We start from the raw sequence: 56786 nt of genomic DNA, 5'->3' as shown, positions 1-56786 counted from the left end.
TCGGGCGGTGCCTGAGTCTTCAACCACTGTCCAGGATTCGCTCTTGCAGAGCGTGTCATGGATGTGTGACCACTATGGTTTGGGCAAATCGCCCCAGGCTCTCACCGCCGGCCTGCCCAAGGGCAGCTTGCTCTCGCCGTCGCTGGCCTTGGCAGCGCTGGCCAATGCCGGGCTCACGGCCGGTCTGGTGGACCGGCGTCTGCATGCCCTGCCCAAGCAGTTGATGCCAATGATCCTGCTACGCAAAGAGCAGGGTGGCTGCATTTTGCTGGATCGACGCATTGAAACCGATAGCGAAAAAAAAACCTGTTACCGCTACCAGCTGGTTGTGCCGGAGCTCGGTTACGAGCCTGTCGAACTCGGCCAGGCAGAGATGGACGCGATGTATGCTGGCCATGCCGTTCTGGTCAAGCCAACAGCCAGGATCGATACCCGCGCCGGCGATCAAACGCCGCGCGCTGCCGGCCACTGGTTGTTCAGCACTCTGTGGCGCTATCGTCGCTACTACCGCAGTGCGGCCATCGGCGCGTTACTGGTCAACGTGCTGGCGCTGGCCAGCATCTTTTTCACCATGAACGTCTATGACCGGGTGGTACCCAACCAGGCCTTTGTCACCTTGTGGTCCCTGGGCATCGGTGTGGCCATCGCGATGATCTTTGAGGCAGTTGCACGCTATGTGCGGGCTTACCTGCTGGACGTCGCCGGGAAAAAGGCGGACCTGGTGCTGGGCAGCCTGTTGTTTAGCCAGGCGCTGTCGGTGCAGATGGAGTACAAACCGGCGTCATCCGGCTCGTTTGCCAACCAGCTGCGTGAATTCGAGTCGGTGCGTGATTTCGCGACCTCGGCAACCCTCGCGACTATTTCTGATTTGCCGTTCGTGTTGATGTTCGTGGCGGTGATTTTCGCCATCGGCGGCCCATTGGGCTGGATTCCTCTGATGCTGATTCCATTGATTCTGATCATCAGCATTGCCATTCAATGGCCGCTCGCGCGCACCATGAAAGAAAACCTGCGTGAGTCGTCGCTCAAGCAAGGTGTGCTGATCGAGTCGGTAGAAGGCCTGGAAACCCTGAAAGCCGTAGGCGGTGAAGCCTACATGCAGCGGCGCTGGGAACATTTCAGCGCACTGGCGGCCAATACCTCGCTTAAATCGCGCCAGATGAACAACTCAGCCACTGGCATGGTCGCGTTTTTCCAGCAGTTTCAAACCGTGCTGCTGATCATCACCGGGGTTTACCTGATTGATGCCGGTGACCTGAGTATGGGGGCGTTGATTGCTACCGTGATGTTGGCTGGTCGCGCGACTGCACCGCTGGGTCAGGTAGTAGGGCTGGCCATACGTTTTCAGCAGGCCAAGGCAGCCATGCAGTCGCTGAACAGATTGATGGACATGCCCGTGGATCGTGACCCAAAGACCGAGTACCTGGCCAAGCCGCACCTGACTGGTCAGTTGACCCTCAAAGGTGTCGGTTTTTCTTATCCGGCGCCGCCGATGCAACCCAACCCGCCGATACTCGAAGGCATCAACCTGAAGATCCGGGCCGGTGAGCGGGTGGCGATTCTGGGACGCATCGGCAGCGGTAAATCGACCCTGTTGCGGGTCATGGCGCGCCTTTACCAACCGGTCAGCGGGCAGATGTTCAGCGATGGTTTAGACGTCAGCCAGATCGACCCGGCCGACTGGCGCCAAGCGGTAGGCTATGTGGGGCAAGACGCCCGATTGTTCTATGGCACCTTGCGTGAAAACGTGATGATTGGCCGTCCCCAGGCCACCGCCGAAGAGTTTCTGCGAGTGCTGCGCCTGACCGGCCTGGACCATGTTGCAGCCAGGCATCCCAACGGTATCAACCTGCCGATCGGCGAGATGGGCGAAGGCCTGTCCGGTGGGCAGCGCCAGCTGGTTTCGCTGGCACGCAGCCTGATTGCCCGTCCGCAATTGCTGTTGCTGGATGAGCCGACCAGCGCGATGGATTCCCAGACTGAAGTGCTGTTCCTCGAGCACCTCAAGCGGGCCACCGAAGGCCAGTCGATGGTGGTCGTTACTCACCGGCCGTCACTTTTGGCCCTGGTCACACGCATCATCGTGGTCGACGACGGCAAGGTGGTCGCCGACGGTCCCAAAGACAAAGTCCTCGCGACCTTGTCGGGCAACGCCCACGGGCAGTGCGCAGCCAGCGGCGAGGCACAGGGGGTGCCTGCCAAAACCAAGGTCGGCCCGCCACGGCCAGTCACTGCGCCAGCCCCTGAAGCGGCCAGTCATCCAGGCCGCGTAACCGCGGCTGGGGAGCCCGCGCGTACAGCGCCCGCTCAAAAGGATACGGCGCAATGATCAGCAAAATTTTCCGCCGTAACGAGGCCGAGGCAGCGCTGGCACCCGGCGATGCCGCGTTCATGAATGACATCCAGGAATCGTTGCTGGCCCAGACGACGCCTGGTTCCAAGCTGGTGCTGTACCTGATCCTGGGGGTAGTGGTCAGCGGGCTTGTCTGGGCCAGTTATGCGCGGGTTGAAGAAATCACCCAGGCAGAAGCGAGAATTATTTCCATGAGTCGTGAACAGGTGATTCAGAGCCTGGAAGGCGGGATCCTGGCACACATGTATGTTCGCGAAGGCGCGGTGGTCGAGAAGGGTGAAGTGCTGCTCAAAATTGACCCGACCCGTGCCCGGTCGAGCTATCGCGAGGCCTTGTCCAAAGTCATCGGCTTGCGGGCCAGCATCACTCGTTTACGCGCTGAGGCGTATCAGACTCCTCTGGATTTCGATGACAGGGTCAAGCAGGACCCAAGCCTCGTGGCCCAGGAAACCCAAGCGTTCAATGCGCGCCAGCGAGCGCTGAACGAAAGCGTGTCCGCGCTGGAGCGCAGCCATACCTTGACCCTGCGCGAGATCCGCATGGCAGAACCGCTGGCAGCCAAAGGCCTGATGTCGGAGGTCGAGTTGTTGCGTATGCGGCGTCAGGCCAATGACATCCAGTCGCAAATCGTCGAGCGCACCAACAAGTTTCGTGCAGACGCCAACTCCGAGCTGAGCAGAATGGAAATGGAGCTGGGCCAGACCAATGAAAATCTGGTCGGCAGAGCCGACATCGTTGATCGCACCACAGTCACTGCGCCGGTGCGTGGCACGGTCAAAAACGTGCGGGTCAACACCATCGGCGGGGTTATCCAGCCAGGGGAAAATATCCTCGAGATCGTGCCGCTGGAGGAGCAGTTGCTGGTCGAGGGCAAGATTCGTCCCGGCGACGTGGCGTTCTTGCACCCAGGTTTGCCGGCAACCGTAAAGATCACCGCTTACGACTACGCCATTTATGGTGGCTTGAAGGGTGTAGTCCAGTACATCAGCCCGGACACCCTCAAAGACGATCAAAAAGCCGCCGCAGGACGTGCCGACGACACCTATTACCGGGTGCTGGTACTGACCGACAGCAGCACACTTGAAACCGGTGGCAAGAGTCTGCCGATCATTCCCGGGATGCTGGCGTCGATGGAAATCCGTACGGGCGAAAAAACCATCCTCGACTACCTGCTCAAACCCGTGTTCAAGGCTCGCGAAGCCTTCCGGGAGCGCTGATCATGATGTTCAATTTCGCCCGTGCCGGGCAGTCTCGACACACGGCTCCAGGCCGCTTGGCGAGCAAGTGTCACGCTCCCCTGAGATGGTCCTTCTCGATCTGCCTGTCAGTCAGTTTGTACTCGAGCACCTTGCACGCTGATGAACAATCCCGGGGGGTTGACACGGTGGTGCCAGTGGCCGCTATCGGGGCGCTCGAAGGGGCGGCTGCTACGGGCTCGAAGGCACTGCCGGTTGAGGATCAAACGCTGGCGGGCGTATCCGCCGTCGCGCTGGCAGCGTTACCGCAACGTCTGGCTGCGCGTTCGGGCAGTCCTGTAGCGGGCCCGTCGGAACATGAATTACGGGCAATATTTTGGCGCGCCGTACAGGCCGCGGCCGAGCGCAGCCCGCTGGTCCGTCGCATGCAGGCCGAACAGCAGGCCGCAGTGGACGATATTGATGAAGCCAAAGGGCAGCGCTGGCCGCAGCTGGGTATTGCCATGCAGTCTCAGACGGCCAGGCTCGGCCCGGGCAAGGACAACGTCAGCACCAGCACGCAGGGGATCAATTTCAATGTAACCACGCCAGTGTATGACTGGGGCCGCATTGGCAAGACCATCGAGAGCCGCGAGCATCTGGCGCAAGCCGCTAATGCGAGTATTGAGGCGGAGCTGGAAAACTCGGCATTCGAAGTGCTGACTACGATGGTCGAATTGGGCAAGCAGCGCATCATCATCGATCTTGGCCAGCAGTACGAAAATCGCATGAGTGATCTGGTAACGATGCTCGCCGGGATCGTTGCGGTCGACAAAGGTCGTTCCAGCGAACTGACTCAGGCCAAGGCGCGTCTGCTCCAGGCGCAGTCGGCGCGCGATAACGCGCAAACCCAGGCCACGGGCGCCGAGATACAGTTGCGCAAACTGGTCGGTGAACGGCCGGTTATGATCCCTCGCACCCGCGAATGGAACATCCGCCTGGCCAGCCTGGACGGGTTGTTGCAACACGTGGATGACCATCCCAATATCCAGCGGGCTCAATCCAGCGCCGAGGCTGCGCAATTGCAGGCGCAAGTCGTACGTTCAACCTCGTTGCCACAACTGAACTGGGTGATCAGCAAGACCACTGCCGAAGATGGCATGGGCCGCAGTCAGCCATTACAAACCTCGCTGGCGGTGAGTTGGGCAGCGTTCCGTGGCGGGTCGACACGGGCCGCCGAGCGCGCAGCATTGCAGCGTGCCGAGGCCGGTCGCCAGGAAGCCGGGCAGCAGCGTATGGATCTTGAGTACTACATCCGCAATGCCAGTCACGATGCCCGAACTTTGCTTGAACGCGCCGAGCTATACCGGGACTTGACGGCTGAAACCGATCAGATACGCAAGGCGTTCTACGAACAGTGGTACCACTTGGGTAAACGTACGCTTCTGGATGTACTGAGTGCCGAGAGCGATCACTTCAGCAACCAGGTCAGTGAGATCAGCAGCCGTTTCGACGGCTACCAGGCAATTGTGCGGCAATACGCAAGTGCCGGCATCCTGGTGCAATGGTTGAGCGCGCAGCACTGAACCGCGTTCTGAGCTGGCTGATTGAACCTGTTGCGCGCCAGGCATTGGCAAAAACAATGCCGTTGACCTAAACGACTGCTACCTCAACTGTAGGAGCGAGCTTGTCTCGCGAGCTTTTCAAGACGCACAGAGCTCGCGAGACAAGCTCGCTCCTACAAAGGCAGGGTAAAGCACTCGTGCTTCGTTCTACCTGCCGGTTGAAGCTGCGACCTCAGGCTGAACATGTACCGGGACTGGCGTTGCAGCATGGGCGATTTCCCAGGCATCACGGGGCTCGTCCAGATCGCGGTTCAGGGTTTCCGGGGTCTTGTACGTGGTGTAAAGGGTGATCAGCGTGAGCAGGGTCAGGTAGCACGCGATCGGCAGCCAGGCGCCGACACCGGCGTTGGCGTCGCCGTCGTGGCTGGCCACCACCAGGGCGATAAGGCCGGCACCGATCAGCGGCGCAATGCCGCCCGCGATCACTGCCGAGGCTTCCCGGGCAATCGATACCCCCATGTAGCGGTGGCGCGAGCCGAACAGCTCGGGCATCAGCGCCGCCTGGGTGCCGAACATGCCCCAGGTACCGATGCCCAGTGCGATGGAGATGGCAATGATGCTCGCCATTACGTTGCCCAGGCTGAGCACCCACCAGACCGGGAAGGCCAGGGCCAGTTGCAGAAATGCGAAGGAGCGGTACACCACGACGCGGCCAAAGCGGTCGCTGAGCTTGCCGGCAATCGGTACGGTTATTGCGCCCAGGCAGGCTGCGCAGATCAGGGTCAGCACGCCCACAGGCCCTTGCAAGCCCACCACCCCAACGATGTAGCTCACCGCCAGCGCCTGGTAAATCGACGAGCCACCGTTTTCCCCCAAACGCAGGCCGATGCCGATCAGCAAGGTGGCCCTGGAGTGTTTCATCGCACTTTTCAGCGGGTTGACGCTGACGCGCTTGAGCGCCTTGAGGCGCAGGAAGGTCGGCGATTCCTTGAGCGACAGACGCATGTACAGGCCCAGCCCGACGATCACCACGCTGCTGAAAAACGGCACGCGCCACAGCCCGCTCTCGATCACGTTGTCATTGCCGCTGACCACCAGGAAATACACCACCGCTGCCAGGATAGTGCCCAGCTGGATGCCGAGAAACGGCAGGGCGGCGTAGAACCCGCGTCGGCCCTGGGGGGCATACTCGGTCATCATCACCGCTGCACCCGCCTGTTCGGCACCGGCACCCAGACCCTGCAGCAGGCGCAGAACCACCAGCAGTACCGGGGCCAGATAGCCGACCTGATGGAAGGTGGGCAGGGCACCGATCAGGGTGCTGGAAACCCCCATCAGCAGCACTGTCGACGCCAGCACGAATTTGCGCCCGACGCGGTCACCGATCATGCCGAACAGCACGCCGCCCAGCGGCCGTATCGCAAAGCCCAGGAAGTAGGTGCCGAAACTGGCGATCAGGCTCATGGCGCGGGTCTGTTCGGGGAAAAACAGCGGCCCGAAAATCAGCGCCGCGGCCAGGGTATACAGCGCAAAGTCGTAATATTCCAGAGCGCTGCCCAGGGAGCAGGCCCAGGCGGCACGGTGCAAATCTTTCTTGCGCTCTTGCCCGTCAGGGATCTGGGCGGTGTCGGATGCAGCATGATCGTGAGTCATCTTGGTAACTCCAGGTGCCTTTACGGCATCTTGTTATTGACAGGTAGTCGGGGGCTTACAATTTCAACCGCTGTATTTCCTCAAGCATGGCCTGCTCCATGATGTCGATGGGTGCAGTTTTGCCGGTATAGAGCTCGATTTGTCGACACGCCTGATGCACCAGCATGCGAGTGCCGGCCACGGTGCAGCAACCCAGGGCTTTGGCTTGCTGCAACAGCGCGGTCTGCACCGGCATGAACGCCACATCCATGACAACCAGATGGCTGGCCAGGCGGCCATCGAGCGGGTTGTTGTCCGGCTGCTTGAAGCCCACCGAGGTGGCGTTGATGACAATATCGAAGTGGCTGGCCGTGAAGGCCTCGACGCTACCACCCCAGCCGGCACCCAGATCCTTGGCCAGGGCCGCACCGCGTTCGGCACTGCGGTTGAACACCGTGACCCGAGCCGCTGCTTGCACGCAACCGAAGACCACCGCGCGGGCTGCGCCGCCGGCACCGATCACGGCAATCCGCTTGCCATCCAGAGCAGTGACTTCCTGCAGGGCGCGAATGGCGCCCAGGTAGTCGGTGTTGTAGCCGGTCAGTACGCCGTCCACGTTATTGATGGTGTTGACCGCGCCAATCACCAGGGCTGATTCGTCGATTGCATCCAGGTGAGGCATTACTGCCGTTTTGTAGGGCATGGAAACGTTCATGCCGCGCACGCCCAGCGTGCGGATGGCCGCCACCGCGGCTACCGGATCTTCGACGCCAAAACAGACAAAGGTGTAGTCCAGGCCCAGGGCCGCGTAAGCCGCGTTGTGGATCCTGGCCGAAAGCGAAAATGCTGAGCCCATGATTGAGCCGCAGAGGGTTGGCAGGGAGTGAGGCATGTTGGAGTCCTTGGCGTGAGAGTCGGACGGCGCGGGTAAGGCCGCCACCGGGGAACAGGGGCGGGGCGCTGACGAAACCGGACGCTGGGCAGGCGCGGCAAGCTGCTGCGCCGTACAGTTACTCAACGTTGCCCCGGCGCACGTTCGGGTGAATGTGGTTGATCATGTCTGTCTCCTTCCCTGGATTCATGAATGGTTCAATGGCGCCACTTTCAACTGCTATCTCCCTGGCGTGCCAATCGTTTATGGTGATGCCGTGATCACCGCTGGTGATCACCAAAGACGCATTAGCGAATCGGAGGATCAGTGGAACTCAAACATTTGCGGGCTTTTGCGGCCTTGGCCGAAGAACTGCACTTTGGTCGTGCGGCGGTGCGTCTGCACATTGTCCAGCCGGCCTTGAGTGCGCAAATACGAGCCCTGGAAGAGGATGTAGGGGCGCAATTGTTCGAGCGTGACCGGCACGGGGTCGAGCTGACCGAGGAGGGCGCACTATTTCTGCCCGAGGCCCTGGCGACCCTGCGCCAGGCCGGGCGCGCCCGTGAGGTGTTGCAGCAGGCCGCGGCCGGAGAGGTGGGGGTGCTGCGTCTGGCATTTGTGTCTTCAACCCTGTCGCACCTGTTGCCGGTGCTGATACGCACTCTGGAGGCGCGTTACCCGCGCATCGAACTTGACCTCAAGGACATGCCTTCGCAGCTGCAGATCCGCGGCCTGCTGGACAATGCTCTGGATTTTGGCCTGGTACGCCTGCCCTTGAATGTGTCCGGCATGCACACCCGCATGCTGTTCGAGGAGTCGCTGGTGGTGGCGCTGGCACAGGACCACCCGTTGTGTGCCAAGCGTCGTATACAGCCGCAGGATCTGCTCGGGTGTCCGCTACTGGTGCTGGGGCGAAAGTTTGCCCCCGGTTTGTATGACCAGATGCTGGTGGGGTTTCACCGGCGCAAGATAACGCTGACGATTGCCCGGGAGATGGGCGAGTTTCCCACCCTGTTAGCGTTGGTGGCCGCCGGTCTGGGAATCGGCATCCTGCCAGATGGTGCTGCCTCGGCGCTGCCGGCCGGGGTGGTGATCCGCCCGCTGACACTGGCCATGAGCGGCGCGGGCATAGGGGTTGCCTGGACGGGCCTTGAGAACCCGCGCAAGCGGGCCCTGATGCAGGTGCTCGACGAGCTCTATCCCGCGTCGGGCCCGGAGTCCGTTTAGGGCGCCAGGCACGCCAGGGTCAAGCCCGCAGTTATCTGCGCTGCTGTTCTTCTTCGCGTAACTGGGCGCTCATGTCATCGCAACTTTTCGCCCAGGCTTGCAGCCATTCGGGCATCGCTGGCGATACCTCGGCCAATCCCAGTTCACGGACAAAATCTGCGGACGGGATTGTGCCCTTGGCCGAACGAAACAACCCGCGCATCACCACAACCCCGACCACTCGGCCCCGGCTGATGAAACGGTGCTCCATCACGCTCCATTTTTGATCCCAGCCCAGTATGCGGGTGTGGATTTCAAACGCTTCGAACAGCTTCAGTTCGCGGCGGAACTTGCCCCAGGTATCACCCACAATCGGCAGTGCCTTATTGCGCATGGCCACGCGAAATGCGCCGCTGCGCAGCACGAAATCCATGCGCCCGACATCGGCCAGGGTGAAATAGCGGCCATTGGTGACGTGGCGGTTGAAGTCCAGGTCCAGCGGCCAGACACGCATCCGTACCACGGTGCTGTCCAGACCATCGACAGGCTTGCGCCAGGGGCGCCGAAACAGCATGAGCAGTAACCGAAACCAGAGATTCATAAGTACGCCGGGCAGTGATTGAAGGCTGCACTCTAGCGGGGAGGAATCAGGTAAGGTAGGTGCGCAAATGACTTATTACATGCGAAAAGCGCAACCTGGATCTTTTATGCACATTACCTTGCTCCTGGCCGACCAATGCTCGGCTGCAAGCGCCACGCTCGCCCTTGAAATGCTCGGTGCGGCCAATCTGTTTGCCGGCAGTGCGCAGGCGCCTTTTACCGTGGTGGTCGCTTCGCTTGATGGCCAGGTCGTCACTGCCTGGGGCGGGCAACAGTTGCAAGTTGACCGGTCGACGGCCCAGGTCGGGCAGACCGATCTGGTGCTGATACCGGGGTTTCTTTTCACCTTGAAAGAGGCTTTGCCGGGGTTTTCGGCCTATGGCCCGTGGCTGCGCAGCCAGCACACGCAGGGGGCGGTGATCGCATCGATGTGCACCGGTGCATTCATGCTGGCCGAGAGCGGTTTGCTGAAGGGTTTGCGCGCCACCACGCACTGGGCTTTTGCCGAGCTTTTTGCCCGGCGCTACCCTGCAGTGATACTGGAGGAGGCGCAGATCCTATGCGAAGAAAACCGGCTAATCACCAGCGGTGGTGCGAGCGCCGCAATGGATTTGATTTTGCACCTGATACGCCGCTTCGGTTCTGCGGAACTGGCCCACACCTGCAGCAAATACTTGCTGATTGATAACGTGCGCAGTGAGCAATCGGTATACGCCATGTGGTCGTTGCCCAAGAGCCACGGCGACGCAGAGATCCTGCGGGTCCAGCATTGGCTGGAGCAACACTTCGCCGGGCCGGTGCTGATCGATGATCTGGCCCGGCGTTTCGGTTTTGGCATCCGCAATTTCAAGCGTCGCTTCAAGGAGGCCACCGGGCATACCCCCATTGCCTATCTGCAAACCCTGCGTCTGGAGCGGGCCAAGCAACTGCTGGAGTCCACCCGCATGACGCTGGACAGCATCACCTATGCCGTGGGCTACGAAGACAGCAACTCCTTTCGCCGATTGTTTGTGCAGCGGGTGGGTCTGTTGCCGGTGGCTTATCGCAAGAAGTTCCAGCCAGCCCAGAGCGATTCAGCGCCGTAAGTGCGGTTCGCCCTTAATGCGCTTACCAGAAACGCCATCGCGAGCAAGCGGGACCTGACTACCCTCGGCATCGCCAAAGTTCGCGCCCGGTGCCGGCGCGAGTCTCAATGCGCCGCCAGCGGCTGGCACTCGGCTGCCTCGGGCCGGGGGCGAATGATCAGCAGGCCTGCCGTTGCAATCACCAACGGCACCACCAGCGCGCTGTAATAACCGGCGGGGCCGCCGTGTTCGAGAAACCAGCCACCGCTCGCAGAGCCGATGATGGCTCCCACACGCCCCAGCGCAATGGCCCAGCCTGTCGCGGTTGCGCGTAATGCGGTGGGGTATGCCTGGGCAACCATGTAGTTCAATACGATTTGCTGACCGCCAATGCCCAGGCCTGCGCAACCGGCGAGGGTAAATACCAGTGCCCAGTGGTTGCCACTGTTAGCCAGGCCCAGGCAGAGGGCAATACCAAATACAAACAGGATCAGCAGCAACAGCCGGGTATTGATTTTCGGCAGGATGATCGACAGCGGGATCGCGCAAACCACAAACACCGTATTGACCGCCACCGTGCCCATGGGGGCCTGCTCTGCCGGCAGGCCGGTGGCTTTGAGGACGGTAGGTAACCAAGACAGAAGCATGAACCACGCAACCCAGTTGAACAGGTAGACGGTCCAGATCCCGAGCGTGTTGCGGGCCAGCCCTGCGCTGAACAAAGAGCTCACCCCGGTTTTTACCTCCAGTTCCGGAACACTGTAGGTACTGTCCGGGGAAATCCGGGTTTTGCTGATGGCACCGAGGATTTTCCCGATCTTGTTGCGGCTGACATTGCCTTGGCGTCTGGTTAAAAAATACAAGGATTCCGGGAGGGCGAAGATCAATACCGCCAGCAGCAACAGCGGCACGATGCCGCCCACAGCAAAGATGCCTTGCCAGCCAATGGACGGCAGCATCCAGGCGGCCAGCAAACCGCCCAGAATGGCGCCGGCAGGCAAACCCAGCAGTACCGTGGTCATGATCGTGCCGCGTTGTCTGGCGCTGCCGTACTCGGCCGCCAGCGACAGCACCACGGGGGTCGCGCCGCCCATGCCGATGCCTGCGATAAACCGCAAGACCAGAATCTGCTCCGTGGTCCGGGCAAAGGCTGTTGCCAGGGATGCAACGGCAAACAGTGCGACTGCCGCGATGATGATCGGTCGGCGACCGAACTTGTCGGCCATTAAACCCAGAGCCATCGCCCCGAGCACCATGCCGACAATCCCGGCGGTCAGGATCGGCGCCAGCGCACCTGCTCCCAGGCCGAAGGCCTGAATGATCGAAGGACCGGTGAAGGCAATCGCCTGGGTATCGAAACCGTCGAGGATGGCAACCAAAAAACACAGTGCGAAAACCCGCCATTGAAAGGCGCTGATTTGCCTGCTGTCGATCAACTCGGGAATGGAATAGTGCGTGCTCATGGCGGCTCCGGCGGTTCCAGTTTTTTTATAGTTATGTGCAGGCGCAGCCTGCCGGAGCAGAGGCTAAAGGCGGGGGGTTGTCAGCGTCTAATATCATTTGGGTGCCGTGCAATACCTCCAGGGTATGACTGGCGGGGGAGGCACTCTAGATACCGGCCATTGAGCCCGGTTCAGGTGCAGTGAGGCCGCGGGCGACCTCGTGCGGGGGGATGTGAGGTGCGCCGACTTATTGAAGCAACGGCACGCCACTGAGGTCCTGCAAGGCTTCGAAGCTGATATCCGCGAGGATCTCGCGCACCAGCAGGCCCTGGGGGGTAACGTCCAGAATCGCCAGGTCGGTATAGATTCGGCTGACGCAGGCGATGCCCGTCAGCGGGTAGGTACACTCCGGCACCAGTTTGCTTTCGCCGTTCTTGGTCAGGTGATCCATCATCACGAATACCTGGCGTGCGCCGGTGGCCAGGTCCATCGCGCCGCCTACCGCAGGTATCGAACCTTCGGCTCCGGTATGCCAGTTGGCCAGATCGCCTTTGACCGAAACCTGGAAAGCACCCAGTACGGCAATGTCGATGTGCCCGCCGCGCATCATCGAGAACGAGTCGGCGTGATGGAAATAGGCGCCACCGGCCAGCAACGTCACATGCTGCTTGCCGGCGTTGATCAGGTCATCATCTTCCTCTCCAGGGGCCGGGCTCGGGCCCATGCCCAGCACGCCGTTTTCGCTGTGCAGGAACACCTCCTTGTCCCCCAGGTAGTTCGCCACCAGCGTCGGTACGCCAATGCCCAGGTTCACATAAGCGCCCTCGAGAATATCCTTGGCCACGCGCTGGGCCATTTCGTTGCGCGAAAGTTTGTTAATGACGGTCATGGTGGGCCTCAGTTGACGTTGGCGATCGGAGAGCGGGCGGATGGCACCGCAACCACGCGCTGGACAAAAATCCCCGGGGTGATGATGTGTTCAGGGTCCAGTTCGCCCAGCTCGACGATCCGGTTGACCTGTGCAATGGCCGTGGTCGCCGCCATGGCCATGATCGGTCCAAAATTGCGCGCGGCTTTACGGTAGGTCAGGTTGCCCCAACGATCACCTTTTTCGGCTTTGATCAGGGCGATGTCTGCGCGCAACGGCATTTCCAGTACAAAGTTGCGGCCCTCGATTACCCGGGTCTCCTTGCCCTCGGCCAACAATGTGCCGTACCCGGTCGGCGTATAGAACGCACCGATTCCCGAGCCGGCCGCCCGGATGCGTTCGGCCAGGTTGCCCTGGGGCACCACCTCCAGCTGCACTTTTCCGGCCCGGTACAGTTCGTCAAACACATAGGAGTCGGACTGGCGCGGGAATGAGCAAATGACCTTGGCGACACGCCCGGCCTTGAGCAGTGCAGCCAGGCCGATTTCACCGTTGCCGGCGTTGTTGCTGATGATGGTGAGGTCGCGAGCGCCCGATGCAATCACACCGTCCACCAGTTCCGAGGGCATGCCGGCGGTGCCGAAGCCCCCCACCATGATGATCGAGCCATCGGCGATGCCATCCAGTGCGGCAGCGATGGATTCGAAGGTTTTGTTGATCAAGGCGTGCTCCTGATTTTAGGTTGAATGAACAGATCAATCTGCTGGCCGACCGTTCGTGCAACGGTCCGGCATGTGCATAGGGTGCCAAACATCGAACCCGAGAGGGCGACGCCACATGCGATGTCGTGCGATTAACGAACGCTTGGTGAAATTGCCCTCTGTGCAGCTGCGCCCTGAGGCGCGATCTGTGGCCCGCACCCGATAACGCCCGCCCTCATTGCGACCGACTACGGCACCGTGCTGTTTTGCACAAAGCGGATAACGGTCTGCACGCAACGGATATTGCCGCACGCACAGGTCGGTGACACTGCCACAACCACATAACAACAATGGAGTCTCAGGCCATGTCCATAGGCGTCGAGTACCTCAATTCCTTGCTCGAAGAAAACCGTGATGAAGGCCTCTACCGCTGCAAGCGTGAGATGTTTACCGACCCCCGCCTGTTCGACCTCGAAATGAAGCACATTTTCGAAGGCAACTGGCTGTACCTCGCGCATGAGAGCCAGATCCCGCAGAAAAACGATTACATCACCCTGCAAATGGGCCGCCAGCCGGTGTTTATTGCGCGTAACAAGGACGGGGTACTCAACGCCTTCCTCAATGCCTGCAGTCACCGCGGAGCGATGCTGTGCCGGCACAAACGCGGCAACAAGTCGTCCTATACCTGCCCGTTCCACGGCTGGACGTTCAACAACTCGGGCAAGCTGCTCAAGGTCAAGGATCCTGGCAACGCAGGTTATCCCGCCAGCTTCAACTGCGAAGGCTCCCATGACCTGACCAAAGTCGCCCGCTTTGAGTCGTACCGTGGTTTTCTGTTCGGCAGTCTGAATGCCGATGTGGTGCCGCTGGCCGAACATCTGGGTGAGTCGGCAAAGATCATCGACATGATCGTCGATCAGTCCCCCGATGGCCTGGAAGTCCTGCGCGGCGCCTCCAGCTACATCTATGAGGGCAACTGGAAACTGACCGCCGAAAACGGTGCCGACGGTTACCACGTCAGTTCGGTGCACTGGAACTATGCCGCCACCCAGAACCAGCGCAAGGAGCGCCAGTGCGGTGATACCAACCCGACCATGAGTGCCGGTGGCTGGGCTAAAAGCGGCGGCGGTTTCTACTCGTTCGACAAAGGTCACATGCTGCTCTGGACGCGCTGGGCGAACCCGCAGGACCGGCCGTTGTACGAGCGCCGTGATGAGCTGGTCAATGACTTCGGTCAGGCCCGCGCCGACTGGATGATCGGTAATTCGCGCAATCTGTGCCTGTATCCCAACGTCTATTTGATGGACCAGTTCAGCTCGCAGATCCGGATTGCCCGGCCGATCTCGGTCAACCAGACCGAGATCACCATCTACTGCATCGCCCCGGTGGGCGAGAGCGCAGAAGCCCGTTCGCGGCGCATTCGCCAGTACGAGGACTTCTTCAACGTCAGCGGCATGGCCACCCCCGATGACCTGGAGGAATTCCGTTCCTGCCAGATGGGTTATCAAGGCAGCGCTACGGCCTGGAACGATATGTCGCGTGGTGCCGAACACTGGGTCGAAGGGCCGGATGAAGCGGCGCTGGAGATTGATTTGCAGCCGTTGCTCAGCGGCGTGCGCACCGAAGACGAAGGGTTGTTTGTGGAGCAGCACAAGTACTGGAAAGAGACCATGTTGCAAGCCGTGGCCACTGAACAGGCAGGAAAAATTCCTGCGCGGGAGGTCCAATGAGCATGTCATACGATAGCGTGCGCGATTTTCTGTTCCGCGAAGCCCGGTACCTGGACGACAAACAGTGGGACCAGTGGCTGGAACTCTACGCCGCCGATGCGACGTTCTGGATGCCGTCCTGGGATGACGATGACGAGTTGACCGAAGACCCGCAAAGCGAAATCTCGCTGATCTGGTACGGCAGCCGGGAAGGTCTGGAAGACCGTATTTTCCGGATCAAGACCGAGCGTTCCAGCGCCAGCATCCCGGACACCCGCACCTCCCATAACTTGAGCAATATCGAGATCATCGAGCAGAGCAGCGACCAGTGCGTAGTGCGCTTCAACTGGCACACCCTGAGCTTTCGCTACAAGACGGTCGACAGCTATTTCGGCAGCAGTTTCTACACCCTCGATACCCGCGGCGAGCAGCCGTTGATAAAGGCCAAGAAAGTCGTGCTGAAAAACGATTATGTCCGCCAGGTCATCGATATTTACCACCTGTAAATCGGGCTGCATTCCAGCGCCCGCCCAGTATGCGGGGGGAGTGCAGCCATGCGAGGTATGCCATGAGCCACAAGATTGCCCTGAATTTTGAAGACGGCGTGACCCGTTTTATCGACGCCAACGCCAGTGAAACCGTTGCCGACGCGGCGTACCGCCAAGGGATAAACATTCCCCTGGACTGCCGCGACGGCGCCTGCGGTACCTGCAAATGCTTCGCCGAATCCGGTGAATATGATCTGGGCGAGGAATACATCGACGATGCCCTGACCGCTGAAGAGGCTGGCGAAGGTTTTGTCCTGACCTGCCAGATGCGCGCCAAGGGTAACTGCGTGGTGCATATCCCGACGTCTTCTGAGGTCTGCAAGACCGGTCAGTCCTCCTATGAAGGTGCCATCCAGGAAGTGCGTCGCCTGTCCGACAGCACCCTGTCGTTGTCGATTCAGGGGCAGGGGCTGGCTGACCTGACGTTCCTGCCGGGCCAGTACGTAAACCTGAATGTGCCGGGCAGTGATCAGACCCGTGCCTATTCTTTCAGCTCGGTACAGAAAGACGGGCGTGTCAGCTTCCTGATTCGCAATGTACCCGGCGGCCTGATGAGCCACTTTCTCACCGAGCTGGCCAAGGTCGGCGACCCCATGAGCCTGGCCGGTCCACTGGGCAGTTTTTACCTGCGCCCGATCAAGCGGCCCTTGCTGTTGTTGGCCGGCGGTACCGGTCTGGCGCCGTTTACGGCGATGCTTGAGACCATCGCGCAAAAGGGCAGTGATCATCCTCTGCACCTGATTTATGGCGTGACCAACGATTTTGATCTGGTGGAAATCGACCGTTTGAAAGCACTGGCGGCGAGCATTCCCAACTTCACCTTCAGTGCCTGCGTGGCCAACCCGCAGAGCGAGTGGCCGCAAAAGGGCTATGTCACCCAGCACATTGCCCCTGAGCATTTGAATGGCGGTGATGTGGATATTTATCTGTGCGGACCGCCGCCGATGGTTGAAGCCGTGAGCCAGTACATCCGCGAGCAGGGCATTTCACCCGCCAACTTCTACTACGAAAAATTCGCCGCCAGCGCTGCTTGAACACGCGGCTACGACAAAGGTCTGGAGATCATCATGAGCATGAGATTCAACGATAAAGTCGCGTTGGTCACCGGCGCGGCGCAAGGCATAGGCCGCGGGGTTGTGGAGCGCTTGCTGCTGGAAGGGGCCAGGGTCGTTGCGGTCGATCGCAGCGAACTGGTGCATGAACTGGCACCCGAAGTGTTGGCGCTGACCGCAGACCTGGAACGCTATGAAGATTGCCAGCGGGTGGTTGCCCGGGCTGTCGAGCACTTCGGCAGGCTGGATATCCTGATCAACAACGTGGGCGGCACTATCTGGGCCAAACCCTTCGAACATTACCTGCCTGCGGAGATCGAGGCGGAGGTGCGTCGTTCGCTGTTCCCGACCCTTTGGTGCTGTCACAGCGCGCTGCCGCACATGCTGGAACAAGGCAGCGGGGTGATCGTCAATGTGTCCTCCATCGCCACGCGCGGGGTCAACCGTGCGCCCTATGGCGCAGCCAAGGGCGGGGTGAACGCCCTCACGGCCTGCCTGGCATTTGAAACCGCCGGGCGTGGTGTGCGCGTCAATGCCACTGCCCCCGGGGGCACTGATGCACCGCCGCGCCGGATACCGCGCAACAGCGCTGCCGCCACCGAGCAAGAGCAGCAGTGGTACGCGCAGATCGTCGAGCAGACCAAGGACAGCAGCTTGATGAAACGCTACGGATCGATCGACGAACAGGTAGGGGCCATTCTGTTCCTGGCGTCCGATGACGCGTCCTATATCACCGGCGTTACCTTGCCCGTAGGCGGTGGCGACCTGGGCTGAGCCCGATACACAGTGGTACCCGAAACATAGGCGCCCCATAACAACAAGAGAATAAAAGCCATGGGAACTCTGGATGTTCATGCAATTGTCGACAATGCCCGGTTTGGCCGATTCCACTGGATGGTCATGCTGTGGTGCGCTCTGCTGCTGATTTTTGATGGTTATGACCTGTTCATCTACGGCGTAGTACTGCCGGTGATCATGCGGGAGTGGGGGTTGACGCCACTACAGGCCGGGGCGCTGGGCAGTTATGCCTTGTTCGGCATGATGTTCGGGGCACTGGTGTTCGGCAGCTTTGCTGTCAGCACCACGCGGCGCGCGTTTACCGCGGCGTTGCCTGCTCAGGCCTGAGTGCGGCGTGACAGGCCCGGGCAAAATAAATCAATAAAAGAGGTAGTCAGAATGACCGTGAAAATTTCCCAGACCCCCGAGCTCCAGGCGTTTTTCAAGGAGGTCAGCGGTGCGAACAGCGATCAGGGCAGCCCGCGGGCCAAACAGTTGCTGCTGCGTCTGGTCAATGAGGTGGCGCGCATCGTCGAAGACCTGGAGGTGACGGACGATGAGTTCTGGGCTGCGGTGGATTATCTCAATCGCCTGGGTGCCCGCAACGAGGCAGGGCTGTTGGTCGCAGGTCTTGGTATCGAGCATTTTCTCGATCTGTTGCAAGACGCCAGGGACGCCGATGCGGGATACGTGGGCGGAACCCCGCGCACCATCGAAGGCCCGCTGTACGTGGCCGGGGCACCGATCAGTCAGGGCGAGGCGAGGCTTGACGATGGCAGTGAAGAGGGGGTTGCGACGGCACTGTTTCTGGAGGGGGTGGTGCGCGATACCGACGGCAACCCGGTCCCGGGGGCGATTGTCGATCTCTGGCATGCCAACACCCGGGGTACCTATTCGTACTTCGACTCCAGCCAGTCGGAGTACAACCTGCGCCGACGCATTGTCACCGATGCCGAGGGCCGCTACCGCGCGCGTTCCATCGTGCCGTCCGGCTACGGCTGCAACCCGGCCGGCCCGACCCAGGAGTGTCTGGACCTGCTCGGACGCCACGGCCAGCGGCCAGCGCATATCCACTACTTCATCTCGGCTGCGGGCTACCGGCACTTGACCACCCAGATCAATCTGTCAGGGGACAAGTACCTGTGGGATGACTTTGCTTTCGCGACCCGCGACGGCCTGGTGGGTCAGGTGGTGTTTGTCGACGACCAGGCGGCTGCCCGCGCCCGGGGAGTGGACGGCCGTCATGCAGAGCTTGAGTTCGACTTCCAGTTGCAGCCGGCTGCCAGTCAGGCAGGCGAGCAGCGCAGCCAGCGCCCGCGGGTGTTGCAGGAAAGCTGAGGCCACGCCAAATGTTTTACCGGCCGGGTGAGGGTGCGCCGGCACTCAAATCCCGGCGACGTTGAGGTACACATGCCAACTCTGTTTCGCGACCTGTCATTGTCGGCAGTGATTGCCGGGTTCATCGCTACATTGATTTCCTACGCGGGCCCGCTGGTCATCATTTTCCATGCGGCTGAACAGGCGCACCTGTCAGCCATTGAGCTGTCGTCCTGGGTATGGGCGATTTCCATCGGTTCTGCCGTGCTCGGTGCCTTCCTGTCCCTCAAGTACAAGGTTCCGGTGGTGGTGGCCTGGTCGATTCCGGGTTCCGCGCTGCTGGTGACGGCGCTGCCCGAGATCGGCCTGAATCAGGCCGTGGGTGCCTACCTGGTGGCGAACCTGTTGCTGTGGGTGATCGGCTATAGCGCCGTGTTCGATAAATTGCTGGCCCATTTGCCGGGCTCGATTGCGGCAGGGATGCAGGCCGGCATTCTGTTCAGCTTCGGTATTCAAACCTTTCGCTCGGCACCCGAGGCGCCGGCGTTGATCGGCGCGATGTTTGTGACCTACATCGGTTTTCGCAAGTTGTGGCCGCGCTATGCGGTGGCGGCTGTGCTGGTGGTGGGGGCGGGCATTGCTCTGGTCAGCGGTGAATTTCGCGGCGAAGCCCTGATGTTTGCGTGGGCGACCCCGCAATGGATCGTGCCCGAGTTCAGTCTGTCCGCCACCTTGAGTCTGGCGTTGCCCATGCTGCTGGTGGCCCTGACCGGGCAGTTCATGCCCGGGATAGCCGTCTTGCGCGGCGCGGGCTATACCACGCCTGCCAGCCCGATGATCACAGCCAGCGCCCTGGTCGGAGCATTACTGGCCCCTTTCGGCTGTCACGGGCTCAACCTTGCCGCCGTGACAGCCAGCCTGTGTACCGGGCGCGAAGCCCATGAGAATCCCCGGCGCCGTTACGTCGCAGCGCTGTCGGGCAGTTTGCTGTACCTGTTGCTGGGGATGGCCGGGGCCACGGTGGTGTCGGTGTTCGCAGCCTTTCCCCACGCGTTGATCGCGGGCCTGGCCGGCCTGGCGCTGTATGGCGCGATCAATGATGCGCTGGTGCGCAGCGTGTCTGATGCCAAGGACCGTGATGCCGGCCTGTTCACATTTCTGGTGACCGCGTCGGGGGTTTCTTTTCTGGGCTTGTCAGCACCGTTCTGGGGCTTGCTGCTGGGGTTGACGGTGCATGTGGTGATGTTCAAGCGGCGCCCGGTCAGTGTGGGCGCAACATCGACCGAGGGTTAGCCCTTGAGTTTTTTGCAGCGCACCCGGGCTGTGCGAATACCTTACAGGTATGGTGGCTAACCTTATTTGTATTGGCATTGCAACGGATCGTGGTCGAGAATCGCAAGGCCTGCCTGTACCTGTCACAGTTGTAATGCGCCTGATTGATAAAAATAATATAAGAGTGACCGCCATGAATATGCCCCTGCTAAGCGAGCGCAGTGAGGTGTTCAAGAACGCCGACCCGCATGCCGTATCCGGCTATGTGAATCAGCATGTCGGCAGCCATTGTATTCACCTGCCGCGCAAAGCCAGTGCCCAGGCGCAACTGAACCACCGCAAGTTTGCCAGCCTGGACCTTTGCCGGATCAGCTACGGCTCCAGCGTGCGTGTGGTATCCGATGCGCTGGAGGACATCTTCCATTTGCAGGTTTTGCTGCGCGGCGACTGCCTGTGGCGTAGCCCCACCGGAGTGCACCATCTGGTGCCGGGCGAGCTGCTGCTGATCAACCCCGATGATCCGGTAGACCTGACGTATTCCCATGACTGCGAAAAATTCATCCTGAAAGTGCCGACCAGGTTGCTGGAGCTGATCTGCCAGGAGCAGCGCTGGCTTTATCCGCGCGAAGGCATCCGTTTTCTGCAACAGCGCTATGCGCTGGATCAACTGCAAGCGTTTGTACCGTTACTGGCCACCATCTGCACCGAGGCCGAGGACGGTGCTGCGCTGGCCCGGGTCCAGGAGCATTACGCGCATATAGTCGCCAGCAAGATGTTGACCCTGATGCGCAATAACGTGCGGCGCGAACACCTGGCCTGTTCCAGCAGCACCTTCGAGCGCCTGCTGGATTACATTACTTGCAACCTTCAGCACGACATCAGCGTCCAGAGCCTGGCCGATCAGGCGCAGCTGAGTGTGCGCTCGCTGTATGCCCTGTTCGAGAAGCACATGTGCACGACCCCGCAACGTTTTATCCGTGAGCAGAAGCTGTCACGGATCCAGGCGTGCCTGGCCGATCCCAGCTGCAACGTGCGCAGCGTTACCGAACTGGCCCTTGATTATGGTTTTGTCCACTTGGGGCGATTTGCCGAACAATATCGCAAGCAATTCACCGAGTTGCCTTCCGACACCTTGAAGCGCCGCGCGCAACGGATAGCCATCGGTTGAGGCCGGGGCTGGACTGAAAGCCCGGCGCCCGGACAGTGCTTGAAACGCTGCCCGGGCTCTGAACGTTCGCGGCCTGGTGGATCCATCATCCCGGGCCCGGGTCAAACATTGCGGGTCCATGATTGATGGCGCTGACTCACTTCAGGCATTGTGCTCCGGCGCTGGCGACCTGGGCGTCATGCTCGGCCTTGACCCCCGATACGCCGACTGCGCCGATCACCTGGCCGTCAACAATGATTGGCACGCCGCCTTCCAGCGAGGTCAGCAGTGGCGCCGACAGAAAGGCGTGGCGACCCCCATTGACCATGTCCTCATAACCCTTGGATTCACGGCGTCCCAAGGCTGAAGTGCGGGCCTTTTCCATGGCGATATAGGCGCTGATCGGGGCGCAGCCGTCGAGACGCTCGAGGGCCAGCGGATGGCCGCCGTCGTCGACGATGGCGATGCTTACCGCCCACTGATTGTTCCGCGCTTCTGTGCGTGCAGCGCCAAGGATCTGACTGACTTCGGTCTGGCTCAATACGGCTTTGGTTTTCATGGGGCTCTCCAATGGGCGCTGTTGGTTCGGTTAAATCAGGGCCTCTTCGACCAGTTCGATCCAGTGCCTGACCGGGGTGCGACCGGCGCCGTCGAGGTGGATCTGGCAGCCGATGTTGGCGGTGACGATAAGTTGCGGCTGGCCGCTTTCCAGAGCATTGAGCCGGTTGTCGCGCAGTTGGCGCGACAGCTCGGGCTGGGTCAGCGACCAGGTGCCTGCCGAGCCGCAGCACAAATGGCTGTCCGGGACCGGCGTGAGGTTGAAGCCCAGACGGGTCAGCAAGGCTTCTACCGCGCCGCCAAGTTTTTGGGCGTGCTGCAGGGTACAGGGGCAATGGAAGGCGATGCGCGTTGCAGCGTTGACCTTGAGTTGCTCCAGGGGCTCGTCACGCAGCACCTCTACCAGATCCCTGGCCAGGGCACTGACCCGGCCAGCCCTGAAGGCATAGGCCGGATCGTGGCTTAGCAGATGCCCGTAATCCTTGATGAAGGCGCCACAACCGCTGGCTGTCTGCACGATGGCTTCGGCCCCGTTTTCGATGCTCGGCCACCAGGCGTCGATATTGCGTCGGGCGCGATTGAGGCCGGCCTCCTGGGCATCCAGGTGATAGTCCACGGCGCCGCAGCAGCCGGCCTGGCTGACCGCTATCACGCCGATTTGCAGGCGGTCCAGTACCCGTGCCGTGGCGGCATTGGTGTTGGGCGACAGACTCGGCTGCACGCAACCTTCGAGCATCAGTACCTGTCGCGGATGCCGCGCCGTCGTTCGTTCCCCGGCAGGACGAACGTTGCGTGGCAATTTGGCCTGGAGTGCTTCGGGCAACAGGGCGCGCAAGCGTTCGCCGGTGTTGATCAGACGCTTGAACAGCCCGGGGTTCGGCACTACTGCGCGCAGGCTCTGGCGCAGCAGGCGCTGGCCCGCAGAGCGCGGCACGGCGGCGTCGACTACCGCGCGGCCGATATCCAGCAGGTTGTGGTAATCGACCCCGGACGGGCAGGTGGTTTCACAGTTGCGACAAGACAGGCAGCGGTCCAGGTGCAGTTGCGTCTTCGCCGTGGGCGCATGACCTTCGAGTACTTGCTTGATCAGGTAAATCCGCCCGCGCGGGCCGTCCAGTTCATCGCCGAGCAATTGATAGGTGGGGCAGGTGGCGTTGCAGAAGCCGCAATGCACGCAGCTGCGCAGAATGCTTTCGGCCTCTGCTGCGCGGGGCAGTAGCTTGGCCTGTTCACTCAAGAGGGTCTGCATGGTTCAAAGCTCCGCGTACATACGGCCCGGGTTGAAGATCCCTTGCGGGTCCAGTTGCGTCTTGAGCTGGCGGTGATAGCGCAGCAGCGCAGCGGGCAATGGTTGAAAGGGGCTGTCGATGAGGCCGTGGCTATAACAGGTGGCATGGCCGCCCACCGTTCGGGCCAGGGCGCGAATGACCTCTGCATCGGCGTCGGATTTGAGCCAGCGCTGGGCGCCGGACCAATCGATCAACTGCTCGCCGGGCAGGTCGAGCACGCCCGTATTATTGGGCACTGAAAGGCGCCACAGCGGCTGGCCGACGTCGAAAAAGGCCAGTTGCTGTTCATTCAGTTCGGCCCAGAAGCCGGGGTCGAGCGCTTCGCCGCCGAGACGGTCATGGGCCCCGGTCACCGAGCCTTCGCCACCTTCCAGGCGCAAATGCAAACGCTGGCCGTCATGGCAGGCGGCGCTGATGGGCAGCGGCTGCTGGCCCCATTGGGCGAGATTGCTCAATGCCCGTGCGCGGTCCATCTCCAGGGAAATGCTCAAGCAGCGACGGGGCACTGGCAGCACCTTCAACGACACTTCCGTCAGCAGCCCAAGGCAGCCGTAACTGCCTGCCAGCAAGCGCGACAGATCGTAACCGGCGACATTCTTCATCACTTCGCCGCCAAAGCGCAGGTGCTTGCCCAGACCGGTGATTACCCGGGTACCGAGCACGAAGTCGCGCACTGAACCGGACCAGGGCCGACGCGGGCCGGACAGCCCGGCCGCGACCATGCCGCCGACTGTTGCTCCCGGGCTGAAGGAGGGTGGCTCGCAGGGCAGCATTTGCCCGGCTGCGGCCAGGGTTGCGGACAACTCAGCCAGCGGGGTGCCGGCGCGGGCGGTGATCACCAGCTCGGTGGGGTCGTAACTGACGATGCCACGGTGCCCCCGGGTGTCGAGGACTTCACCGGCCACCGCACGCCCGAGAAACGCCTTGCTGTTGGAGCCCTGGATCAGCAGCGGGGTGGCATTGGCCAGCGCGCGGTTGACCTGCTCCAGCAGCGCCTGGCTGTCATCGACATTGTGTTCAGTCTCCATCAAAAACGCTCCAGTTCAGGGAAGGGCAACTGGCCCATGTGCACATGCATGGCTCCGAACTCGGCGCAGCGATGCAGGGTAGGGATATTTTTGCCGGGGTTGAGCAGCCCGCCCGGGTCGAATGCGGCCTTGACCCCATGGAACAGGGTCAACTCATCGCTGTTGAACTGGGCACACATCTGGTTGATTTTTTCGCGCCCGACCCCGTGTTCGCCGGTGATGCTGCCGCCCACCTTGACGCACAGCTCGAGGATTTTGCCTCCCAGGGCTTCGGCGCGGTCCAGTTCGCCGGGTTGATTGGCATCGAACAGAATCAGCGGGTGCATGTTGCCGTCACCGGCGTGAAACACGTTGGCGACCCGCAGCCCGTATTCGTCGGCCAGCTCGGCGATCTTCTTGAGCACGCCGGGTAACGCGCGGCGGGGGATGGTGCCGTCCATGCAGTAATAGTCCGGCGACAACCGGCCCACGGCCGGAAAGGCGTTTTTGCGTCCGGCCCAGAAACGCACCCGCTCGGCCTCGTCCCGGGCCTGGCGTACTTCGGTAGCGCCGGCCAGTTCCAGGACCCGACGCACCCGTACGCAATCGTCATGCACATCGGCTTCGACGCCGTCCAGCTCGCACAACAGAATGGCCTCGGCGTCTACCGGGTAGCCGGCATGAATGAAATCCTCAGCGGCTCGGATCGCCAGGTTGTCCATCATCTCAAGGCCGCCGGGAATGATGCCCTCGGCAATGATCTCGGCCACTGCACGCCCGGCTTTTTCCACGCAGTCGAAAGCTGCCAGCAGTACTTTGGCAACTTGCGGTTTGGGCAGCAGTTTGACTGTGACCTCAGTGATGATCCCGAGCATGCCTTCGGAGCCGGTGAAGAGCGCCAGCAGGTCGAAACCCGGTGAGTCGAGGGCATCCGAACCCAGGGTCAGGTGTTCTCCTTCGACGGTCAGAATCTCGACCTTGAGCAGGTTGTGCACGGTCAGACCGTATTTCAGGCAATGCACGCCACCGGCGTTCTCGGCCACATTGCCGCCGATGGAGCAGGCGATCTGGGAAGAAGGGTCCGGCGCGTAATACAAACCAAAAGGGGCGGCCGCCTGGGAGATTGCCAGGTTGCGCACACCGGGCTGAACCCGTGCGCTGCGGGCGGCAGGGTCGATATGCAGAATGCGGTTCAAGCGCGCCATCACCAGTAGCACGCCTTTCTCCAGCGGCAATGCACCCCCGGAAAGCCCGGTACCGGCACCCCGTGCGACCACCGGCACCCGGCGCTCATGGCAGAGTTGGAGCAGGCCTTGTACCTGTTCGAGGGTGCTGGGTAACGCCACCAGCATCGGTGTGGTGCGGTAGGCCGACAGGCCGTCGCACTCGTAAGGCTTCAGATCTTCTTCCTGATGGAGGATGTCCAGATCGGGCAAGCGTTGTTGCAGAGCCTGTAGCAGCGAACCTTTATCGACGGCAGGCAGATAACCGTCAACGCGTTCGTCGTAGAGAATATTCATCGGCGAGCAAGGACCCCGGTTGTTTTTATTAGAGGTCTGTTCACGGGAACAGTGGCCTTCATCATTGGCTTCAGGGGGCCTGCTGTCCATGCGTTGCACGCAGCTCACAGCGTTTTTTTAAAATTCGAATTTAATAATCATATTATTCAGTCGGTTGCTGATTTCTCCCGGAGGCCTCAAGGAACGTGATCAACAGGGGCCTTGCCGGATCTGGACGGGCTCGAAGCCATGGCCGCGAAATCCTGCCGGTCACGCGAACGCCCACCAATGATTCGCGCTCTGTTACAGGCGCTCACTCCGCGCTCGGTTTTAATCGGGTGATGTCCGGGCATTTAACACCCGTGTATAGAAGACCCGCGTTCGGGCTCACGGACTGATGAATGTTGTTTTTTGTTGGGTTTACGTGAGAGACGGATCTTTACCCATCGGTCTTCACTTTTAACCTTGCCAGTATCCCCGAATGCGATATACAGGGTTGCCCTGTAGCAGGAGGTGGAACGAGAACAATGATGCCTGCGAAGTTTTCGGTAAGCCCAAATCCATCCATGATGAGACGTTTTGTACATACTGCTCTCTACTTTACCTAGTGGATGTGGAATTGCCTTAATGACATTCCTGCTGAGCACGCAGAGTACAGGGCGATTATTTGTCGGTATGTAGGACTAATCTGATACAAGTTAGAATTTTCTTTTAAATTGCGCTGTTTATATAAAGTGGCAAGTTTTTATTTTTGAGGTGCACGCTTTTTACCGATATTTAAAGTATTGGTATGTTCAGGGTGGCTGGTTTATCGAAGGGTTGTTGAGTCCGCATCAGTATTGCTTTCGGTTGTTGCGAAAAGTTGCTGTAAAGAGCAGGTGGATGCAAGAGTAAAAGTTGCGATCGACAGCAAGTACTGTCGATCGCAAGTTGTATTTATTGTTGCTGCCAGGCGGGTGCTTCAGTGCCCGCCCCGGTATTTTTGTATCAGGCGCCGGCGCCGAGGAACGGCAGCAACAGGTACAACTTGATCACAATGACGTTGATGATGTCGATGAAGAACGCCCCCACCATTGGCACGACCAGGAACGCGAGTTGCGAAGGTCCGTAGCGCTGTGTCACCGCTTGCATGTTGGCGATGGCGGTAGGTGTGGCACCCAGTCCGAAACCACAATGGCCTGCCGCCAGTACTGCGGCATCGTAGTTGCTGCCCATGACCCTGAAGGTCACGAAAATGGCATACAGGGCCATGACCAGGGTCTGTGCCAACAGCAGGATGAAAATAGGCAACGCCAGGGCCGCCAGATCCCAGAGTTTGAGCGACATCAGGGCGATGGCCAGGAACAGCGACAGGCTGACGTTGCCCAGGACCGAGACTTCACGCTCGAACACTTGATACAGGCCCAGCGCCGAAAGGCCGTTGCGCAATATCACGCCCACGAACAACACGCAGACGAAGGTCGGCAGCTCTAATGCGGTACCCAGCAGCAGGCCACTGAGCAGGGAACCTGCCAGCAGGCTGACGGAGATCAGCGCCAGGGTTTCGATAAACGAAAACGGGGTTATCGAACGTTCTTCGTTGGGTTGCTCAAAGCCCTTTGGCAACTGCACCTCTTCATGGCCAAGACCGGGGGTCTTGACGCGCTTGATCAGCAGGCGCGCAACCGGGCCGCCAATCAGGCCACCCAGCACCAGACCGAAGGTTGCAGAGGCCATGGCCAGTTCCGAAGCAGAAGCCAGGCCGTATTTTTCAGTGAAGGTAGCACCCCATGCAGCCCCGGTACCGTGGCCGCCGGACAAGGTCACGGAGCCGGTCAGCAGGCCCATCAGGGGGTCGAGCCCCAAAGCCGTTGCGAGGCCGATCCCCATGGCGTTCTGGACGATCAGAAGTCCTCCCACTACCAGCAGGAAAACGCCTACAACGCGTCCGCCTTTTTTCAGGCTGGCGAAATCGGCATTCAGGCCGATCGTGGCGAAAAAAGCCAACATCAGGGGCATCTGCAGCGACGTATCAAATTGCACTTTAATGTCGAACAGACGCAGGGCCAGAAGCAACAGAGCAACCACCAGGCCCCCTGCAACGGGTTCGGGGATATTGTAGGTACGCAAAAATCCGACACGAGACACGAGTCCGCGTCCTAGTAACAGCACCAAAGAGGCAGCCACAAGCGTTCCATAAAAATCAAGCTGAAACATCGAGGCATTCCTATTATTCGTTCACAAGCAGACAGTCCCTGGCCATGCTTGCAGAGCGGACTGAGTGGCCTCAGCCCTGATTGATATAGAGATTCAAGCCGCCATCACTGGCCTGCCTGGTAAATTGAAGCGCGCGATAATAGTGGAGTGAGACTAGTTGTGACTTAACTTAAGTCAAACAAAATGTTTCCATGAAGAAAATGTAGTTTGTCCCTAAGCAAAATCAATAACCACGCATCGGATTTAATACCCGCAAATGGAGGCGGTTACAGTCGTTGCGACGCCTGAGCTGGTCGTATCTGAAACAGGGTATTAACTGGCCCCCGGCTGGGGGCCATATTCGAGAAGTGAGGCTGTTTGAAGTTAACGGCTATATATTTAAAACGTATTTTTAGGAGGTGTCTTATATGCAAACTATAAAAAATCAGGATGCCGGTACCTGATGGCGGTGCTTTAAACGACGCTTTACAAACACCGCAATGAAAATCAATCCCAACGTCAAAAGACTCAAGAACAGGGTATTGAACCAGGGGAACGGTTCAGCGCGGCTGTTGGTGGACTCAATCGCAGTGATGTTCGGGAACACCGACAGTATTTTGATGCGCCACCCGTAATATCGGATCAGTGCAAGTTGCTCTGGATCACGGGAGTAACCCTGGGCCTTGGCCTGGATGTCTGCCGAGTCGAACTTGAAGTACCAGGGGAAAGACCAGCCCGTGTCTTCGTTGCGATAGACCATGACATTTTTGGTATCAGGGCTCTCGGTATTAATGAAATACACATCACGGGTCGGGCCATCCGCCGGGTTTTCAGCATTGATGACGCCATTGTGATCGACCCGTTTGACTTCAACCCCCGTGACCATCACTACATCGTGTTGCGGTAAAAAGTAGAACAGCCCCAATGCGACAGCGCCCACTGCCAGCAGTGCTATACCCAGAATTATTCCCTTGAGCCACTTCATGCAATAACCCTGTACATAGTGTTGATTCCCGATTGCTGTTGATTAAATGCAGTGCGCCATGAACCCTGTTTGATCGGCCGTTGTAGAGGCCGGCAAAGACTGTGAACGATCCTGCAGGAAAACTGAGTGATTAAACCCGGATTTGCGCCGGCTCTTATCGCAGTCTGCGGCATCGACTACAAGTTCGGCGCATAGCTCCTACATAATTTGTTTCAGTTTACCTGGTGTCGAGCGCGTTTCCGGACGGGCACTCATAGGGTTATCGGCGCCACGCCAGCAGCACCACACCGGCGGTGATCAGACTTATACCCGCCCATTGTCGCAGATCGAGCTTTTCGCCCAGCAGGGTCACGCCCAGTACCGCCACAATCACCACGCTGAGTTTGTCCACGGGCGCGACGAGGGATGCCTGGCCCAGTTGCAGCGCGCGGTAATAGCAGAGCCAGGAAGCTCCCGTGGCCAGGCCGGACAACACTAAAAACACATAGCTGCGGGTCGAAATTGAGCCCAGTGACTGATATTGGCCGGTGGCATACACGATCAACCCCAGGCTCACCAGGACCACGATGGTCCGGATAAACGTAGCGAAGTCGGAATTGATCCCGGTGATGCCGATTTTTCCAAAAATGGCGGTCATGGCGGCGAACACCGCAGAGAGCAGTGCCCAGAAGGTCCAGGATGAAAAGAAAGACGAGCCCATCGGGTCAGCCTGTGTGAGGGAAGGAGGTAGGCTGAGCATACGCCAGCTTTCAATGCGTGGCGGTGTTCACCCAGACCGAAACGCACAGGCCTCATCAACCCCGGCTCAACTTGGCTCTGACTGAGCAACAACTAACCCTGTAGGAGCGAGCTTGCTCGCGAGCTTGATCATCGCAGCAACAAAAAGCTCGCGAGCAAGCTCGCTCCTACAGTCGGGGAAGGGGTTATCCGGCCTTCAGGCTATTACCGATCTGCCACACATACAGCGGCTCGGTCCCGTTGATTTTCCAGTCACCGACAATCCGCGCCTTGTAGATCCACGGGTTGTGCGAAGCAGCGGTGCGGGCGTTGCGCCAGTGACGGTCCAGGGACTTGCTGACGCTGACACCCGAGGCGCCCAAGGCATTGAACAGGTCGCTGGCCGCTCGCAGAATCAGCTCCGAGACCACCACCTGAGCCTTTGCAGTTTCGATTTCAGCATCGATATTGGCCTGGCGCTCGAGCGCTTCATCATTGCCAAACCGCGCGACATAAGCCCGCTGCAGCGGCCCGGCGCAGCGCAGGGTCGCGGCTTCGGCAGCATATACCTGGGCGGATATCTGCCCCACTACCTGCTGGATTTGCGCGTCACCCCGGGCAGTGTCGGCATTGCCATGGCTGAACACCCGTTTGCGCTCGCGTATCTCTTGCGTCACATCGCGTTCTATCGCACGGCCGATTCCGGCCAGCACGGCCAGGAGTACCAGCTGGTAAAAGGCGGTCTGGTACTTGAAGCGGGTTTCGAAGGGGATCACGTGTTCGGCGGTCAACGGCACGTCGACATACACCGAGGTGCCGCTGCCGGTGGTGCGCTGGCCAAAACCGTCCCAGTCATCGCTGTGGGTGACGCCGGGGTGGCGGGCATCCACTACGGCGATAACATCAGCGCCGTTATCCGAGCGCCGGGCATACACATCAATCCAGTCGGCGAAGATACTGCCGGTGCTGTAGTACTTGGCGCCGTTAAGCACAAAGCCGGCGGCCTGCGGGCTGACTTTGGTGATGACTTCGCCCAGCTTGACCGAGCCCACTTCAGTCCAGCCATTACCCACCAGCTCGCCTGCCACGAAACGTGCGAACCAGGCATCCCGGGCCGGACCTTGAGGCGCATTGAGACGATCTTCGACAAAGGCAAAGTGGGCACGCAGTGCTTGAGGGATATTGGAGTCAGCTTCGGCCAGCTCGATCAGCAGCTCAAACAACTGGGTCACCGAAGCACCGGCGCCGCCGTACTCGACCGGTACCCGTACCGCGCCAAAACCGGCCTGCTTGAGTATCTGGATGGATTCACGGGGCAGGTCACGGCCCTGTTCGCGCTCGACGTTGCCGGCGGCGATTTGCCGAAACAGCGGGCGGAAGCGATTGGCCAGGGTTTCGTAGTCGGTGCCTACGGACAGAGGTGAGGTGGTCATGGCAGTGCTCCTGAAGAAAAAGATTCCTGCCAGGGGGATTGCATAGTCTGTGCCGTTTGCCCGGGCCTTTAAAAACACGGCATGTGCATAGCGAACTGCCCGCCAGCCAACAGCGCTGCCACAACCTGTACGCAAATCGCACAGCCGAAACCTGTCGTCGCTGACGAGACAGGTGTTGGCGGGGCAACAGTTGCCCGGATAACAGTGATTTTCTAAGGGTATTAAAAACCGGCACGCCCTGTGCAATAGCCTCCTGGTGATTTTAATTGTCTTAACGGCGTCGCAACGCCGCAGTTCCAGGAGTAACCCGATGTCCCGCGAAATCCGTCTCAACGCTTTTGACATGAACTGTGTCGGCCACCAGTCGCCCGGCCTGTGGGCGCATCCCCGAGACCGTTCGTGGCAGTACAAGGACCTCGAATACTGGACCGATCTGGCGAAAATCCTCGAGCGTGGCAAGTTCGACGGGCTGTTTATCGCCGATGTGCTGGGCATCTATGACGTTTACCGCGGCAACGGTGATGCGGCTATCCGCCAGGGCGCGCAGGTGCCGGTCAATGATCCGTTGCAGCTGATCCCGCCGATGGCTCTGGTGACCGAGCACCTGGGGTTCGGCCTGACCGCTTCACTGTCGTTCGAGCATCCCTATCCGTTCGCCCGACGCCTGTCGACTCTGGACCACCTGACCAAGGGCCGTGCCGGCTGGAACATTGTGACCTCCTATCTGGAAAGCGGCGCCAAGAACATCGGCCAGCAAGCCCTGACCGAGCACGATGCGCGCTACGACTATGCCGAGGAGTACCTCGAGGTTTGCTACAAGCTGTGGGAAGGCAGCTGGGAGGTGGGTGCCATCTTGCGCGATCGCGAACGTAGGGTATTCAGCGACCCGAGCAAGATTCATGAAATCCGCCATGTCGGCAAACACTTCCAGGTGCCGGGGATTCACTTGTGCGAACCCTCGCCACAGCGCACGCCGTTGCTGTATCAGGCCGGCGCTTCGAGTCGCGGCCGTCAGTTCGCCGCCGAGCAGGCGGAGTGCGTATTTGTCGCCGCGCCGTCCAAGGTCTTGCTGAAGAAAACCGTCAGCGATATTCGTCGGCGTGCAGCCGAGGCGGGCCGTGATCCGGCAAAAATTCTGATCTTCAACCTGCAGACGGTGATCCTCGGTGAAACCGATGCGCTGGCCAAAGCCAAGTTTGAAGAATACAAAAGTTATGTCAGCTACGAAGGCGCGATGGCCTTGATCTCGGGCTGGACCGGCATCGATTTCAGCCAGTTCAAGCCCGATGAGCCGCTTAAAAACGTGCCCACCAATGCGATCAAATCGGCGGTGGAAACCTTCTCGACAGCTGACCCGAACACCATCTGGACCCCCAACGCGCTGGCCGACTGGGTCGGTATCGGCGGCTTTGGTCCGCTGTTCGTCGGCGGCCCTGAAACCGTAGCCGACCTGCTTGAAGAATGGGTCGAGGAAACCGGAGTACACGGCTTCAACCTGGCCTACGCGGTGACCCACGAAACCTTTATCGACGCCGTGGAGTTGCTGGTCCCGGAGTTGCAAAAACGCGGTGTGTACAAGAAGGAGTACGCCACGGGCACCCTGCGCGAGAAGCTGTTTGGCGAAGGCCCGCGCCTGGCCGACGGGCATCCGGGTGCGGCGTACCGCAACCTTGGCGAATTGAATCGCGCGCAACAAAAAGAGCGCGCCTGAGCCCCAGCGCTGGACACCACAGGATCAGCAGCAGATCCTGCCGGTCGCACTGTATAAATCCAAAAGCGAGTGAATACCATGAGCGAGCCACAAGCCGGACAGGCAACCCCTGCCATCCGCGAGGCCGATGTGTTGATAGTTGGCGGTGGCCTGAGCGGCACCCTGTTGGCCATGCAACTGCTGCGCCTGCCGGGTGCCCGGCGCATCGTGCTGGTTGAACCCAGGCCTGAACTGGGACGCGGCGAGGCCTACAGCGCCACGCAACTTGGGCATACCCTCAATGGCAACGCGGCGCGCATGAGCGTCGAGCCTGACGACCCGGACGACCTGACCCGCTGGCTTGCGGCGCACATCGCCGACGGCGGCTGGCCCCAGGCCGATAAACAGCATGTGCCGGTTGCCGAGCTGTTCCCGCCACGGGGGCTGTTCGGGCTGTATGCCCAGCAGCGCCTGGCGCAAGCACTGCAAATCGGTACCGCGGCAGGTTCAACCCTGACCCACGTCCGTGATGCGGTTGTGGACCTGCAAACCCATGAACAGGGGGTCACAGTGACCCTTGGCGACGGCGGCCAATGGCAAGCCGCTGCAGCCGTGCTGGCCACCGGGATGTTCCCGGCCGCCCGTACCGCCCAGCGCCAGTCCAGCGGGCTGAATGCGGCGGCGCTGGACCCTTGGGATGTTGAAGCCTTGCGGGGCCTGGCAGTGGATGCGCGGGTACTGATCATCGGCTCCGGGCTGACCATGGTCGACGCTCTGGAGTCCTTGCATCAGGCCGGGCATCGCGGGCCGATCCAGGTCTACTCGCGCCACGGGCTATTGCCGCAGGTTCGACGCCAGCCGCCGGTTTGGGAAGACTTTCTGACCCTGTCACCACAGCTGCGCAGCCCCCTGCAATTGTTCCGTGAACTGCGCCGTCAATGTCGCCTGGCACAGGCCCGGGGTATCGACTGGCAAGCTCCGCTCGATACGGTGCGGGTGCATATAGGCCGGCTCTGGAACCAGGCCAGCGATGCGCAGCGGCGCCAGTTTGTGCGTCACGTACGGCCTTGGTGGGAAAGTCATCACCACCGCTCGCCGCCCCAGGGCAATGCGTTACTGGAACGCCTGCTCAGCGAAGGCCGTCTGACGATTACGGCGGCCTCCCTGCAAGGGGTGGACGCGGTGGGCGGTCGGCCACGGATTCGTCTGCGCTACCGGGGGCAGGCTGAATCGGTATGGATCGAAGGTGATGGGCTGATCAACTCCACCGGCATCGAGTACGACTGGCGCCGGGTGGACAAACCGTTACCGGTACAGCTGCTGCGACGTGGGCTGGTGCAGCCCGGAAATCTGGGGTTGGGGATTGCTGCCGATGCTTCAGGTGCAGTGCTGGATGCCGCCTCGCAGCCTGCGCCACGGCTGTTTGCCATGGGCCCACCGTTGCGCGGAATGTGGTGGGAGAGCACTGCCGTGACCGACGTTGCCCTGCAGGCCAAGGCCCTGGCAGAGCGGTTGGCCAGGCTGGTTTGAACAAGCGATATAGCAGGAGCGAGCTTCTCAAGAAGGCCGCGCTCACTCGGTCATCTCTATAGGCTCGATAAAAAGCTCGCGAGCAAGCTCGCTCCTGCAGGGTTTTGTGTTGAAGGTTACAGAACCTGTGGGAGCCGGGTTATTCGGCCAGCGACGGTTTCTGCCAGAGGTTGATCCCGCCTTCTTGGGCAAAACGGTCGATTTCGGCCAGTTCCAGTTCGCTGAAGCTCAGGTTCTGCAAGGCGGCGACGTTCTCGATGATTTGCTCCGGCCGGCTGGCACCGATCAGCGCTGAAGTTACTCGCGGGTCGCGTAATGTCCAGGCCAGCGCCATCTGGGCCAGGCTTTGACCACGGCGTTTGGCAATCTCGTTCAGTGCACGCACATGGGCGATATTGGCGTCGGACAGATGCGAGGCTTGCAGCGAGCCACCCCCCGGACGATTGACCCGTGCATCGGCCGGTACCCCGTTGAGGTACTTGTCGGTCAGCAGGCCCTGAGCCAGGGGCGTAAAGGCAATCACGCCAGTGCCCAGCTCCTCGGTGGTGTCCAGCAGGTCCTTTTCAACCCAACGATTGAGCAGGTTGTATGCCGGCTGGTGGATCAGCAACGGTACTTTCCACTCGTTGAGCAAGGCCGCCATCTCGCGGGTTTTTACCCCGGAATACGACGAGATCCCGATGTACAGCGCCTTGCCCTGTTGCACGGCGGTGGCCAGGGCGCTGGCGGTTTCTTCCAGTGGCGTGTCGGGGTCAAAGCGGTGCGAGTAGAAAATGTCGACATAGTCCAGACCCAGGCGCTGCAGGCTCTGATCCAGGCTCGCCAGTACGTACTTGCGCGAACCGCCACCCTGGCCGTAGGGGCCTGGCCACATGTCCCATCCGGCTTTACTGGAGATAATCAGTTCGTCGCGGTAGTGCTTGAAGTCTTCGCGCAGCAAACGGCCGAAGTTGATCTCGGCGCTGCCGTAGGGCGGGCCGTAGTTGTTGGCCAGGTCAAAGTGGTTGATGCCCAGGTCGAAGGCCGTGCGCAACAACGCGCGTTGGGTGTCGATCGGCGTACTGTCGCCAAAGTTGTGCCACAGGCCCAGAGACAGTGCTGGCAGCAGCAGCCCGCTGCGACCTGTACGGCGATAAGGGATGGAATCGTAGCGGTTTTGGGCAGCGATATAAGTCATCGAATCCTCATGGGGTAGGTGTTTGGACAGGTCAGATGCACAGGTTTAGCATTCTTTCGCTTTGCGGTGTGTCATTGGTGCGGCGTTTGTTGACCGCCAGTTCGCCGATGTTGATCAGCCGGGTGCGGGTGACGTTGCGGCTCAGGCCCAGCAGGTTGGCGGTGTGGACCTGATTGTAGTGACAGAACCGGTAGGCCGCGCGGAACAGTACGTCTTCGACTTTTTCGTGCAGGGCTCCGGGCTGTTCTTCAAACAGTTGCTGGAAAGCACGCTCCAACAGGGCCTCGGTAGAGTTGTCAGTGACCGTGGCGTCTTCCTGGCGTTCGATGCGCATGTTGGACAGTCGCAGGTCGTCGCTCTGGATCAGGCCGTCGCGGCAGATCAGCAGTGTGTGGTGGATCACGTTCTCCAGTTCGCGGATGTTGCCTGGCCAGCCATAGGCCTGCAGCTTGTTTTCCGCTGCCGGGCTCAGGCGGACTTCGCCGTAGCCCAGGCGCTTGCTGTAGGCCTCGATAAAGTGCCGGATCAGCGGCAGGATGTCGCCGGGCCGCTCGCGCAACGGGCTGAGTTCAAGGTTTACCACGTCCAGGCGATAGAACAGGTCTTCGCGAAAATGCCCGGCATTGATCGCCTTTTCCAGCTGCACGTTGGTGGCCGCCAGTACCCGCACATCGATAGGGATGCTTTTGCGCGACCCCAGGCGCACCACCTCGCGCTCCTGCAGTACGCGCAGCAGCTTGACCTGGATGGCCATCGGCAAATCACCGATTTCATCGAGAAACAGGGTGCCGCCGTTAGCTTCTTCGAACCAGCCGGCCTTGGCACTGAGTGCGCCGGTGAAGGCGCCTTTCTCGTGGCCAAACAGCTCCGCTTCTACCAGTGATTCTGAAAACGCGCCGCAGTTGACCGCAATAAACGGACGGTTACGCCGTGCGCTCAAGTTATGAATATGGCGGGCGACCAGTTCTTTGCCGGTGCCGGTTTCGCCAATGATCAGCACGCTGGCTTCGCTGGGTGCGACCTGCTGCAAATGCGCCAGCAAAGCCTTGGATTTCGGATCTTCGAACACTTGCGCGGTGGCGCGGATCGACGTGGCCAGGGCGGGTGAGGGCGGTAGCGTCAAAAGCTGCATAGGCATCTCTAGGAATAGAAAGTGGGAGTCGGCAGGTTCTGGTTCAGTGCCCAGTCGCCCAATTCTTGAAGCTTGTAATCCAGCGGGTCATGCAGGCTTTGGGTGCGCAGGTTGCGCCAGTGCCGGTCCAGACCGACTGCGGTGTGTGTGGCACGGGCTCCGGTGACCTCAAACACTTTGCTGCACACCTCCAGGCCGTGGCGGTTGGCGGCGACTTTGGCGGTGGCGATAGCCACTGCCACCTGGCCGCGCTCAGCGCTGCTGAGTTTCGAGCCCTTGGCCCAGGCTTTGTCCAGCAGGCCTGCGGCATGCTCGACCAGCAGCCGGGCACTTTCCAGGCCAACCCAGAATTCGCCGTAGTGCCCCAGTACGTAAGGGTCCTGATGGTTCTGGGTGGCGCCGGATTTAAACCACGGGCGGGTTTCGGTGAGGGTGTACTGGCGCGCCTCTTCGAACGCGCCTTGGGCGATGCCGAGAAAAATATTGGCGAAATGCAGCTGTGCAATCAAAGGCCGCAGGCAGGCGAACGGCGTGCTCAACGGACCCGGATCGAGCAGCAAATCGGACTCTTCGACCCTTACCCGCTCGAAGGTTGCGCTGCCGCTGTCGGTCTGGCGCTGGCCCATGTTGTCCCAGTCATCGTGCAAGGTAATGCCGGTCCGACTGCTGGGAATGGCGGCAATCAACAGCTTGCCGCCGGCGCTTTCATCCACCGCCGAGGCGATCAGCATTTGTGAATCGCTGGCCCCGGAACAGAAACTTTTTTTGCCGGAAAATTCGCGCCAGCCAGCGAAATTACGCACGGTGGTGCGGGTGTCCAGGGGGTTGAGGGCGTTGCCCCAGAACCAGTTTTTGCGTGCTGTGAGCTCGAACCAGGGCTGCCATTGCTCGGGGCGTGCGAACAACCTGACAGTGGCGAGCATCAAGTGATGAAAGCCGAATACGTGGGCAATGGAACTGTCGACGCGGGCAAACTCGCGCACCACCTCAAAGGTTTCACTCCAGCTGGCCCCCAGCCCGCCGAACTGGACGGGAATGCTCAAGGCCAGCAGGCCGCTGGCACGCAGGGCATCGCGTTGTGCGATTGGCGTACCGCCGCGCTCGTCACGTTCGACTGCGCTGTGAGCGAATTCGCTGGCCAGCTCCCGGGCAGTTTGCAGCGGTGAAAGAGCTGCGTCTTGTAGATGGGCTGTCACGGGTTATGGCCTCCATTTCAAAAAATCCTGCCCCTGTGTTTCTGTAGGAGCGAGCTTGCTCGCGAGCTGTTTGGGGCTGTTTGATATCTGCGGCGCTGCTTTGAAGAGCTCGCGAGCAAGCTCGCTCCTACACAACAACCCCGCTCCTACAGGTGGGTCCGTACAGGGCAGGCCTCAGGCTTTGGCGGGCAGGACGTCGTTGGCGATCATTTCGCCAAACGGGCCCGTCAGGTTGGTGATGCCGCGTCCAGCCAGGCTGGCGTAGGGCTCGGGCAACAAGGGGAAGACCAGTTCGGCAAAACGGTAGGCCTCTTCCAGGTGCGGGTAGCCGGAGAAGATGAAGCTCTCGATGCCCAGGTCTGCGTACTCCTTGATCCGTGCCGCCACCTGTTGCGGGTCGCCCACCAGCGCTGTGCCGGCGCCGCCACGAACCAGGCCGACACCGGCCCAAAGGTTGGGGGCGATTTGCAGGTTGTCGCGGCGTCCGTCGTGCAGCGCCGCCATGCGGCGCTGGCCTTCAGAGTCAAAACGCGAGAAGGATTTTTGCGCGGCCGCAATGGTCTCGTCGCTGATGTGCTCGATCAGTTTGTCTGCCGCAGCCCAGGCCTCCTGTTCGGTTTCGCGCACGATCACATGCAGGCGGATACCGAAGCGTACGGTACGGCCCTGGCGGGCTGCGCGCTCGCGCACATCGGCCAGCTTCTCGGCCACGGCCGCCGGTGGTTCGCCCCAGGTCAGGTACACATCGACCTGCTCGGCAGCCAGATCATGGGCCGCTTCGGAAGAGCCGCCAAAGTACAGCGGCGGATAAGGTTTTTGCACGGGTGGGTACAGCGCCTTGGCGTTCTGCACCCGCAGGTGCTTGCCTTCGAAGTCCACGGCTTCGCCTTGCAGGACCCGACGCCAGATTTTCAGAAATTCGTCGGTGACTTCATAGCGTTCGCTGTGATCGAGGAAGCTGCCGTCGCCACGGTTCTCATCGGGGTCGCCGCCGGTCACCACATTGATCAGCAGGCGCCCGCCGGACAGTCGGTCCAGGGTAGCGGCCATGCGCGCCGAGACCGTCGGCGAAATAATCCCCGGACGGATGGCCACCAGATAGCGTAAACGCTCGGTCAGGGGCACCAGTGCCGAGGCGATCACCCACGAGTCCTCGCACGAGCGGCCGGTGGGGATCAGAACGCCGTGGTAGCCCAGATCGTCGGCCGCCTGGGCGACCTGTTTCAGGTAATTGAGAGTGACCGGGCGGGCCCCCTGGGTCGTACCCAGGTAATGGCCGTCGCCGTGGGTGGGAAGAAACCAGAACACATCCATGACAGAGTCCTTAAGCGGTTTTAAGCAGGTGTTTGGCAGATACGCCGAACAGAGGTGCGGCACGTTCTGCAGCAAGGCGGATGCGAGTCTTCAGGGGCTCACTGGTTATCTGGTAGTTGGCAAAATCCGATTCGACGGCATACACCCCGATCGGCAGGGTCAATGCCTGAAAGAAACCGAACAGCGGACGCAGCTGATGTTCAAGCACCAGGGCATGACGTTCACTGCCACCGGTGGCGGCGAGCAATACCGGGGTATCGATCAGGCCGTTGATGTCCACCAGGTCGAACAGGTGCTTGAGCAGACCCGGGTAGGAGCCGCGATAAACCGGAGTGGCAACGATCAGCAGGTCGGCGTTTTCGATGGCCTGGATCTGTGCTTCGACCTCAGCACCCAGCTCCGCGCGTGACAGGGCACCGCCCAATTGCCGGGCGATATCGCCCAGTTCGATCAAGTGACTCTCGATGCAGATCCGGGTTTGCAGCTCGTCGAGAATCGCCTGGGCCAGAACCAGAGTGCGTGAAGGGCTGAAGGCTCCTCCAGAAACGACAACGACTTGCAGGGCGTGAGACATGATTGAATCCTTTGGCTGTTGTTCAGCGGACTGTGGACAGGTACTACCCTTGAGCAAACTCCGTACCAACAGGCCAAACCCCTGAATACAGGGGCTGAGCAGGCGCTTGCTGTTGTCGTGGCAGGTATTTGCTGATCCGCTGTTGCTGTGGCAACAGTTGCTGTAGCAACACCAACGGCTGGATCCGGACATAAACATTGGCCATAACTGTCCCCTTTTGGCCTGTCTCCCACTGTGCTGCGCCAGGGCTGTCGGCAAGAATCAAAAGCACCCGCCCTATAACAAGAAAGTTTGCCCAGCTTGCCCTTGGCCATTTGCAGGCCGCTGCCGTGTACAGAACATAAAAACTATCGATCTCACGCCGACTTCGGGGAACTCACGCATGCACACAATCAAACGCTTACTGGGGGCCGGCCTCTGCGGGCTGACCCTGCTGGCCAGTGCCGTACAGGCCGAACAGCGCGAATTGCGGGTGTACAACTGGGCGGACTACATCCTGCCGAATGTGCCCAAGGACTTCGCCAAACAAACCGGGATCAAAGTGATCTGGGACACCTTTGATACCAACGAGTCCCTGGAGGCCAAACTGCTGACCGGCAACTCGGGGTATGACCTGGTGGTGCCGTCGAACCAGTTTCTCGACACTCAGATCAAGGCCGGGGTGTTTCAGAAACTGGATAAATCCAAACTGCCCAACTGGCAGCATCAAGACCCGGCCTTGCTCAAGCTGTTGCAGACCAACGACCCCGGCAACCAGTACGCAGTGCCCTACATGTACGGCACCGTGCTGATCGGTTTCAACCCGGCCAAGGTCAAGGCCGCACTGGGCGACAACGCACCGGTAGACAGCTGGGACCTGGTGTTCAAGCCCGAGAACATGGAAAAACTGAAGTCCTGCGGCGTGGCCATGCTCGACTCACCCTCGGAGATCTTGCCACTGGCCCTGCATTATCTGGGGCTGGACCCGAACAGCCAGAACCCGGCCGACTATGAAAAAGCCAAGGAACTGATGTTGAAGGTTCGTCCTTACATCACCTATTTCAACTCGGCCAAGTACATGACCGACATTGCCAACGGTGACATCTGCGTGGCCATCGGTTATTCCGGCAGCTTCTACCAGTTCGGCAACCGGGCCAAAGAGTCGGGCAATGGCGTGGTGGTTGACTGGCGTCTGCCTAAAGAAGGCGCGCCCATCTGGTTTGATACCTTTGCCATCCCTAAAAGCGCGAAGAATGTCGCCGAGGCCCATGAGTTTCTCAACACCCTGCTGGACCCCAAGGTCATTGCCCCGATCAGCGACTTTCTCGGTTATCCCAACGCCAACAAAGATTCACTGCCTTTGATCAGCAAGGACATAACCGGTAACCCGGACCTGACCCCGACCAGCGAGGCCCTGAAAAACCTCTATGTGGTGCAGCCGCTGCCGCAGAAACTCGAGCGTGTACGCACGCGGGCCTGGACCAGTATCAAGTCGGACAAATAACGGCCCGGATCTGCCTTCATACCCCCTTCGGGGTAGTGAATGGAGGGTATCGTCAAGTGTTGCCCGGGTTCCTACACTGGGCGCACTTTATTGACGATAGCGAGAGCAGAACGATGCGTATCCGTGAGCTTGGCGTAACCATTGGCTCGGGCACCCCGGGCCTTTACAACGCAATCACCGATGTACCGGGTGTGCGGGTCGGGCATCACACGCTGAATGTCGAAACCGCCGAAACTTCCATCCATACCGGTGTCACCGTGATCGAGCCGCGTGCCGGTGCGGCGCATTTGCAGCCGTGTTTTGCCGGGGTCCATGTGTTGAACGGCAACGGTGACGCAACCGGTCTGGAGTGGATTCGCGAAGCCGGTTTGCTGACCACACCCATTGCCTATACCAACACCCACAGCGTCGGTGTGGTGCGCGATGCGCTGGTGGCCGCCGAACGTGAAATGGGCAAGAAGCATACGTATTGGTGCATGCCTGTGGTGCTGGAAACCTACGACGGCACCTTGAATGACATCTGGGGTCAGCACGTGCGCGCCGAGCATGTGCAACTGGCGCTGCAGGATGCAGCTTGCGGCCCTGTTCAGGAGGGCAATGTGGGTGGCGGTACGGGCATGATTTGCCACGAATTCAAAGGCGGTATTGGTACCTCTTCGCGGGTGCTGACGGCGGAGCAGGGTGGCTGGACCGTTGGCGCCCTGGTACAGGCCAACTACGGGGTGCGTGAAGCGCTGCGGGTGGCGGGGTATCCGGTCGGCAGAGTGCTGGATGATGTGCCGTCGCCGTTCAAGGGCGAGGTCAATGTCGGCGAGCCGGGCATGGGTTCGATCGTGATCACCATCGCGACCGATGCGCCTTTGTTGCCGCATCAATGCACCCGGCTGGCACAGCGGGCCAGTGTGGGGCTGGCACGTGTTGGCGGGGGCACCGAGGACTCCAGTGGCGATATATTCATTGCTTTTTCAGTGGGCAACAGCAATTTGCCGGCGGCCAATTTTGGACACCCCGGGGCACCGACTACCGGGTTGCAAATGGTCAATAACGATTACATCTCGCCGCTGTTCGTGGCTGCCGCAGACGCGGTGGAAGAGGCCATTCTCAATGCCATGCTGGCTGCCACAGACCTCAAGGGCTGTGCCAGCCAGGCGTTTTCACTCAAGCCCGAGCGCCTGCTTGGCGCCCTGGCCAAAGTAGGCTGGCAGCCCTGAGCCCCTCATAACCCCGTAGGAGCGAGCTTGCTCGCGAGCTTCTAAAGAATACCGCGCTCACTTGGTAATCAAGATGGGCTCGATAAAAAGCTCGCGAGCAAGCTCGCTCCTACAGAGGGGCGGGCAAGCCGGGGTGCACAGGAGTAAACCTGTGGGAGCCAGCTTGCTGGCGATGGTAGCGGCGCGCAGTGTCAGGCAAGCCAGCTCCCACAGAGGCGTGTCAGAGGTTAGGCAGCTGGCCGATGCGCGCCATCATTTCGGTCACGATCTGCAAGTCGAGCATGAACTGGTTCACTGTCTTGAACTCGTTGTCGTTGTGACCGGTGTATTTGACGCCCGGCATCGCCAGGCCGAATTGCACACCATTGGGCAGCTCATGGACCGAGGTTGCCCCCGAGGACGCGCCGAACTTGTGTTCCATGCCCAGGTTTTCGGTGGCCACCGCCAGCAGTGCCTTGACCCATTCGCCTTCAGGGTTGCGGTACATCGGCTCGGCAATGGAGGTCTCGAGGGTCAGCGGGATATGGTTGCTCTTGCTCCACTGCGTGAGTTTTTCGGTGATCTTGGCTTTTAGCGCCTCAGGGGATTCACCCTTGGGCACACGCAGGTTGACCGCGAGTTTGAAGCGGTTGTCGTCCATCCCGACATAGGTCAGAGATGTGGTCAGCGGCCCCATGAAGTCATCGGAGAAACCGATCCCCAACTTGCCACCCAGATAATCCAGGCCCCAGTTGTCGGCTGCATAACGGGCAGCGTCAGTGATGTGGTTGTGCTTGAGCGCAACCTGACCTTCGAGGCTGTTGATGAAGTCCAGCATGCGCGCCACCGGGTTCACCCCGGAGTCGGGTTTGGAGGAGTGGGCGGAAACACCGGTCACGGTCAGCACGACATCCTTGCCGACCACATTGGCGCTCACCTGGAAGTTGTCACCGTTGCGCTTGACGTATTCAGTGCCGGCTTTTTGCAGGCTGGCAGCCAGCTCGGCAGGCTTGTCAGTGACAAAGGTGGCGACTGATGTCGAGGGGATCTGGTTGGTGGCAAGGCCGCCGGTCAGCGAGGTGATTTCTGCGCCCTGGCCTTCAGCTTGGCGCCGTGCAAAGTTGGCCATCACCGTGCCGTAGCCTTTCTCGGCAATGACCACCGGGTAGCCGCCATCCAGCGCCAGGTTGTAGTTGGGCGTGGGGTTGCGTTCGAAGTAGTAAGGAATGGCGTCGCCGCTGGTTTCTTCTGTGGTGTCCACCAGCAGCTTGAAATTGCGCGCCAGTGGCAGATTTTCTTCCTTGATCACCTTCATCGCGTACAGCGTGACCACGATGCCGTTCTTGTCATCTTCGGTGCCGCGCCCGTACATGCGGTCGCCGATCAGGGTGACTTTGAACGGGTCAAGCCGGGTGCCGTCTTTCAACACCCAATTCTGCGGGCTCACGGGCACTACGTCGGCATGGGCGTGGATACCTACCACTTCATCGCCTTTGCCTTCGAGGGAAATCTCGTAGACCCGGCCATCAACGTTGCGATAGTTGAGGTTGAAGGCCTTGGCCAGGTCCCTGATCTTGTCGCCGATCTTGATGAATTCCGGGTTTTTGTGGGTGGGTACGCCCTCCACGTTTACCGTTGGAATGGCCACCAGTTCGATCAGGGTCTGGGTGGCTGCACTGCCGTACTTGATCCGCGTATACAGACCCAGCAGGCGATAGATCTCGTTCTGCTGGTCGGTGGTCAGGGTTTTGTTGTCGAGAAAGGCATTGATCGCAGGTCCCAGGTCATCGGTTTTAGCCAGATCGCTCTTGGCCAGGCTACTCAGGAACTGCCTGAAATCCGTAACCGATTTATCACTGAAGGACTTGAGAATGATCTCGCTCTGTTGCGGGGTGATATTGGCCAGAGCTGGCGCAGTGAACGCTGTGAGGCTGGCCATCATCAGGGTTGCTGCGGCCAGTTGCTTGAGTGAAAAATCCATTGTGCAAGGCATTCCTTTGCAGGTGTGTGAGAGTCAGAAGCGGATGAATGTAACAAAACATCTCGCCGAGTTGGCGGAAAAATATGTTGGGTGGATGGCCACCTGTAGTCGCTGCCGAAGGCTGCGATCTGGCGCGCAGCGCCAGCATCGACATGCTGGCTCAGGCTTTGCCCGCTGCAGGCATCGCGAGGCAAGCTCGCTCCTACAGTGATTCCTGCGCCTGCAAGAACAGGGAAAACAGTTCCGACTGGGACTTGATCCCCAGCTTGGCGTACATGTGTTTGCGATGCACTTTCACGGTCTCGGCAGAGATAGCCAGTTTGCGGGCGATCTCCTTGTTCGAGCAGCCACTGAGCAACAGCCGTCCCACCTCCATCTCCCGGGCAGTCAGGGGCGAGCTCAACTGCGCAGTGGCTGCTTCCAGGCGGTCCTGCCAGTTGGGCGCAAGCTCCGGCGCCTCACCGGGTTCGCGTTCAAACAGCAGGCGTTGCCGCATCAGCGCCGCGACCCACGGCCGTACCAGCCCCAGCAGGGCGGTCTGCTCCAGGCTGAACCGGCGCTGACTGCCCAGGGACAGGCTCAGGGTGCGCTCGTTGTCCAGTTGCAGGTTGATATGTACTTCGTCGGTGACGATGTTGAGGCGGAAATAACGCTGGTAGTAGTCGGTCTGCTCAAAGCATTCCGGGGCCACGTCCTGCAGGCGGAACAACCCGCTTTGCAGAGACTCGCGGTTGGCGATGTAGAACGGGTCCAGCAGGTACAGGCCCTTGAGGTAGTCCTGGAACAGCGGGTCCACAGCACCGTCTTCACCGGGGGATTCGGCCAGCACCCGGGGCTTGCCGGCGCCGTAAATCAGCACCACCCAGTTGTCCACGGGCACGTAGTTGGCAAGTAAGCGCACCAGCGCGGTCCAGAAATTGGGACGGTCGAGGGTTTCGATAATGCGGCCCATCGCGTCATGCCAGGCCACATCCTGCAGTGTCAGACTCATCTTTCTACCTAGTGGGGGTTACCCCATCGATGTCATTTATTGGCGCGATAGCGCGTTCCATACTCGGCTCATCCCCCGTGCAAGGATCAGAGATGAAGATTGAACTGATGCAACTGGCAGGCCGTGATGGCGACACCGCTTATAACCTGACGCGTACCCTCAATGCCATCGCCACTTGTGATGCCGACACCGAGCTGCTGGTGTTCCCCGAGACGCATCTGAGCGGCTTTGTCGGCGCCGGTGAGCTGGCGCGCGTGGCTGAACCCTTGCATGGCCCGAGCCTGCAAAAGGTCTTGCAGGCCGTGCGCGAACGCGATGTTTCGGTGGTTGTGGGCATAGCCGAAAAGCACGACGGTGTTTACTACAACACCTCGGTGCTGGTGACCCCCGAGGGCATTGCGCTGGCTTATCGCAAGACGCACCTGTGGCCAACCGAACGCGGGGATTTTTGCCCCGGCGATCGTTTTGCCACGGTGTCATGGCGCGGGATTCGCATCGGCCTGCTGATTTGCTACGACATCGAATTTCCGGAAACCAGCCGTGCGCTGGCACAACTGGGGGTTGATCTGATTATCGTCACCAACGGCAACATGGACCCCTACGGTCCGGTACATCGTACTGCGATCATGGCGCGGGCCCAGGAGAACCAGGCCTTTGCCGTGATGGTCAATCGCGTCGGGGCAGGGGATGACGGTCTGGTATTTGCCGGCGCCAGTACAGTGGTCGATCCGTTTGGCCGGGTGCTGTTTGAGGCCGGGCGCGAAGAGCTGCGTCAGGGGGTGGCGCTGGAGCTGGATCAGCTCAAGGCTGCCCGCCGTGATTACGACTATCTCCAGGACCGCCGTCTGTTGCTTGCCGGCGAACAGATCAACCACGCAGACGGGCGCCGCGAGCTGTTGACTGGAGTCGCAGGATGAAGACCAAGTGCAGCGTTAAATGGGCCCTGGCGACTTTGTTGAGTGTGGGGCTGGCCCAGGTGCAGGCGGCTGATACCCGGGTGCATGTCTACAACTGGTACGACTTTATCGCCCCGGATGCGATGAAGAATTTCCAGGCCCAAACCGGCATCGGATCGGTGTATGACGTGTTCGACAGCAGCGATGTCATGCAGAGCAAACTCATGGTGGGGGGCAGCGGTTACGACGTGGTGGTTGCCAGCAACGATGTGCTGCCCAACCTGATAAAAGCCGGGGTGCTGCAGGCGCTGGACCGCTCGCAGTTGCCCAACCTGCCACACCTTGACCCGGCCATCCTGGCGAAGATGCAAAACAATGACCCCGGCAACCGCTATGCGGTGCCGTATCTGTGGGGCACCACGGGCATTGGTTATGACGCGGACAAGGTCAGGGCGATTCTCGGACCTGACGCTGCGGTTGATTCCTGGGACCTGATCTTCAAGGAAGAAAACATCAGCAAACTGAGCCAGTGCGGCGTGGCCATGCTCGATGCCTCCGGCGATATTATTTCCATTGCCCTGCATTACCTTGGCCTGCCTCAAAACAGCAGTAACCCCCAGGATTACCAGAAGGCCGAGACATTGTTGCTCAAGGTGCGGCCGTATATTCGCTACTTTGACTCGTCCCGGTTTATCACCGACCTGGCCAATGGCAATGTCTGCGTGGTGGTGGGTTGGGCAGGCGGGGTGCAGGACGCGAAGACCGCGTCGCAAGTGGCTGGCAATGGTCGCACCATTCGCTACAGCATCCCTCGCGAAGGGGCGCCGATCTGGATCGAGAACATGGTGTTGCTCAATGATGCGCCCAACCCGCAACAAGGGCTGGCGTTTATCAATTACATGCTGCGCCCCGAAGTGATCGCACAGACCTCTAACCACCTCAAATACCCCAATGGCAACCTGGATGCCAAGGAGCTGGTGGACAAAAACATTCGCGATGACACTGATATTTACCCGACCGAGGCGGTGATGGCGACCTTGTTCCCGCTGCAGCCCCTTGCACTCAAACTGGAGCGTATCCGCACCCGGTTATGGAGCAAGGTGAAAAGCGGGACCTGAGCGCCAGCCTGTAGTCGCTGACGAGGAAGGAGGCTGCGATGGGCTGCGCAGCAGACCCGCAGGTTTAAGGCCCTGCGCTCCTTATCGCAGCCTCGTCAGCCACTACGCGCCGACCGTGCGTGCGGTGACCTGCCGGGCTCTGGGCATTGCCGGCAGTACGGCTTCTTGCAGGGTGCGCGCCTCGGGATGCTCAAAGTGCATCCCTGGTGTCACTTCCCGGTCCTCCACCAGCATGCCGTCAGCCAATACCACTACCCGCTGGCAAAAGCGCCGGACCAGGCTCAGATCATGGGTGATCAGCAAGAACCCGGTCCCGGATTCGCGCCGCACTTCTGTGAGCAAGTCGAGAATTTGCACCTGCAGCACCCGGTCAAGGTTGGACAGTGCTTCGTCGAGAATTATCAACTGCGGGCCAACCGCCATGGCTCTGGCGATCCCGGCTCTTTGCAGTTGTCCGCCACTGAGTTGCGCGGGCAGTTTGTCGATGTCACCCGGCTCGAGTTTGACCTGCTGCAACAGTTGCCCGACCCGGGCCTGGCACGCCTCGCTGTCCATGCCTGACAGGTGGCGCAACGGTTCGGCGATGCTCCAGCCAATGCTGCGCTGGGGGTTGAAGGCACTGAGGGCATCCTGAAAGACCATCTGCACCTTTTGCAAAAATTGCGGGCTGGTGCCCTGCAAGGCCTGGCCGTTGAAGTGGATGCTGCCCTGGTCGGGTGTTTCCAGGCCCATCAGCAGGCGGGCGAGGGTGCTTTTGCCGCTGCCGCTGCCCCCCAGCAGACCCAGGCTCTGGCCCTCGGGCAGGTCCAGATTCAGTTGGTTGAGCACCTGGACCCGATGCCGTTTACTGAACATTCCACCAGCGGTGTAGCCGTGGCTGAGGTTGCGTACCTGGATAAAACTCATGCTGGGCAGTTCTCCATCGTCAACGAGTGGTGCGCGGCAAGCAGAGTGCGCGCCTCCTGGCTCTGTGGGGCATGGAACAGGGTATGCACATCGGCCTGCTCGACAATCCGGCCGTGGGCCATCACCGTTACCTGATCGGCGCAGCGGGCCACGACCCCCATGTCATGGGTGATCAGCAGCACCCCGAGATGACGCTGTGCAACCAGTCGTTCAAGCAGGTCCAGAAAGCGCGCCTGCGCCACTACGTCGAGATCGCTGGTGGGTTCGTCGGCCAGCAGGAAGCGGCTGTCGGCGAGCAGCGCGAGGGCAATCATCATCCGTTGCAACATGCCGCCGCTGAGCTGGAAGGCAAATGAGTCGAGCACTCGCTGGCCGTCAAACAGGCCGACCTCGAGCAGGGTGGCGTGGATCAGTCGCTCGGCTTCGGCTCCCTGTATGGATCGCGCCTGCAGGGTTTCCAGAGCGTGCTGGCGCAGGGAGCGGACCGGGTTGAAAGCACTGCGCGGGTTTTGCAGCACCAGTGCCACTTCACGTCCGCGCAGGCTGGCGGCCTCTACCTTTTGCCCGTCCAGCAACAGGCTGGCGCCGCTGCTGTGCACGCCGGGCGGCAGCAGGTCGAGGATGCCAAGGCAGGTCAGGGATTTGCCCGAGCCGCTGGCCCCGACCAGGGCATGTACCTCGCCGGCCTTGAGGGTCAGGTTGGCCCTGTCGACCAGGGTACGTTGCCGGTGCTTGAGAGTTAGATCGCGTATTGCCAGGGTATGTTTCATTCCTTGATCTCCGCCAGCACGCTGGGGTCAAGCTGGTCGCGCAGTGCGTCGCCCAGCAGGTTGAAGGCCATGACCGAGATGAAAATCATCAGCCCGGGCCACAGCAATAGCTGCGGCTGGGTCCAGATAAATTCTTTGGCATCGTTGATCATCACGCCCCATTCGGGAGTCGGCGGGCTGACGCCCAGCCCCAGGAAGGACAGGCCCGAGACGTGCAGCATCATGTGGCCGATATCCATCGAGGCCAGGACCAGCAATTGCCCTACGACGTTGGGCATTACGTGCTGGCGCAGGCGGGTGAGGCGCGAGGCCCCGGCCAGCCGTGAAGCCAGTACATAGTCGCGGTTACGCTGGGCCAGCACCATGCCGCGCACCATGCGTGCATACCAGGCCCAGTGCGACAGGGCGATGGCAATGATCACGTTGGTCAGGCCGGTGCCCAGCAGCGCAATCAGGAAGAACGCCAGCACCAGCGTCGGGAAGGTCAGGAACATGTCGCACAGGCGCATCAGGAGCATGTCGACCTTGCCGCCGACAATCCCGGCAATCCCGCCAATCACCACGCCCATGATCAGTACCAGGCCCAGCACCAGAACCACGCTGCCCAACGACAGCTGCGTGCCGACGATCAAGCGTGACAGCACGTCGCGCCCCAGATGGTCGGTGCCCAGCCAATGGCTGGCGCTGGCGGGCAACAGGCGCTGATCCAGACTCACCAGTGTCGAGTCGTAAGGGGCAATCCAGGGCCCGAACAGCGCCATCAACAACAGCAGGCCGACCAGTAGATAGCCGACCCGCATCCCGTGTTTCTTGCCGGTGAAGGCCATGGCTGACGTGCTCATGCCATCACCCCCGACAGACGCGTACGTGGATCGAGCCAGGCGTAGCAGATGTCCACCACCAGGTTGCACAGCACCAGCAGAGTGGTGAGCAGCAGGGTGAAGCACTGCATCACCGGGAAATCGCGGTTGAGCACGGCACTGACCGCAAAGCGCCCGACGCCGGGCCAGGCGAAGATGGTTTCGATCACTAATGCCCCTCCCAACAGTTCGCCGATATGCATGCCGGTGGCGGTCACCAGCGGCATCCAGGCATTGCGCAGGATATGGTCGCGCCACACCCGTCGTTCGCTCAGGCCACGGGCCCGGGCGTAGAACACATGCCGGTGCTGGCGCACATCGAGCAGGCTGGCGCGCAGCAGGCGGGCGTTGATCGACATCGACATCAGGGCGATGGCCAGGACTGGCATCAGCAAGTGCTGCGGCCCGCCACGCCCCATCGGCGGCAACCAGCCCAGCCACAGGGAGAACAGGGCGATCAGCAAAAAGGCCAGCCAGAAGTTGGGCATCGAGACGCCGATAAAGGTGATGAAACGCACCACCTGATCCGGCCAGCGGCCTTTCCAGCGCGCGGCGGCCAGGCCCAGCGGGATGCTCATGACCAAGGTGGTGAGCAGCGCCAGGCCACCCAGTTGCAGAGTGGCCGGCAGGTAATACAGCAGGTCATCCAGTACCGGGCGGCCGGTGATGTAGGAGGTGCCGAAATCCAGATGCAGGGCATTCCACAGCCAGCTGATGTATTGCTCGGGCAGAGGGCGATCCAGCCCCAAAGCCTGGCGTGCCTCTGCCAGGGCGATGTCGGTCGGCGGGATCTGCGACAGGCGCAGATAGTCCAGGGCCGGGTCGCCATTGCCCAGGTGCAGGAGGATGAACACGATCAGCGACACCCCCAGCAGCACCGGGATCAGCAGTACCAGACGCAAAATGATATAGCGCAGCATGGCTCAGGGCTTCCCGGTGGCTGGGTGCATGACTTCAAACGGCACATCGAACAACGTGCTGCCGAACTGAACGTTACCCACATTGTTGCGGCTGACGCTGATGGCGGTCAGATAGGAGATCGGCAAATACACCGCCTGATCGTGCAAGGTGGTGAGGATCTCGCGGTAGCCCTCGGCCCGCTGTTGCTCGTCGGTCTGGCCCAGCACTTCGGCGATCTTGTGGTCGATGGCATCCTTCATCGGCAGGCCGCGCTGGGCCATGTAGTCAGCGTGCCCGGCATAGCGCATGGAGCTGACAAAGGAGTGCGGGTCGTAAGGCGCGCCCCAGGTGTCGGCGAAGATCATGCCGAAGCGGCCCTCACGTTGACGCTGTACCAGCGCGCCGTCTTCCTCGGCCCGCAACTTGATCTCGATCCCGACCTTGGCCAGTTCGCCCTGAATGATTTCGGCCAGGCTTTTTTGCAGGGCACTGGTGCCCAGAAACACCAGTTCGATGCTCAGGGGCTGGCCGTCTTTTTCGCGTATGCCTTTGCCTGAAACCGTTTTCCAGCCGGCGGCCTCGAGGGTTGTGCGCGCCTGTTGCGGGTCGTAGGGGGCGGCCTTGAGGCCAAGGTCGGTGTACGGCATGTTGTTGGAAAACAGGGCGTCGGCTCGCGGCTCCAGACCGTGCAGGATCTTGGCGATAATGGTGTCCTTGTCCACGGCCTGGTTGATCGCCTGGCGCACCGCCAGTTCGTTGGTGGGGGCCAGGCCGGTGTTCATCGCCACCGAGCGGGTGGCCAGTGGCGCGGAAATCGCGGTGTTGAAACCTGAGTCGCGCAGACGCACAAAGGTCCCGGGAGATATTTCGCCTTCAGCGCCCTGAATCAGATCCAGCTCGCCGGTCTGCAAGGCAATGGCGCGGCTGTCGGGGTCGGAGATGACTTTCACCAGCACCGAGCCGTAAGCCGGTTTTGGCCCCCAGTAGCGCTCGTTACGCTCGAAACGGTCGTATTCGCCGCGCCGGGTTTGCGCCAGGGTCCAGGGCCCGGTGCCCACCGGAGTACCCGGCTTGGCGTGCGGCGCGCCAAAACGCAGCGGGCGCACTTGCGCCAGCTCCATCAGGGTCGGGTAGTAAGGGTGTTTGAGCTTGAGCACCAGGGTGTGCTCGTCCGGTGCCTCGACACTTTCCAGAGTGGAGACCAGTTCCATCCACTGATGGCGCTTGCCGTTGGCCAGTACAGCGTCCAGATTGGCTTTGGCGGCGGCCGCATTGAACGGGCTGCCATCGCTGAAGGTCACGCCTTCACGCAGGGTAAAGGTGTAGGTCTTGCCGTCCGGCGATACGGTCCACCGGGTCGCGAGCCAGGGTTCGAGGGTGCCTTTGTCGGTGTAACGCACCAGGGGTTCATAAACCATGGACTGGGCGTACATCTGGTTCGGCGAGTAGCCACGGGGGTCAAGCGGCCCGGCGTTGGTGGGCCACGAATAGGTGAGAACAGGGGCCGGCTCTGCGGCTGATACGCTGCTGATGCCAGCACTCAGGCAGGCTCCAAACATCCATATGGCAAGTTGTTTTTTCATCCATGACTGCTCCACACTGCGTCTCCCTCGGGTTGATGGCCGCTGGCCTGTCCACTCATTGGGTATGAAGTCTATGTCAAAAGATCATAACTGCGAGGCCAATTAGATGCAGAGGGTCACCATCACGCTGGACGATGCCTTGTTGACTGCGATTGACCAGCGGGTTGGCACCCACGGTTATCAGGGGCGCTCCGAAGCCATCCGCGACTTATTGCGCGCCGGGTTGCTGGAGCCGCAAAACTGCAACCCGCAGGATCCCTGTGTGGCCACCTTGAGTTATGTCTACGATCACGGCACCCGGGAACTGTCCAAACGGCTGAACACAGCCTTCCATGAGCACCATGACCTGACCCTGTCGACGCTGCATGTGCATCTGGATCAGGGCAAGTGCATGGAAGTGTCGGTGCTCAAGGGCAGCATTGCCGAAGTTTCGGAACTGACGCGGCACATCATGGCCGAACGCGGGGTCCGGCATGGCAACGCGCAGATCATTCCGCTGGGAGAAATTGAGGGCGATCAGGCCTGACGCTTGCTGCGCATCAGGCTGATCTGTTGCGCACACGCTTCATGCGAGCAGCCTTGATTCTGGGCCTGCAGCATCAACTGCTGCCCGGTCTGCGCTGCCAGACCGTGAAGCGGCGGGTCGGTATCGAGAAGTGCTCGGTGCCGGTCATGCATCACCCACTGCCAAAGGGGCGTCCGGGCGCGGGGTCGAGCCGTCACCACAGCCCATCACCCCTTGCTCCAGGTCAATCACTGAGCCGGTCATCATCCCCGACTCAGCGGAGAGCAAAAAGGCCACGCTGCGGGCGACTTCTTCAGGCTTGAGCAGGCGCCCGAACGGCATCGACTGTTCCACCTCGGCCAGCCAGCCATCCTGTGCGCCGTGGTATTGGCGCTGGATCTGGTCTTCGTGGGGCGTGTCCATCCAGCCGATGTTCAGGCCGTTGACCCGAATCCGGTTGCGCAGGGTGCTGAAGGCCACGTTTTTGGTGAGGATCGCGAGTGCGCCCTTGGAAGTTGAGTAAGCCGAGAGAAACGACTGGCCGCCATGGCCGCTGACGCTCTGGATATTGACGATGGCGCCTTCCACACCCTGGCGGATCATCAATTTGATGGCTTCTTGCATCAGGAAAAACGGTGCCCGCACATTGACCGCGAAGATGCGGTCGAAGAGCTCTGGCGAGGTGTCGAGAATGCTCCCGCGATCGGACATGCCCGCGCAGTTGACCAGCCCGTGCAAGGTGCCGAAATGCTCGCGGGCGGCATCGATGACGGCGCGGCAATCTTCGACGCGCTCCATGTCGGCCTCGACAAAAAAGGCCTGGCAGTCGAGTTGTGCCAGCTGGCGCACCTGCTCGGCGCCTTTGTCGCGGCTGCGCCCGCAGATAATCATCCCGGCTGCGCCGCGCCTCGCCAGGGTGTGTGCAACGGCTGCGCCAAGGCCTTGAGTACTGCCGGTAACGACAAAAAAACGGCCTGCGAACTGAGTGGAAAAATCGGCTTCAGACATGAAGGGCTCCTGCGGTTTTTATTGTTTTCGAGATCGTCGGGTGACACCTCGTGAAACCGAGACTAGCATCAGCCAAGCCTCAGAACTGGCCGAAAAGACCTCATAAAAACCTCAAGAAAAAGGTCCGTGATCATCATGCTCAGCCGTGCCAAGCGTTTCTCGATCAAGCAAATTGCCACTCAGGCCGGGGTCAGCAAAGCCACGGTCGACCGGGTGCTGCACCAGCGCGGCAGTTTTCATCAGCAGACCAGCAGGCGTATCGAGCAGGCCCTGGGCGAGCTTGAAGCGCAGGAAAAAAACGGCCTGGCGATGGGCCGCACTTTTTATGTCGACGTCATCCTGCACACCCCGGAGCGCTTCAGTAAGGCGGTTAAAGAAGCCATGACGGCGCAGTTGGGCAGCATGGCGCCGTTTCGCATTTCGCCGCGTTTTCATCTGTTCGAAGAGATCGACCCGCAGGCCATGCACGACCTGATCCGGCGTTGTGCTGAAAAGGGCAGCCAGGGGGTTGTGCTCAAAGCGGCCGATGAGCCGCCGATCAACCTGGCGGTCAACCGGTTGGTGGCGGCCGGGATACCGGTGGTGACCCTGGCTACGGACTTGCCGCAGAGCAATCGGATTGCCTATGTCGGTATGGACAACCGCAACGCCGGGCAAACCGCGGCGTATTTGCTGTCACGCTGGCTGGGTGCGGCGGCGCAAGAGGTTGCGGTGGTCATCAGCAGCGAGCGCTTTCGTGGCGAGGAAGAGCGCGAAATGGGCTTTCGCATGTGGCTGCGCGGGCGGGCGCCGCACTTGCGGGTGCTCGACATCAGCGAAGGGCTTGGGGTCTACGGGCCGACCTTTGCCCGCGTGACCCAGGCCCTGGAACAGCACCCGGGCGTGAAGGCGGTGTATAGCGTGGGGGGCGGAAACCGGGCGATTGTCGATGCTTTTGCGGCCCTTGGGCGACCGCTGGAAGTGTTCATCGGGCATGATCTGGATGAAGAAAACCGGCAGTTGCTGGTCGAAGAAAAAATGGCCGCGATCATTGATCACAATCTGCAGGTCGATGCCCGGCAGGTGTTTTTGCACATCCTGCAGTTTCACCGGGTATACCAAGCCGGCCCGGTCATGCCGTCACAGGTGCAGATCGTGACGCCGTTCAATTTGCCGCAGGCGGTCTGATGTGGCGCGCAGATGCGTATCTGCGGCCTTGAACCCTGACGTTCATGCCTGTGTAAGCGCGTGGAGCATCAAGTGTTGGGCCAAGCGTAACTTGGCCCAACAGAGGCTACATCCGGCGGAAGTCGATCATGAAGTGATTAAACCAAGTGTTGTTATTTGCGGAGCTGAGTCCTTGCAACCAACTACGATCCCACGTCGTGTAGGTATATGGATAAGGCATGTTCATCAGCTCTGGCGAGTTCCATGCCATATTCCAGGCACTCCCATTGTAGGATCCGGCCATGACCTCGGGTGACGTGATCATCAACGAATTAGCATCAATCCCCGCTGCGTTTAAACTGGAAGGAAGGTAAGTCGGGTGATGATTTGAGGCAATCATTCGGACCTCATTCACATAATCCGGATTATTGGCAAAAAACGGAATGGGTTGCGGGTTTATTGCGCTCGTCGGCACGGTTACCGAAGGGACATTGTTGGCAGGTAATCGTAACGGCACGGGATTAGATGCTGCATAACTTCTGGCGGCATTAAACGTACGAGAATCAACGATTGCGTGGCGATTGATCGCGCCAATAACATTTCTCATGGGGCCATCCGGGTTCATTCCTCGAGTCGCCTGCCAAAGTTCAACATGATCGCTAGCACGTGATGCTTGCGTTTGAAGGCTCAAAGGATTGAATGCGCGACCGCCTCCTGGAACACCCCCGGCATGTTGCAGCCTGCCCTGCAACGAGCCCACGCCCATGCCGAATGCTTTGACCTTTTTGGCAGCGGCACTGGCAATCGACGGCGCCGCCGATGCCAGGCCCGTGGCCATGCCCACATAGCCCAGAATCCGCCCTGCGTTTTCATTGCCGCTGGTCAGCAAGACTATGGAGGCGACGTCTGCGGCCAGCGACACCACACTCAGGGTCGCGGTGGTCACCGCCGCCACATAGCTGGCGGTCAGGGCCGCAGCTGGCGCGGCCAGAGCGCCCAGCGATGCCACGGTGCCGATCATGCCCAGCACGAGCCCCGCTGCCGGTAACAGCCAGTCGGTCCACGCATGGCCCGACGGGTCGATGCGGTTCACCGGGTCGCCGGCGCAGTAGGCATAGCCATTAAGACCGCCTTCCCCGAAAGGGCTGAGGCTGTCACGGCTGTGAAAACGCATCAGCACCGGGTTGTAGATCCGGTAGTCGCCGAGGAAATACCAGCCGGTGTCTTGTTCACGCAAGGCTCCGGCATAGCCCAATCGGCTGGCTCCGGGTTCGGTTGTGCTCTGGCCGTAGGCGCCGTAGACCGGGGTCTGGATTTGGTCTTTGGCTTGCGTGGTTATGGAGCCCTGGGCATCCGTGCCCAGCAGCATGACTTCGCGCACAGCCGAGGCCAGTCGGCTCTCGGCAACCGGCACCGCTCCGGCACGGACCCAGCGGGTTTGGGTGGTTTCACCCACCTCACAACTGAGCTGGCCTGAGGTGTGGTAGCGCCAACGCGGACCCGCTGCGTCCTCGGTCTTGATGATCTTGCCGCCCGGGCCATAGTGCCAACGACGCTGGCCTGTAGGCAGAGTTACCCCTATGAGTCGGCCTAGGGCGTCGTAGTGCAGCGGATTGCCGCGCTCGTCGCGTTTGAGATTGCCCAGAGCGTCGTACTCCAGGGTTACTGGTGCCGGGTAATCGGGGCGGCTGTGGCTGATGTGTATTAGCTGGGTAAGGTCGGCGGGGTTGTAGCCAAACAGCGTGACGTTGTTGGCGCTGCCGTCGGCAAATACCGTTTCGAGGCGGCGCACGTTGTCGAGGGCGTCGTACTGGAAATGCTGCTCGCGGTAGCTGCGACCGTGGGCGTCTTCTGGTAACGATGGGCCTGTAAGG

Annotated in this window: 49 protein-coding genes and 1 pseudogene (1 of these 50 running past the window's edge); 21 read left to right on the top strand and 29 right to left on the bottom strand. The window is 60.5% G+C overall.

The annotated features are described in order from the left end of the window. The 3 genes in view from ACP7BO_RS21990 to ACP7BO_RS21980 are tightly spaced (at most 2 nt apart) and all read left to right on the top strand, a layout consistent with a single transcriptional unit that may run on beyond the window. Positions 1-2329: the 3' portion of a type I secretion system permease/ATPase gene (locus ACP7BO_RS21990; protein WP_426212768.1), read on the top strand. 38 nt of this gene lie to the left of the window's left edge; the window shows 2329 of its 2367 coding nt (coding positions 39-2367); its start codon lies off the left edge, out of view; it ends in the stop codon at positions 2327-2329. Beyond that, positions 2326-3570: an HlyD family type I secretion periplasmic adaptor subunit gene (locus tag ACP7BO_RS21985; RefSeq protein ID WP_397456472.1), complete on the top strand. Its 1245-nt coding sequence runs from the start codon at positions 2326-2328 to the stop codon at positions 3568-3570. The genes ACP7BO_RS21990 and ACP7BO_RS21985 overlap by 4 nt, the downstream gene beginning before the upstream one ends. A 2-nt stretch (positions 3571-3572) precedes the next feature. Further along, entirely contained in the window at positions 3573-5114 is a 1542-nt protein-coding gene (locus ACP7BO_RS21980; RefSeq protein WP_426212767.1) for a TolC family protein, read from the top strand. 186 nt (positions 5115-5300) lie between these two features. Here the strand turns inward: ACP7BO_RS21980 and ACP7BO_RS21975 are convergent, their stop codons facing one another. Next, complete coding sequence (locus ACP7BO_RS21975; protein ID WP_426212766.1) at positions 5301-6746, bottom strand: MFS transporter; 1446 nt, start codon at positions 6744-6746, stop codon at positions 5301-5303. 55 nt (positions 6747-6801) lie between these two features. Continuing rightward, positions 6802-7617 carry a shikimate dehydrogenase gene (aroE, locus tag ACP7BO_RS21970; protein ID WP_060691702.1) on the bottom strand — a complete coding sequence of 272 codons (816 nt, stop codon included), beginning with the start codon at positions 7615-7617 and terminating at the stop codon, positions 6802-6804. Positions 7618-7923: 306 nt separating this feature from the next. On the opposite strand from aroE, the gene ACP7BO_RS21965 reads away from it, so the two are divergent. After that, entirely contained in the window at positions 7924-8823 is a 900-nt protein-coding gene (locus tag ACP7BO_RS21965; protein WP_426212765.1) for a LysR family transcriptional regulator, read from the top strand. Positions 8824-8854: 31 nt separating this feature from the next. Here ACP7BO_RS21965 and ACP7BO_RS21960 read toward each other — a convergent pair whose 3' ends face one another. Then, positions 8855-9403, bottom strand: coding sequence for an acyl-CoA thioesterase (locus tag ACP7BO_RS21960; RefSeq protein ID WP_397456475.1), 549 nt, complete (start codon positions 9401-9403; stop codon positions 8855-8857). A 106-nt stretch (positions 9404-9509) separates the two neighbouring features. Between ACP7BO_RS21960 and ACP7BO_RS21955 the strand changes: the two genes are divergently transcribed. Continuing rightward, a complete protein-coding gene (locus ACP7BO_RS21955; RefSeq protein WP_426212764.1) occupies positions 9510-10487 on the top strand; it encodes a GlxA family transcriptional regulator in 978 nt (325 codons plus the stop codon). 104 nt (positions 10488-10591) lie between these two features. Here ACP7BO_RS21955 and ACP7BO_RS21950 read toward each other — a convergent pair whose 3' ends face one another. The 3 genes from ACP7BO_RS21950 to ACP7BO_RS21940 form a co-directional block, all read right to left on the bottom strand. Then, complete coding sequence (locus tag ACP7BO_RS21950) at positions 10592-11929, bottom strand: MFS transporter (protein ID WP_426212762.1); 1338 nt, start codon at positions 11927-11929, stop codon at positions 10592-10594. Positions 11930-12155: 226 nt separating this feature from the next. Continuing rightward, a complete protein-coding gene (locus ACP7BO_RS21945; protein ID WP_426212760.1) occupies positions 12156-12797 on the bottom strand; it encodes a 3-oxoacid CoA-transferase subunit B in 642 nt (213 codons plus the stop codon). An 8-nt stretch (positions 12798-12805) separates the two neighbouring features. Further along, entirely contained in the window at positions 12806-13498 is a 693-nt protein-coding gene (locus ACP7BO_RS21940; RefSeq protein ID WP_397456480.1) for a 3-oxoacid CoA-transferase subunit A, read from the bottom strand. 344 nt (positions 13499-13842) lie between these two features. Between ACP7BO_RS21940 and benA the strand changes: the two genes are divergently transcribed. The 8 genes and pseudogenes from benA to ACP7BO_RS21900 all read left to right on the top strand — a co-directional run bounded on the left by benA (position 13843) and on the right by ACP7BO_RS21900 (position 21320). Then, complete coding sequence (benA, locus tag ACP7BO_RS21935; protein ID WP_397456481.1) at positions 13843-15207, top strand: benzoate 1,2-dioxygenase large subunit; 1365 nt, start codon at positions 13843-13845, stop codon at positions 15205-15207. Then, the gene (benB, locus tag ACP7BO_RS21930) at positions 15204-15692 is read left to right on the top strand and encodes a benzoate 1,2-dioxygenase small subunit (RefSeq protein WP_426212757.1); all 489 of its coding nucleotides are present in this window, start codon (positions 15204-15206) and stop codon (positions 15690-15692) included. Before benA ends, benB begins: the two co-directional genes overlap by 4 nt. Positions 15693-15754: 62 nt before the next feature. Continuing rightward, positions 15755-16768 (top strand): benzoate 1,2-dioxygenase electron transfer component BenC, encoded by a 1014-nt coding sequence (gene benC, locus ACP7BO_RS21925; protein WP_426212755.1) that lies wholly within the window; start codon positions 15755-15757, stop codon positions 16766-16768. 33 nt (positions 16769-16801) lie between these two features. Continuing rightward, positions 16802-17560: a 1,6-dihydroxycyclohexa-2,4-diene-1-carboxylate dehydrogenase gene (locus tag ACP7BO_RS21920; protein ID WP_060691722.1), complete on the top strand. Its 759-nt coding sequence runs from the start codon at positions 16802-16804 to the stop codon at positions 17558-17560. Positions 17561-17620: 60 nt separating this feature from the next. Further along, a pseudogene (locus ACP7BO_RS21915) lies at positions 17621-17860 on the top strand (aromatic acid/H+ symport family MFS transporter); the annotation flags it as partial. 102 nt (positions 17861-17962) lie between these two features. Next, a complete protein-coding gene (gene catA, locus ACP7BO_RS21910; RefSeq protein WP_426212753.1) occupies positions 17963-18901 on the top strand; it encodes a catechol 1,2-dioxygenase in 939 nt (312 codons plus the stop codon). Between the two features lie 72 nt (positions 18902-18973). After that, positions 18974-20173: a benzoate/H(+) symporter BenE family transporter gene (locus ACP7BO_RS21905; RefSeq protein WP_426212751.1), complete on the top strand. Its 1200-nt coding sequence runs from the start codon at positions 18974-18976 to the stop codon at positions 20171-20173. Between the two features lie 172 nt (positions 20174-20345). Further along, positions 20346-21320: an AraC family transcriptional regulator gene (locus ACP7BO_RS21900; protein WP_426212749.1), complete on the top strand. Its 975-nt coding sequence runs from the start codon at positions 20346-20348 to the stop codon at positions 21318-21320. Positions 21321-21456: 136 nt separating this feature from the next. Here ACP7BO_RS21900 and ACP7BO_RS21895 read toward each other — a convergent pair whose 3' ends face one another. The 8 genes from ACP7BO_RS21895 to ACP7BO_RS21860 form a co-directional block, all read right to left on the bottom strand. Next, positions 21457-21858, bottom strand: a complete 402-nt coding sequence (locus ACP7BO_RS21895; protein ID WP_060691731.1) for a heme-binding protein — start codon at positions 21856-21858, stop codon at positions 21457-21459. Between the two features lie 30 nt (positions 21859-21888). Next, positions 21889-23106: a glycolate oxidase subunit GlcF gene (gene glcF, locus ACP7BO_RS21890; RefSeq protein ID WP_426212747.1), complete on the bottom strand. Its 1218-nt coding sequence runs from the start codon at positions 23104-23106 to the stop codon at positions 21889-21891. Between the two features lie 3 nt (positions 23107-23109). After that, positions 23110-24174, bottom strand: a complete 1065-nt coding sequence (gene glcE / locus ACP7BO_RS21885) for a glycolate oxidase subunit GlcE (protein ID WP_426212745.1) — start codon at positions 24172-24174, stop codon at positions 23110-23112. Continuing rightward, positions 24174-25673 carry a glycolate oxidase subunit GlcD gene (gene glcD / locus ACP7BO_RS21880; protein WP_426212743.1) on the bottom strand — a complete coding sequence of 500 codons (1500 nt, stop codon included), beginning with the start codon at positions 25671-25673 and terminating at the stop codon, positions 24174-24176. Before glcD ends, glcE begins: the two co-directional genes overlap by 1 nt. 966 nt (positions 25674-26639) lie before the next feature. Further along, positions 26640-27848: a sodium/glutamate symporter gene (gene gltS / locus ACP7BO_RS21875; protein ID WP_397456491.1), complete on the bottom strand. Its 1209-nt coding sequence runs from the start codon at positions 27846-27848 to the stop codon at positions 26640-26642. A 424-nt stretch (positions 27849-28272) separates the two neighbouring features. Next, positions 28273-28812 carry a DUF1523 family protein gene (locus ACP7BO_RS21870; protein WP_426212741.1) on the bottom strand — a complete coding sequence of 180 codons (540 nt, stop codon included), beginning with the start codon at positions 28810-28812 and terminating at the stop codon, positions 28273-28275. A gap of 259 nt (positions 28813-29071) precedes the next feature. Continuing rightward, positions 29072-29512, bottom strand: a complete 441-nt coding sequence (locus ACP7BO_RS21865; RefSeq protein WP_060691752.1) for an EamA family transporter — start codon at positions 29510-29512, stop codon at positions 29072-29074. A 223-nt stretch (positions 29513-29735) separates the two neighbouring features. After that, entirely contained in the window at positions 29736-30962 is a 1227-nt protein-coding gene (locus tag ACP7BO_RS21860) for an acyl-CoA dehydrogenase family protein (RefSeq protein ID WP_397456493.1), read from the bottom strand. A gap of 310 nt (positions 30963-31272) precedes the next feature. Between ACP7BO_RS21860 and ACP7BO_RS21855 the strand changes: the two genes are divergently transcribed. Together ACP7BO_RS21855 and ACP7BO_RS21850 are read left to right on the top strand one after the other, a co-directional pair. Further along, positions 31273-32673, top strand: coding sequence for an LLM class flavin-dependent oxidoreductase (locus ACP7BO_RS21855; protein ID WP_426212738.1), 1401 nt, complete (start codon positions 31273-31275; stop codon positions 32671-32673). Positions 32674-32751: 78 nt separating this feature from the next. Continuing rightward, positions 32752-34182 (top strand): FAD/NAD(P)-binding protein, encoded by a 1431-nt coding sequence (locus ACP7BO_RS21850; RefSeq protein WP_426212736.1) that lies wholly within the window; start codon positions 32752-32754, stop codon positions 34180-34182. A gap of 139 nt (positions 34183-34321) precedes the next feature. On the opposite strand, the gene mgrA is transcribed toward ACP7BO_RS21850, so the two are convergent. From mgrA to msuE, 5 genes are all read right to left on the bottom strand, one after another. Then, complete coding sequence (gene mgrA, locus ACP7BO_RS21845) at positions 34322-35359, bottom strand: L-glyceraldehyde 3-phosphate reductase (protein ID WP_426212734.1); 1038 nt, start codon at positions 35357-35359, stop codon at positions 34322-34324. 31 nt (positions 35360-35390) lie between these two features. Beyond that, the gene (locus ACP7BO_RS21840) at positions 35391-36491 is read right to left on the bottom strand and encodes a sigma-54 interaction domain-containing protein (RefSeq protein ID WP_397456496.1); all 1101 of its coding nucleotides are present in this window, start codon (positions 36489-36491) and stop codon (positions 35391-35393) included. An 8-nt stretch (positions 36492-36499) separates the two neighbouring features. Next, positions 36500-37687: an acyl-CoA dehydrogenase family protein gene (locus ACP7BO_RS21835; RefSeq protein WP_397456497.1), complete on the bottom strand. Its 1188-nt coding sequence runs from the start codon at positions 37685-37687 to the stop codon at positions 36500-36502. A 174-nt stretch (positions 37688-37861) separates the two neighbouring features. Beyond that, positions 37862-39001 (bottom strand): FMNH2-dependent alkanesulfonate monooxygenase, encoded by a 1140-nt coding sequence (gene ssuD, locus ACP7BO_RS21830; protein WP_060691772.1) that lies wholly within the window; start codon positions 38999-39001, stop codon positions 37862-37864. Positions 39002-39011: 10 nt separating this feature from the next. Then, positions 39012-39575 carry an FMN reductase gene (msuE, locus tag ACP7BO_RS21825; RefSeq protein WP_426212731.1) on the bottom strand — a complete coding sequence of 188 codons (564 nt, stop codon included), beginning with the start codon at positions 39573-39575 and terminating at the stop codon, positions 39012-39014. Positions 39576-39957: 382 nt separating this feature from the next. On the opposite strand from msuE, the gene ACP7BO_RS21820 reads away from it, so the two are divergent. Together ACP7BO_RS21820 and ACP7BO_RS21815 are read left to right on the top strand one after the other, a co-directional pair. Beyond that, complete coding sequence (locus tag ACP7BO_RS21820; RefSeq protein ID WP_060691778.1) at positions 39958-41058, top strand: polyamine ABC transporter substrate-binding protein; 1101 nt, start codon at positions 39958-39960, stop codon at positions 41056-41058. Positions 41059-41171: 113 nt separating this feature from the next. Beyond that, positions 41172-42269 (top strand): P1 family peptidase, encoded by a 1098-nt coding sequence (locus ACP7BO_RS21815; RefSeq protein WP_426212729.1) that lies wholly within the window; start codon positions 41172-41174, stop codon positions 42267-42269. A gap of 220 nt (positions 42270-42489) precedes the next feature. Here ACP7BO_RS21815 and ACP7BO_RS21810 read toward each other — a convergent pair whose 3' ends face one another. Continuing rightward, a complete protein-coding gene (locus tag ACP7BO_RS21810) occupies positions 42490-44229 on the bottom strand; it encodes a dipeptidase (protein WP_426212727.1) in 1740 nt (579 codons plus the stop codon). Between the two features lie 202 nt (positions 44230-44431). Then, positions 44432-45220, bottom strand: a complete 789-nt coding sequence (locus ACP7BO_RS21805) for a response regulator transcription factor (RefSeq protein WP_397456500.1) — start codon at positions 45218-45220, stop codon at positions 44432-44434. 92 nt (positions 45221-45312) lie between these two features. On the opposite strand from ACP7BO_RS21805, the gene ACP7BO_RS21800 reads away from it, so the two are divergent. Both ACP7BO_RS21800 and ACP7BO_RS21795 read left to right on the top strand, forming a co-directional pair. Beyond that, positions 45313-46137, top strand: a complete 825-nt coding sequence (locus ACP7BO_RS21800; protein ID WP_426212724.1) for a carbon-nitrogen hydrolase family protein — start codon at positions 45313-45315, stop codon at positions 46135-46137. Then, on the top strand, positions 46134-47234 hold the full coding sequence (locus ACP7BO_RS21795; RefSeq protein ID WP_426212722.1) for a polyamine ABC transporter substrate-binding protein: 1101 nt from the start codon (positions 46134-46136) through the stop codon (positions 47232-47234). The genes ACP7BO_RS21800 and ACP7BO_RS21795 overlap by 4 nt, the downstream gene beginning before the upstream one ends. A gap of 102 nt (positions 47235-47336) precedes the next feature. Here ACP7BO_RS21795 and ACP7BO_RS21790 read toward each other — a convergent pair whose 3' ends face one another. The 5 genes from ACP7BO_RS21790 to nikA are packed head-to-tail and all read right to left on the bottom strand — an operon-like array spanning position 47337 to position 52253. Then, positions 47337-48140 (bottom strand): ATP-binding cassette domain-containing protein, encoded by an 804-nt coding sequence (locus ACP7BO_RS21790; RefSeq protein WP_426212720.1) that lies wholly within the window; start codon positions 48138-48140, stop codon positions 47337-47339. Next, positions 48137-48910: an ATP-binding cassette domain-containing protein gene (locus tag ACP7BO_RS21785; protein ID WP_426212718.1), complete on the bottom strand. Its 774-nt coding sequence runs from the start codon at positions 48908-48910 to the stop codon at positions 48137-48139. Before ACP7BO_RS21785 ends, ACP7BO_RS21790 begins: the two co-directional genes overlap by 4 nt. Further along, on the bottom strand, positions 48907-49752 hold the full coding sequence (nikC, locus tag ACP7BO_RS21780) for a nickel ABC transporter permease subunit NikC (RefSeq protein ID WP_426212716.1): 846 nt from the start codon (positions 49750-49752) through the stop codon (positions 48907-48909). The genes ACP7BO_RS21785 and nikC overlap by 4 nt, the downstream gene beginning before the upstream one ends. Then, complete coding sequence (gene nikB, locus ACP7BO_RS21775) at positions 49749-50690, bottom strand: nickel ABC transporter permease subunit NikB (RefSeq protein ID WP_397456503.1); 942 nt, start codon at positions 50688-50690, stop codon at positions 49749-49751. The genes nikC and nikB overlap by 4 nt, the downstream gene beginning before the upstream one ends. 3 nt (positions 50691-50693) lie before the next feature. Then, the gene (gene nikA, locus ACP7BO_RS21770; RefSeq protein WP_426212714.1) at positions 50694-52253 is read right to left on the bottom strand and encodes a nickel ABC transporter substrate-binding protein; all 1560 of its coding nucleotides are present in this window, start codon (positions 52251-52253) and stop codon (positions 50694-50696) included. 106 nt (positions 52254-52359) lie between these two features. Between nikA and nikR the strand changes: the two genes are divergently transcribed. Continuing rightward, positions 52360-52779, top strand: coding sequence for a nickel-responsive transcriptional regulator NikR (gene nikR, locus ACP7BO_RS21765; RefSeq protein WP_060691795.1), 420 nt, complete (start codon positions 52360-52362; stop codon positions 52777-52779). Here nikR and ACP7BO_RS21760 read toward each other — a convergent pair. Continuing rightward, a complete protein-coding gene (locus ACP7BO_RS21760) occupies positions 52770-52931 on the bottom strand; it encodes a hypothetical protein (RefSeq protein ID WP_426212712.1) in 162 nt (53 codons plus the stop codon). The genes nikR and ACP7BO_RS21760 overlap by 10 nt on opposite strands. Continuing rightward, positions 52924-53766, bottom strand: coding sequence for an SDR family oxidoreductase (locus ACP7BO_RS21755; protein WP_426212710.1), 843 nt, complete (start codon positions 53764-53766; stop codon positions 52924-52926). Before ACP7BO_RS21755 ends, ACP7BO_RS21760 begins: the two co-directional genes overlap by 8 nt. A gap of 135 nt (positions 53767-53901) precedes the next feature. Between ACP7BO_RS21755 and ACP7BO_RS21750 the strand changes: the two genes are divergently transcribed. Beyond that, complete coding sequence (locus tag ACP7BO_RS21750; RefSeq protein WP_426212789.1) at positions 53902-54933, top strand: LacI family DNA-binding transcriptional regulator; 1032 nt, start codon at positions 53902-53904, stop codon at positions 54931-54933. Between the two features lie 106 nt (positions 54934-55039). Here the strand turns inward: ACP7BO_RS21750 and ACP7BO_RS21745 are convergent. Further along, the coding region (locus ACP7BO_RS21745) for an RHS repeat-associated core domain-containing protein (protein WP_426212708.1) at positions 55040-56786 on the bottom strand (1747 nt) is incomplete at its 5' end.

Source organism: Pseudomonas sp. TWR2-1-1 (assembly GCF_049897045.1).
Classification (GTDB): domain Bacteria; phylum Pseudomonadota; class Gammaproteobacteria; order Pseudomonadales; family Pseudomonadaceae; genus Aquipseudomonas; species Aquipseudomonas versuta.
Note: the sequence above shows the minus strand (reverse complement) of the source record. Positions and strands in the feature narration are given on the sequence as shown.

What these genes read in the sequence shown, in the direction of transcription:
- ACP7BO_RS21985 (WP_397456472.1), top strand. Translation starts at nt 2,326, where the DNA reads ATGATCAGCAAAATTTTCCGCCGTAACGAGGCCGAGGCAGCGCTGGCA.
- ACP7BO_RS21980 (WP_426212767.1), top strand. Translation starts at nt 3,573, where the DNA reads ATGATGTTCAATTTCGCCCGTGCCGGGCAGTCTCGACACACGGCTCCA.
- ACP7BO_RS21975 (WP_426212766.1), bottom strand. Translation starts at nt 6,746, where the DNA reads ATGACTCACGATCATGCTGCATCCGACACCGCCCAGATCCCTGACGGG.
- aroE (WP_060691702.1), bottom strand. Translation starts at nt 7,617, where the DNA reads ATGCCTCACTCCCTGCCAACCCTCTGCGGCTCAATCATGGGCTCAGCA.
- ACP7BO_RS21960 (WP_397456475.1), bottom strand. Translation starts at nt 9,403, where the DNA reads ATGAATCTCTGGTTTCGGTTACTGCTCATGCTGTTTCGGCGCCCCTGG.
- ACP7BO_RS21955 (WP_426212764.1), top strand. Translation starts at nt 9,510, where the DNA reads ATGCACATTACCTTGCTCCTGGCCGACCAATGCTCGGCTGCAAGCGCC.
- ACP7BO_RS21950 (WP_426212762.1), bottom strand. Translation starts at nt 11,929, where the DNA reads ATGAGCACGCACTATTCCATTCCCGAGTTGATCGACAGCAGGCAAATC.
- ACP7BO_RS21945 (WP_426212760.1), bottom strand. Translation starts at nt 12,797, where the DNA reads ATGACCGTCATTAACAAACTTTCGCGCAACGAAATGGCCCAGCGCGTG.
- benA (WP_397456481.1), top strand. Translation starts at nt 13,843, where the DNA reads ATGTCCATAGGCGTCGAGTACCTCAATTCCTTGCTCGAAGAAAACCGT.
- benB (WP_426212757.1), top strand. Translation starts at nt 15,204, where the DNA reads ATGAGCATGTCATACGATAGCGTGCGCGATTTTCTGTTCCGCGAAGCC.
- benC (WP_426212755.1), top strand. Translation starts at nt 15,755, where the DNA reads ATGAGCCACAAGATTGCCCTGAATTTTGAAGACGGCGTGACCCGTTTT.
- ACP7BO_RS21920 (WP_060691722.1), top strand. Translation starts at nt 16,802, where the DNA reads ATGAGCATGAGATTCAACGATAAAGTCGCGTTGGTCACCGGCGCGGCG.
- catA (WP_426212753.1), top strand. Translation starts at nt 17,963, where the DNA reads ATGACCGTGAAAATTTCCCAGACCCCCGAGCTCCAGGCGTTTTTCAAG.
- ACP7BO_RS21905 (WP_426212751.1), top strand. Translation starts at nt 18,974, where the DNA reads ATGCCAACTCTGTTTCGCGACCTGTCATTGTCGGCAGTGATTGCCGGG.
- ACP7BO_RS21900 (WP_426212749.1), top strand. Translation starts at nt 20,346, where the DNA reads ATGAATATGCCCCTGCTAAGCGAGCGCAGTGAGGTGTTCAAGAACGCC.
- ACP7BO_RS21895 (WP_060691731.1), bottom strand. Translation starts at nt 21,858, where the DNA reads ATGAAAACCAAAGCCGTATTGAGCCAGACCGAAGTCAGTCAGATCCTT.
- glcF (WP_426212747.1), bottom strand. Translation starts at nt 23,106, where the DNA reads ATGCAGACCCTCTTGAGTGAACAGGCCAAGCTACTGCCCCGCGCAGCA.
- glcE (WP_426212745.1), bottom strand. Translation starts at nt 24,174, where the DNA reads ATGGAGACTGAACACAATGTCGATGACAGCCAGGCGCTGCTGGAGCAG.
- glcD (WP_426212743.1), bottom strand. Translation starts at nt 25,673, where the DNA reads ATGAATATTCTCTACGACGAACGCGTTGACGGTTATCTGCCTGCCGTC.
- gltS (WP_397456491.1), bottom strand. Translation starts at nt 27,848, where the DNA reads ATGTTTCAGCTTGATTTTTATGGAACGCTTGTGGCTGCCTCTTTGGTG.
- ACP7BO_RS21870 (WP_426212741.1), bottom strand. Translation starts at nt 28,812, where the DNA reads ATGAAGTGGCTCAAGGGAATAATTCTGGGTATAGCACTGCTGGCAGTG.
- ACP7BO_RS21865 (WP_060691752.1), bottom strand. Translation starts at nt 29,512, where the DNA reads ATGGGCTCGTCTTTCTTTTCATCCTGGACCTTCTGGGCACTGCTCTCT.
- ACP7BO_RS21860 (WP_397456493.1), bottom strand. Translation starts at nt 30,962, where the DNA reads ATGACCACCTCACCTCTGTCCGTAGGCACCGACTACGAAACCCTGGCC.
- ACP7BO_RS21855 (WP_426212738.1), top strand. Translation starts at nt 31,273, where the DNA reads ATGTCCCGCGAAATCCGTCTCAACGCTTTTGACATGAACTGTGTCGGC.
- ACP7BO_RS21850 (WP_426212736.1), top strand. Translation starts at nt 32,752, where the DNA reads ATGAGCGAGCCACAAGCCGGACAGGCAACCCCTGCCATCCGCGAGGCC.
- mgrA (WP_426212734.1), bottom strand. Translation starts at nt 35,359, where the DNA reads ATGACTTATATCGCTGCCCAAAACCGCTACGATTCCATCCCTTATCGC.
- ACP7BO_RS21840 (WP_397456496.1), bottom strand. Translation starts at nt 36,491, where the DNA reads ATGCAGCTTTTGACGCTACCGCCCTCACCCGCCCTGGCCACGTCGATC.
- ssuD (WP_060691772.1), bottom strand. Translation starts at nt 39,001, where the DNA reads ATGGATGTGTTCTGGTTTCTTCCCACCCACGGCGACGGCCATTACCTG.
- msuE (WP_426212731.1), bottom strand. Translation starts at nt 39,575, where the DNA reads ATGTCTCACGCCCTGCAAGTCGTTGTCGTTTCTGGAGGAGCCTTCAGC.
- ACP7BO_RS21820 (WP_060691778.1), top strand. Translation starts at nt 39,958, where the DNA reads ATGCACACAATCAAACGCTTACTGGGGGCCGGCCTCTGCGGGCTGACC.
- ACP7BO_RS21815 (WP_426212729.1), top strand. Translation starts at nt 41,172, where the DNA reads ATGCGTATCCGTGAGCTTGGCGTAACCATTGGCTCGGGCACCCCGGGC.
- ACP7BO_RS21810 (WP_426212727.1), bottom strand. Translation starts at nt 44,229, where the DNA reads ATGGATTTTTCACTCAAGCAACTGGCCGCAGCAACCCTGATGATGGCC.
- ACP7BO_RS21805 (WP_397456500.1), bottom strand. Translation starts at nt 45,220, where the DNA reads ATGAGTCTGACACTGCAGGATGTGGCCTGGCATGACGCGATGGGCCGC.
- ACP7BO_RS21800 (WP_426212724.1), top strand. Translation starts at nt 45,313, where the DNA reads ATGAAGATTGAACTGATGCAACTGGCAGGCCGTGATGGCGACACCGCT.
- ACP7BO_RS21795 (WP_426212722.1), top strand. Translation starts at nt 46,134, where the DNA reads ATGAAGACCAAGTGCAGCGTTAAATGGGCCCTGGCGACTTTGTTGAGT.
- ACP7BO_RS21790 (WP_426212720.1), bottom strand. Translation starts at nt 48,140, where the DNA reads ATGAGTTTTATCCAGGTACGCAACCTCAGCCACGGCTACACCGCTGGT.
- ACP7BO_RS21785 (WP_426212718.1), bottom strand. Translation starts at nt 48,910, where the DNA reads ATGAAACATACCCTGGCAATACGCGATCTAACTCTCAAGCACCGGCAA.
- nikC (WP_426212716.1), bottom strand. Translation starts at nt 49,752, where the DNA reads ATGAGCACGTCAGCCATGGCCTTCACCGGCAAGAAACACGGGATGCGG.
- nikB (WP_397456503.1), bottom strand. Translation starts at nt 50,690, where the DNA reads ATGCTGCGCTATATCATTTTGCGTCTGGTACTGCTGATCCCGGTGCTG.
- nikA (WP_426212714.1), bottom strand. Translation starts at nt 52,253, where the DNA reads ATGAAAAAACAACTTGCCATATGGATGTTTGGAGCCTGCCTGAGTGCT.
- nikR (WP_060691795.1), top strand. Translation starts at nt 52,360, where the DNA reads ATGCAGAGGGTCACCATCACGCTGGACGATGCCTTGTTGACTGCGATT.
- ACP7BO_RS21760 (WP_426212712.1), bottom strand. Translation starts at nt 52,931, where the DNA reads ATGCATGACCGGCACCGAGCACTTCTCGATACCGACCCGCCGCTTCAC.
- ACP7BO_RS21755 (WP_426212710.1), bottom strand. Translation starts at nt 53,766, where the DNA reads ATGTCTGAAGCCGATTTTTCCACTCAGTTCGCAGGCCGTTTTTTTGTC.
- ACP7BO_RS21750 (WP_426212789.1), top strand. Translation starts at nt 53,902, where the DNA reads ATGCTCAGCCGTGCCAAGCGTTTCTCGATCAAGCAAATTGCCACTCAG.